This window comes from Pseudomonas sp. NPDC087029 (assembly GCF_044745345.1).
GTDB classification, from domain to species: domain Bacteria; phylum Pseudomonadota; class Gammaproteobacteria; order Pseudomonadales; family Pseudomonadaceae; genus Aquipseudomonas; species Aquipseudomonas faucium.
Map to the genome: position 1 here is coordinate 1 of NZ_JBIVAB010000010.1, position 56,166 is coordinate 56,166.

Below are 56,166 nucleotides of genomic sequence, written 5' to 3' on the forward strand. Positions count from 1 at the left end.
TTCAAGCTGAAGATCGGCGCCAACCCGCTGGAGCAGGATCTCAAGCACGTGGTGGCGATCAAGCGCGAGCTGGGCGAGCGGGCCAGCGTGCGCGTGGACGTCAACCAGTACTGGGACGAGTCCCAGGCCCTGCGCGCCTGCCAGGTGCTGGGCGACAACGGCATCGACCTGATCGAGCAGCCGATTTCGCGCATCAACCGCGGCGGGCAAGTTCGCCTGAACCAGCGCAGCCCGGCGCCGATCATGGCCGACGAATCCATCGAAAGCGTCGAGGACGCCTTCAGCCTGGCCGCCGACGGCGCCGCCAGCATCTTCGCCCTGAAAATCGCCAAGAACGGCGGGCCGCGCGCCGTGCTGCGCACCGCGCAAATCGCCGAGGCAGCCGGCATCGCCCTGTACGGCGGGACCATGCTCGAAGGTTCGATCGGCACCCTGGCCTCGGCCCACGCCTTCCTCACCCTGCGCCAGCTGACCTGGGGCACCGAGCTGTTCGGCCCGCTGCTGCTGACCGAAGACATCGTCAACGAACCGCCGCAGTACCACGACTTCCAGCTGCACGTGCCGCGCACCCCAGGCCTCGGCCTGAGCCTGGACGAAGCCCGCCTGGCGCGGTTTGCCCGCCGCTAACCCCAAGGAGAAACCCCATGCTGTTCCACGTGAAGATGACCGTGAAACTGCCGGTCGACATGGACCCGGCCAAGGCCGCGCAACTGAAGGCCGACGAGAAGGAACTGGCCCAGCGCCTGCAGCGCGAGGGCAGCTGGCGCCACCTGTGGCGCATCGCCGGGCACTACGCCAACTACAGCGTGTTCGACCTGCCCAGCGTCGAGGCGCTGCACGACACGCTGATGCAACTGCCGCTGTTCCCGTACATGGACATCGAGGTCGACGGCCTGTGCCGCCATCCCTCGTCGATCCATGCCGACGACCGCTGATTCCCTTTCGCACAAGAACAAGAGGTACCCACCATGACCGTGAAGATTTCCCAGACCGCCGACGTGCAAGCCTTCTTCCAGCAAGCTGCAGGCTTTGGCAATGACCAGGGCAGCCCGCGCCTGAAGCGCATCATCCAGCGCGTATTGCAGGACACCGCGCGCCTGATCGAGGACCTGGAAGTCAGCGAAAACGAGTTCTGGCACGCCGTCGACTACCTCAACCGCCTGGGCGGGCGCGGCGAAGCCGGGCTGCTGGTGGCGGGCCTGGGCATCGAGCACTTCCTCGACCTGCTGCAGGACGCCAAGGACGCCGAGGTCGGCCTCGGCGGCGGCACCCCGCGTACCATCGAAGGCCCGCTGTACGTGGCCGGCGCGCCGATCGCCGAAGGTGAAGTGCGCATGGACGATGGCAGCGAAGCGGGCGTGGCCACGCCGATGTTCCTCGAAGGCCAGGTGTTCGACCCTGCCGGCAAGCCGCTGGCCGGCGCCACCGTCGACCTGTGGCATGCCAACACCCGTGGCACCTACTCGTTCTTCGACCAGAGCCAATCCGAATACAACCTGCGCCGGCGCATCGTCACCGATGCCGAGGGCCGCTACCGGGCGCGCTCCATCGTGCCCTCGGGCTATGGCTGCGACCCCCAGGGGCCGACCCAGGAATGCCTGAACCTGCTGGGCCGCCACGGCCAGCGCCCGGCCCACGTGCACTTCTTCATCTCGGCGCCGGGGCATCGGCACCTGACCACGCAGATCAACCTGTCGGGGGACAAGTACCTGTGGGACGACTTCGCCTATGCGACCCGTGATGGCTTGGTGGGGGAGGTGGTGTTCCGTGAGGGCGGTGAGGGGCGGTATGCCGAGCTGAAGTTCGACTTCCAGCTGCAGAAGGCGCAGGCAAGCGCCGATGAGCAGCGCAGTGGGCGGCCTCGGGCGTTGCAGGAAGGCTGAAGGCCCTATCGCCGGCAAGCCGGCTCCCACAGGTTCACCACCGTCCTCTGTGGGAGCCGGCTTGCCGGCGATCAAGGGCAAAGCCCTTGCCATCCACCCTGTAGCGAGAGCCCCCATGAAAACCCTGATCAAGGACAGCTCGCTGTCCGCCCTCGTCGCCGGCTGCATCGCGACGATGATTTCCTACGCCGGCCCGCTGGTGATCATCTTCCACGCCGCCGAGGCCGCCGGCCTGTCCCAGGGCCTGCTGTCGTCCTGGGTCTGGGCGGTGTCCATGGGCAGCGCCGTGCTCGGCGCGGTGCTCAGCCTGCACTACCGGGTACCGGTGGTGATCGCCTGGTCGATCCCAGGCTCTGCGCTGCTGGTTACCGCCTTGCCGCAACTGGGCCTTGAGCAAGCGGTGGGGGCGTACCTGATCGCCAACCTGGTGCTGCTGCTGATTGGCATCAGCGGGGCCTTCGACCGCATCATCGCGCGGCTGCCCGGGTCGATCGCCGCCGGCATGCAGGCCGGCATCCTGTTCAGCTTCGGCACCGAGGTGTTCCGTGCGCTGCCGGCACAACCGGGGCTGGTGCTGACGATGTTCGCCACCTACGTGCTGATGCGCAGGGTGCAACCGCGGTACGCGGTGGCGGCGGTGCTGGCTGCCGGCGCCGTGGTGACGCTTGCCAGTGGCGCGTTTCGCAGCGAGGCGCTGGTACTGGCGTTGGCCTCGCCCCAGTGGATTACCCCGCAGTTCAGCCTGGCGGCGGTCTTCAGCCTGGCGCTGCCGATGGTGCTGGTGGCCCTGACCGGGCAGTTCATGCCGGGCATGGCGGTGCTGCGCAACGCCGGCTACGGCACGCCGGCAAGCCCGCTGATCAGCGCCAGTGCGGTCGGTGGCGCGTTGCTCGCCCCGTTCGGCTGCCATGGCCTGAACCTTGCCGCCGTCACCGCCAGCCTGTGTACCGGCCACGAGGCCCACGAAGACCCCCGTCGGCGCTATGTCGCAGCCGTGGCGGGCAGTGCGCTGTACCTGCTGCTGGGCATTGCCGGGGCGACGCTGATGTCACTGTTCGCCGCCTTTCCTGCTGCGCTGATCGCCGCCCTGGCCGGGCTTGCGCTGTATGGCGCGATCAGTGAGGCGCTGGCCCGCAGCCTGGCACAACCTGCAGAGCGCGATGCTGGCCTGTTCACCTTCCTGGTCACCGCTTCCGGGGTGTCGTTCCTGGGCCTGTCGGCCGCGTTCTGGGGCTTGCTGTTCGGCTTGCTGGCCCATGCGCTGCTGCATGTGCGCCGCCCACCCGCCATCCAGGCCCTGCGCCGCAATTGCTGAACCGTCGTATTCCCAACGCTTTACCCATAACAACAAGATCAAGAGAGCTTCGGAATGAACCACACCCCCTGCGTTGCCATCGGGCTGACCCTGTTCAGCCAGCCGTTACTCGCTGCCCAAGGCGGCTTCTTCGAAGAGGCCAAGGCCAGCCTCAGCGCCCGCAACTACTACTTCAGCCGCGACTACTCGGACATCGTCGGCGCCAACCAGCAGTCCAAGGCCGAGGAGTGGGCCCAGGGTTTCATCCTCGATTTCAAGTCCGGCTACACGCCGGGCCCGGTCGGGTTTGGCGTGGACGCCCTGGGCCTGCTGGGGATCAAGCTCGACAGCAGCCCGGACCGCGTCAACACCGGGCTGCTGCCAGTGCACGGCGATGGCCGCGCCGCCAACGAGTACAGCCGCCTCGCGCCGACCTTCAAGGCCAGGCTGTCGAACACCGAGCTGCGCATCGGCGAGCTGCAACCCAACCTGCCGGTGCTGACCTTCAGCGATATCCGCCTGCTACCACCGACCTACCAGGGCGTCAGCCTGAGCACAACGCAGCTGGACGGCCTGACGCTGCAGGCCGGGCACCTGCGCTCGACGCACCTGCGCAACGAGGGCGGCGACGGCAAGATGAACGCGATGCTCGGCCACGTGCCCCAGCGCCAGGCCGAAAGCGATGGGTTCAACTATGTCGGGGGCGACTACGCGTTCAATGCCAACCAGAGCAGCGTGAGCCTGTGGTACGGGCAACTGGCGGACATCTACGCGCAGGGCTTTGTCGGCTTCAAGCACAGCAAGCCGGTGGGGGACTGGGTGCTCAGCGCCAACCTTGGCTACTTCACGGCCCGCAAGGACGGTGACGCGTTGCTCGGCAACATCGACAACCAGGCGTTGTTTTCGCTGCTGACCGCCAGGCGCGGTGGCCACAGCTTCCACGTGGGCTACCAGGGTATCTATGGCGACAGCCCGTTTCCACGGGTATTCGCCAACATTTCGCCGTTGGGCAACGAAGTGCCGACCTATGAGTTCGCCTACACCGACGAGCGTTCCTACCAGCTGCGCTACGACTACAACTTCGCGGCCCTCGGCGTGCCGGGGCTGACGGCGACGGTGCGCTACATCACCGGCAACAACGTCGACACCGGCCAAGGCTACGAGGGCAAGGACCGCGAGCGCGACATCGACCTGGGCTACGCGGTGCAGAGCGGGGTGCTCAAAGGCCTGGGCATCCGCGTGCGCAATGCCATGGCGCGGTCCAACTACCGCACGGATATCGATGAGAACCGGTTGATCCTGGTGTACACCTGGCAGCTGTTCTGACATGAGATCGAGCGCCGCCCGCGCGGCGCATCGCGGATAAAATCCGCTCCTACATTTGTTGCAACGTACCTATGCCTGATAAGCCATGGTTGTCAGCCTGGGTGGCACGACACGATTTCTCGGCGGGCGCCAAAGGCGAACAACCATGGCCTGACAGACCGTGGCACGTTGCAACAAATGTAGGAGCGGATTCATCCGCGATGCGCCGCGCGGGCGGCGCTCGATTCGCGCCGCACAGCAATACTCAAGACCTGCACCCGCGTTGCGCCTCATCGCTGGCAAGCGTGGTTGCTACCGGTTGTCACACACCTGCATTTGCACCCTCTGGATCAACAAGGTTAGGTTTCCTACATCACCCCCTCAGGAAGCCTACCCTTGGACTCCATCACCCAAGCCGTTCTGGGCGCCGCCCTCCAGGGTACGGTGCTCGGCCGTATCCAGGGCCGCCGCTCACTCATCTACGGCGCCGCCCTGGCCACCGTGCCGGACCTCGACGTGGTCATCCGCTACGCCGACCCGGTGTCGCAGATGACCTATCACCGCGGCTTCTCCCACTCGCTCTTCGTGCTCACCGGGCTCGCCCTGCTGCTGGCCTTGCTGGTCAACTGGCTGGGGCGAACACGCTGGCCAACCCAGGGCTACACGCTGGGGCGCCTGTTCCTGGCCTTCTGGCTGGTGCTGGTGACCCACCCGCTCCTGGATGCGTTCACGGTCTACGGCACCCAGCTGTTCTGGCCGCTGCAGACCACGCCGCTCAGTTGGGCGGCGGTGTTCATCATCGACCCGCTGTACACCGTGCCACTGCTGGCCGCCGTGCTCTACACCGCGATCAAGGGCATCAACCACAAGGCCTTGCGCCTGATGAGCCTTGCGTTGATCTTCAGCACGGCCTACCTGGGCTTCGGCCTGGCCGGGCGCATGGTCGCCGAGCATCGCCTGCAGGCAGCCCTCGACCAGCAAGGGGTGGCCGTGACCCAGGTGCGTGCGGTGCCGATGGCCTTCAACAGCCTGGTCTGGCGGGTGCTGGCCAAGACCCCGGATGGCGACTACTACGAAGGCATCAGCAGCCTGTTCGACCGCGCGCCGCCGGAAATGCAGCGCTTGCCACTGAACCTCGCCGCCGCCGACGGCCTCCCGTCGGCGCCCTTGCTGCAACGCCTGCGCTGGTTCACCGATGACTGGCTGCGCTACGACCAGGTCGGCGATGCGCTGGTGGTCACCGACCTGCGCATGGGCATCCCCGGCAACTACACCTTCCGCTTCAACATGGCCCACCGCGACAGCCAAGGGCACTGGGTGGCCGATACGCCGAGCCGCTACGTGGGGGCGGGGCCGGGCTCGATGTTCGATGGCCACGACCTGGCGTTGATCTGGCGGCGCATCCTCGACCAGCAACCGCCGCTGCCGTTGGCCGCCTGGACCACCCAGTACCTGGGCCAGGCCGCCGAGCCTGGGCGCTGACCGGTGCGCTCGGCCGGCCTGGACCTGGTCAAGTGGACGGCAATGCTGACCATGGTCGCCGATCACCTGCGTTTCCTGTGGCCGGCCGCCGATGGCCTGTTCATCGTCGGCCGGCTGGCATTTCCACTGTTCTGCCTGGCCATCGCCGCCAATGTGGCGCGGGCGAGCAGCATTCACGTGCGCTACCTCGGCTGGATGCTGGCCTTTGCCGTGGTGTCGGAAGGGCCTTATCGCTGGCTCGATCCGCACACCCAGACCTTCAGCGTGATCCCCACGCTGGCCTTGGGCGTCCTGGTGGCTTGGGGCGTGCGGCATCCCCAGTGGTGGGCTCGCTTGGCCGGGCTTGGCGCAGTGCTGACCGGGGCACTGTTCAGCCAGCAACTGATGTACGGCCTGCCGGGCGTGCTGCTGCCTGCAGGTTGGCTGATGGCGCGCCGCGTGGGTGGGGCCAGCTGGTTGTTGCCCTGCCTGCTGGCGGTGGCGGGCAATCTCACCAACAGCTGGTTGCGCGGCCATTTGCTGGCGCCTGTCACGCTTTTGACGATGGCCGCTGCGCTGTCGGCCATCCCCGTTGGATGCCTGTTACTGCGCCTGGACCACTGGCGTGTGCCTGCCGTGAAGCGCTGGGGTTATCTGTTCTACCCCGCGCATCTGCTGGTTTTGAAGGTGCTGATGATGGTGCTGGCTACTGCGGCTGGAGGATAGGCTGGTGTGGGCGCCTGGTCGCCCTGACAAAAATGATAGTGGCGCACTTTGCATGTATGGCTGATCCTGATAGGGCCGGGACTTGTCAGAAGATGAGATACACCCAAGGCAACACGCAGCTAGCAAACGAGGATTCAGCGCATGGCCAACAGAGAGACCGGAACCGTTAAATGGTTCAACGATGAAAAAGGCTTTGGCTTCATTACCCCGCAAAACGGTGGTGATGACCTGTTCGTTCATTTCAAGGCCATCGAGTCAGATGGCTTCAAGTCCCTGAAAGAAGGCCAGACTGTCAGCTACGTTGCTGAGAAAGGGCAGAAGGGGCTGCAGGCCGCTCAAGTACGCGTCGTATAGTCGACGGCTTCCAGAAGAGGGCCCCTTGTGGGCCCTTTTTTTGTGGGTGGCGTTCGAGAACTAGTAGAAATGCCAGTAGCCCCTTTGCCCTGAAAGCCACAAGATCAGCACTGACGGTGAAATGATTCCAGAGGTTAGAACGGCCTGACCCACACAATCACTAGCGGAGACTGTTCATGTCAAAACGTACGCAGTATCCGGCCACACCTTCGGTTGCACTTGTCGACCCTGGTTTCGTGGCGCCGCAGGAAGGACAGTTGGTTTTTCTAAAGGATGCGGTAGGTGACGGTACGCCGGTCATCCGTGAAGGTCAGCGTGTCAGCTATGAGTTGGTTCAAGGGCAGGATGGCCTTTGGTACGCCATCAATATCGTCATCGAAGACGAGCAGCCCTTGGATTAAAACACTCGTGGGCGATGCAGCCAGGCGCAAATGGCAATCTCTGCTGCTTCTAAAACGCGCCCAAAGCACCAGGCGGCGTATTGGATTGCGTCCCTCGCCGTTTAACCTTTAATTTTGAGGCCCCGAAAATCTAATGGATAGCAATTCCAATCTCAAAGCGGCGAAAATCGTGGGGTGTGAACACTCTTCTACAGTATTATCTACGCAGCAATACGACTCGGTTCACCTGCTTACATATACCCCCTATGGTTGTATGGGGGCTCACCACTGGGCACGCTCGGTACTTCTATTCAACGGCGAGCGAAAGGATGAAGCATCGCAAGGCTACCTGCTGGGAAACGGTGTACGAAACTTCTCACCGCAAATAATGCGGTTCTGCGCCCCCGACAATTTGAGCCCATTTAGCGATGGCGGGATCAATGCCTATGCCTACTGTGGAGGTGACCCAATAAATCGATATGATCCCAGCGGACACGCTTACATCGCTTACATGAAACAGCAGGCAGTCAAAGTGCCTTCCCTCCGGCGTCGAATAATCGGAAGACCATCGGGCACCAGGGCTGTGGATTCAGCAACTAGAAATCTGCTCAGAGTCAAGCTTACGCCCTCGAGAAATAAAACCCTTCCACCCGTACGAGCGTATGAACACACCTTAGATGCAGTCGTGGCGCCACCGCGCGCCGACTCCCCTCACTGGGATGCGTTTAAAGCACTTCATAACTGGCATTCGATAGGGTCCGGTAAGCGGAACAAAGTAGTGAAGACTTTAGTCGATTTTCAACAAGTAAAGGCTTCAGGTAGGGAGGAGCGGCTAGTAAGAAAATCAATGCAAGAATATATACAGTTTCGGCTCAACCATGATGGCGTTACGTTCAGTGAATGGTCGACAGAAGTTGTAGCGTTATCTTCCAGCGCCATGAAAGATCATGTGACCTCAATTAGGCGGGCGTGAATTACCTTTGAACAGGGCCGCTATGCGGCCCTGTTGATTTCAGCTGCGCGCCACACGCCCACTGACAAAATGTGCCACATCGTTGAACCCCGGCGTGGACGCATGCCCCGGCGTCACCAGCGAGTCGATGAAGGCCTCATCCTCGGCCGTGATCTTCACCTCCAGCGCGCCCCCGTAAGTGTCCCACTGCGCCTCGGTACGTGGCCCGACGATGGCCGAGCTGACCAGCTGGCTGTTGAGCACCCAGGCGATCGCGAACTCGACCATGCCCACGCCCTTGGCCTGCACATACGCCTGGATGTCGCGGGCGATGGCCAGCGACTCCTGGCGCCATTCCACCTCCAGGATGCGCTTGTCCTGGCGCGCGGCGCGGCTGCCGGCTTCGGGCGCGGCGCCCGGTGCATACTTGCCGCTGAGCACGCCGCGGGCCAGCGGGCTGAACGGCACCACGCCCAGGCCATGGTAGGCGGCAGCGGTCAGCTGCTCGGGTTCGGCCTGGCGGTTGACGATGTTGTACAGCGGCTGGCTCACCACCGGCTTGGCCACGCCCAGGCGCTCGGCGACATTGCAGATCTCGGCGATGCGCCAGCCGCGGTAGTTGGACACGCCCCAGTAGCGGATCTTGCCCTGCTGCAGCAGGTCGCCGATGGCGCGCACGGTTTCTTCCAGCGGCACCTTGTGGTCTTCGCGGTGCAGGTAATAGATGTCCAGGTAGTCCAGGTGCATGCGCGTGAGGGTGGCGTCGATGCCATTGAAGATGTGCTTGCGCGACAGCCCGCTGCGGTTGGGCAGGCCATCGGTGGGGCCCATGCCGACCTTGGAGGCCACCACCCAGTCCTGGCGATGGCGGGCAACGGCTTCGCCGACGATTTCCTCGGAACGGCCGGCGTTGTACACGTCGGCCGTGTCGATGAAATTGATGCCCTGGTCCCAGGCCTTGTCGATGATCCGCAACGCATCTTCGGTGCTGGTCTGCTCGCCGAACATCATGCTGCCCAGGGTGAGCGCGGAGACTTGCAGGCCACTGTGGCCGAGGGGGCGGTAGATCATGTCGAAGCATCCTGTGCACGGAGGGGAAGGGTGTGTTTTACACACAAGCGCGCCCCTTTGAAAGCACAGGCCAGGTGCTTCAGCCGATCAGCTCCAGCGCCTCGGCGCGGCTCAGCGGCCGCTTCATCCGTTGCGATAACAGCGCCATGGCGTCCGAGTAGCCTTTGGCGATCACCGCTGCGACTTGCTCCCCCACGCATTGCAGGGCAATGAAGTCGCCGTGCTCCGGCTCCCCGACGAACACCATCTCGTCCCACTGCTGGGCATGGCCCAGCACTTCATAGGTGCGCCCGTGCTGGTAGGTCCAGAAGAACGGCACATCGGCGTAGCGGCGCTGCTCGCCGAGCATGTTGGCGGCGGCGATCACCCCGTGCTGTTGCGCCAGGCGCCAGTGCTCGATGCGCACCGGCTGGCCGGCCAGCGGGAAGCGGGCGATGTCGCCGGCCGCCCACAAGCCCTCGGCGGCGCGCAGCTCGGCATCCACCTGCACGGCGCCATCGCGGTGCAGCGCCAGGCCTTGCACGAAGGCAGTGGCAGGCTTGACCCCGGTGCCCAGCAGCACCAGCCGCGTGCGCAGCGTTTCGCCGTTGGCCAGCTCCACCGCGTCTACCTGCCCCGAGCCTGTGAACCGGGTGACCTCGGTCGGGCCGTGGAACACCACGCCCTTGCGCTCGTGCAGTTCGCGAAGCGCGCGGCCGATGCGCTCGCCCAGCTGCTTGGCCAGCGGCACCGGATGGCGGCTGACCACATGCACCTGCGCGCCATACTTGCGCAGTGCCGAGGCCGCCTCCAGGCCAATGAAGCCATCGCCGACGATCACCACCGGCTGGCCCGGCTCGGCGGCATCGAGCAGGCGCGCGGCGTCCTCCCGCGAGCGCAAGGTCATCACCCCGGCCAGGTCGGCGCCGGGCACATCCGGGCGGGTGGGCTTGCCGCCAGTGGCCAGCAGCGCGGCGTCGTAGTCCAGGTGCTGGCCGTCGGCCAGGGTGATCTGGCGTTTGTTCACATCCAGCGTGCGCACCTTGCCCAGGCGCCGCTGCAACTGCCCCTGGCGCAACTGGTCGGCCTCCAGCAACGCCGGCACTTCATCGGCGGGCATTTCTGCGCCGATGACGAATTTGCTCAAGGCGGTGCGGTCGTAGGCGGGCTGGCGCTCCTTGTCGAGCCAGATCAACTTGCCGGCAAAGCCGTGGGCCAGCAGCGTGGCGACTGCCGCGGCCCCGGCGGCCCCGGCGCCGATCACGACGAAACAGCGGGCATCGCTGTGGCGTGGCGCCGTGGCACGTGGCAACGGCTGGTCATCGACCCAGACCTGGCCATCCTTGACCCAGGCCTTGTAGCGGCGCAGGTCGGCCAGCGCCGGCGGCTCGCAAACGACGCCTTCGTCGACGGCGAACGCGGCCTTGTGCCAAGGGCACACCAGCAGGCCATTGCAGACCACGCCTTCCTCCAGCGGGGCACCGGCATGCGGGCAGTCGGCCTGGTAGGCATGCACCTGGTCGCCCTGGCGGATCAGGATCAGTTCTTCGCTGCCGGCCTGCACGCGCAGGGGGCGCTTGGGGTCGAGCTGTTCGAGGCGGGCCACGGCGTGCTGGGTCATGGAGGTTCTCCAAAGGGCTTTGGAACCATTTGACGCCGGGGGAATGGGGGAGGTGCGTCGACCTGACGATCGGCGATGGGGCCGCAGCGCGGCCCCGTGTTGCCTCAATGGCTGCGCGCGGCCTTCAACGCGCCGGCCCGGGTAACCCGCAGGGCCACCAGGCTACCCACCACGATCAAGGCCGCCAGCGAATACAGCGCGGCATCGGTCGAGCCGGTCTGGTCCTTGATGAACCCGACCAGGTACGGGCTGAGGAAGCCCGCCATCTGGCCCACCGAGTTGATGATCGCCAGGCCCGCCACCGCCGCACTGGCGCTGAGCAGCGCCGTCGGCATCGGCCAGAACATCGGCAGGCCGGTGAGGGCGCCCATGGTGGCGATCGACAGGCCGAGGATGGCGATGGCCGGGTTGGCCGCGAAGTTCACCGCGATCAGCAGGCCCAGCGCGCCCATCAGCATCGGCACCACCAGGTGCCAGCGCCGCTCGTTGCGAAGGTCCGCCGAGCGCCCGCAGAGAATCATGAACACCCCAGCCAGCAGGTACGGGATGGCGCTCAGCCAGCCGATCAGCAGCGGGTTGTCGAAGCCCATGTTCTTGATGATCGAGGGCAGCCAGAAGTTGATCGCGTACACACCGCTCTGGATGCAGAAGTAGACGAAACCGAAGGTCCAGATCAGCGGGTTGGTGAGCACGGCCAGCACGCTGTCGCCGGTGGTGTTGGGCTTGCTGGCGGCGTCGGCCTCGAGGTCGGCGGCGATCAGCTGGCGTTCGGCCGGGCTCAGCCAGGCGGCTTTCTGGTAGCCGTCACTGAGCAAGCGGATGGCCAGCACCCCCAGCAGCACGGTCGGCAGCCCCTGGATCAGGAACATCCACTGCCAGCCGGCCAGGCCGTGCTGGCCTGCGGCGAAGTGCTCGAGGATCCAGCCGGAGAACGGCCCGCCGAGCAGGCCCGACACCGGGATCGCCGACATGAACAGGGCCATGATGCGGCCACGGCGGTCGGCCGGGAACCAGCGCGAGAGGTACAGCACCACGCCCGGGAAGAAGCCGGCTTCGGCCGCGCCGGTCAACAGGCGCAGGGTGTAGAACTCGGTGGGCGTGGTGACGAACAGCAGGCAGGTGGACAAGCTGCCCCAGGCGATCATCATCGCCGCGATCCAGCGCCGCGGGCCGAAGCGGTTGAGCGCCAGGTTGCTGGGCAGGCCGCAGAGCACGTAGCCGATGAAGAAGATGCCGGCGCCAAGGCCGTAGACGGTTTCGCTGAACTTCAGAGCATCGAGCATCTGCAGCTTGGCGAAGCCGACGTTGACGCGGTCCAGGTAGTTGAACAGGTAGCAGATGAAAATGAACGGAATCAAGCGCAGGGTGATGCGCCGGTAGAGCGCATTGCGGGTGCTTTCGGTGCCTTGGTCAGGGGCAGGGCTGTGTGCCATGATCGTGATCTCTGTTGTTATGGTTGTCGCCGCGTCGCCTGTGCCGGCGCTCGCCCTGACGAGTCTCGGGGAGTGCGACGCGCCTGTCTTTGTGCTTTTGCACAGCGTATCGTGCGGGCCGCTGTGCCTGAGTACAAAACCTAACACGCCTAAGGATCGCGCAATGTTCGAACTGGACCATGACCTGGCGCAGGATATCGTCAATCGGGCGATGGCCATCCTGCCGTGCAACGTCAATGTCATGGACAGCCAGGGGCTGATCCTGGGCAGTGGCGAGCCCGAGCGCATCAACACCCGCCACGAAGGCGCGCAACTGGTGTTGGCCAATGGGCGCATCGTCGAGCTCGATGTGGAGGCGGCCAAGTGCCTCAAAGGCGTGCAGCCTGGGGTCAACCTGCCGTTGATGCTCGACGGCCGGCTGATCGGCGTGCTCGGCCTGACCGGCGACCCGCAGCAGCTGCGCACCTACGGCGAGCTGGTGCGCATGACTGCCGAAATGCTCCTGGCCCAGCGCCACCTGCAGGTGGAGCAGCAATGGCGGCGCCAGCGCTGCGATGACCTGCTGGCCCTTCTGCTTGGCGGCAGCGGTGATTCGCCACGCCTGCTCGACGAGGCACAGCAACTGGGGCTCAAGCCGCAACTGCCACGGGTGCCGTGCCTGTTCGAGCTGCGCGGCGGGCCACCCAGCGAAACCCTGGCGGCCTGGTTGATGAACCGCTACCCGGACAGCTGGTGCGTGAGCCCGGCGCGCGATTCGCTGCTGTGGTGCCGCCCGGCCGGGCCGCTGCTGGATGAAGACAAATTGGTCGAACGCCTGCTGCGCGGCGGCTGGGAAGTGCAGCGCATGGCCATGGGCAGCCCGGCGCAGAGCCTGGAGCAACTGCGCCGCGGCTATCGGCGCGTGCGCGACCTGCTGGCCTACGGGCGCGAAGTGCTGCCCGGCCAGCAGTTGCTGAGCCTGGCGCGCTACCGCCTGCCAGCCTTGCTCTGGCGCCATCGCAACGAAGATGCGCTGGACGAACTGCTCGAGCCGCTGCAGCGCATCCGCGCCAAGGACGCCAGCGGCCAGCTGCTCGCGACCTTGCGCGCCTGGTGCGCCCACGATGGCCAGAGCCAGGCCTGCGCCGATGCCCTGGGCATCCACCGCAACAGCCTGCGCTACCGCCTGGAGCGCATCGCCGAGGTGGGCGAAGTCGACCCGCTGCGCCTGGAAGGCATGTTGAGCCTGTACCTGGGCCTACAGCTGCTGCCGGCGGGCTAAAGCGCAGGCAATGGCATTTGCCCAAACAACCGGCTGGGCATTTTGTGCATTCGACCGAGGCCGGCACGGCGGGTAGCTGTCAGCATGCCGCTATCTGTACAGGAGAAGCTTCATGAAGATCGTCATCGCCCCCGACTCGTTCAAGGACAGCCTCGATGCCGCCGGTGTCGCCCACGCCATCGCCACTGGCCTGGCCGAGGCCCTGCCCGAGGCCGAACTGGTCGAGTGCCCGATGGCCGACGGCGGTGAAGGCACCATGGAGGCCATCCTCGCCGCCAGCCATGGCCAATTGCGCCGGCAGACCGTGCGTGGCCCGCTGGGCCAGCAGGTGGAAGCCGGCTGGGGCTGGCTGCCGGACAGCCGCACGGCGATCATCGAAATGGCCCAGGCCAGCGGCATCCAGCTGGTGCCGAGCGCGCAGCGCGATGCCTGCCGCAGCAGCACCTGGGGCACCGGCGAGTTGATGGCCGCGGCCCTGGCGGCCGGCGCCCGGCGCATCGTTTTGGCCATTGGCGGCAGCGCCACCAACGATGGCGGTAGCGGCATGCTGCGGGCCCTGGGCCTGCGCTTGCTGGATGCCGACGGGCAAGCCCTGGAAGAGGGCGGCCTGGCCTTGGCGCGCCTGGCGCGCATCGACGCCAGCGACCTTGACCCGCGCCTGGCCGAGGTGCAGGTAGAAGTGGCTGCCGATGTCGACAACCCCCTGTGCGGCCCCAACGGCGCCTCGGCGATCTTCGGCCCGCAGAAGGGCGCAACCCCCGAACAGGTGCAGGCGCTGGACCAGGCCCTGGGCCATTTCGCCGACCACTGCGCGCAGTTGCTGCGCGAGGACGTGCGCGAGGCCCCGGGCTGCGGCGCAGCAGGCGGCATGGGCTTTGCCGCCAAGGCCTTCATGGGCGCGCAGTTCCGCCCGGGGGTGGAAGTGGTGGCCGAACTGGCCGGGCTCGATGCCCTGGTGCAAGGCGCGGACTTGGTGATTACCGGCGAAGGGCGCTTCGATGCCCAGACCCTGCGCGGCAAGACGCCCATGGGTGTGGCGCGGGTCGCCAAGCGCCATGGCGTGCCGGTGGTGGTGCTGGCAGGGACCTTGGGCGAGGGCTACCAGCAGCTGTATGCCCATGGCATCGATGCCGCTTTTGCCCTGGCCAGCGGGCCGATGAGCCTGGAGCAGGCGTGCGCCGATGCCGGGCCGTTGCTCAAGGCGCGGGCCAGCGATATCGCCCGGCTGTGGCGCTGCGCCCTGCAGCGCTGAGTCACGACGTGGCAGGTGCTTGCAGCGACCGCGCCGCCGCGGCCTGGCGGCTGAGCAACAACAACGCCAGCAGCGCCGCCGCGGCGCCTGCCAGCGGCAGGTAGACCAGCCCGACCCATTCGATCAACCAGCCGCCCAGCCCGCCACCCAGCGCCGTGCCCAGGTTGAAGGCCGCGATGCTCAACCCTGAGGCAACCCCGCTCGCCTGTGGTGCCAATTGCCTTGCCAGGGCAAGCAGGCGCAGGGTCGACAGGGTGACGATGGCGAAGAACAGCGCTCCGAGCCCGCCCACCAGCAGCACCACCGCCCAGGGCTGTTGCCGCCCCAGGTACAGCAGCCCGAGGTTGCAGGCCAGCAGTATCAGGGCCACTTGAAGGCTTCTATCTATTGCGAAGCGGTCCGCTGCATGGCCGCCCAGCACATTGCCAATCAGGGTGGCGGCGCCGAACATCAGCATCGCCAGGCTCAGCAGGCCGACATCGCCACGGGTGACCTGCAGCAGGAACGGCGACACATACGTCAGGAAGGAAAAGGTCGCCACGCTGACCAGCATGGCAATGGCCGCGGCCGCCAGCAGCGGCCTCGACAGCAGCGTGGCCAGCCGCCCGGCAGGGGGCAGCGCCGGTGCTGCCTGCCTGGGCATCAGCCACCACAACCCGCACAGCCCGAGCAAGCCCGCCAGGCCCAGGGCAACGAAGATCGCCCGCCACGACCACAAGCTGCCCAGCAACGTCCCCAGCGGCACCCCCAGCGCCAGTGCCAGCGTCAACCCCAGCCACACCAGCGACAACGCCTTGCCAGCCCGTGAGGCATCGACGCGCTTGACCGCCACATCGGCGGCGACCGCCATGAACACCCCGTGGGCCAGGCCGATCACGAAGCGGATCAGGTTGGCCAGGGGCAGCTGTTCGACCCAGGCGAAGGCAAGGCTGCCCAGCGCCAGCACGGCCAAGGTCAGCAGCAGCACGTTGCGCTCGCGCCAGCCGAGCAGCAGCGCCGTCAGCAATGGCGCGCCGATGGCGGCGCCCAGCGCATAGGCGGCAATGGCAGAACCCACGGCGGTGCTGGAGGCGGCGAAGTCTTCGGCCATGGCCGACACCAGGCCGGCCACGACGAACTCCGACAAGCCGAAGGCGAAGGTACACAGGGAAAACACATAGATCACGATTGGCATGGCGGTACGGCTTCTATAGCGGGTTGGCGTCAAAGGGCTTGCTGCCAGGCGGCGGCATCGAGGCTGACGCGCACCGCCAGCTCCAGTGCCTGGTCACGGTTCAGGCGCGGGTCGACCTGGCTCAGGTAGCGCCGGCCCAGGTCGGCCGGCTGCAGTCCTGCGGCGCCGCCCAGGCATTCGCTGACGTCATCGCCGCTGGCCTCCAGGTGCAGGCCGCCGAGCGTGGAGCCGTGGCGGGCGTGCACGGCGAAGGCGGCGGCGATTTCCCCGAGGATGTCGTCGAAGGCGCGGGTCTTGGTGCCGCAGGGCAGGCTGCGGGTGTTGCCGTGCATGGGGTCGCACAGCCACAGCACCTTGGCGCCGTCGGCGTTGACCGCATCGATCAGCGGCCCCAGGCGCGCCTGCAGCTGCGCTGCACCCATGCGGTGGATCAGGGTCAGGCGCCCGGGTTCGTTGTCTGGGTTGAGCCGTTCGAGCAACTGGCGCAGCTGGGCGGGGTCGGTATCGACGCCGACTTTTACCGCCAAGGGGTTGGCCAGCCCGCGCAGGTACTCGACATGGGCGCCACTGGGCTGGGCCGTGCGCATGCCGATCCACGGCCAGTGCGTGGCCAGGTTGAACCAGCGGCCATCGCTGTGCTGGCGGGTCAGGGCCTGCTCGTATTGCAGCAGCAATGCCTCATGGGAAACCCACATCTCGCGATGCAGGAACTCGCCGGGTTGCGAGCAGGCCAAGGTGCGCATGAAGCGCAGGGTGTCGTGCACCTGGCCGAGGAACGGGCGCAAGCGCGCGTGATCGGGCGCTTGCTCGAGCCAGCCGAGGGACCAGCGCTCGTTATGCAGCAAGTTGTCGATACCGACCTGTTGCAAGGTGTGCAGGTGTTCGAGGGTCAAGGCCGAGTGGGCATGCGCCTGCAGCAGGCGTTGCGGGTCGGCGCGCCGGGCAGCGGCGTCGAACGCGTGCTGGTTGACGCTATCACCGCGATACACTGCAAGACTCACCCCCTCACGCTGCTCCCAGTCACTGGAGCGTGGCTTGGCATATTGCCCGGCCAGGCGCCCGACCTGGACCACCGGCAGCTGCAGCCCGTGCATCAGCACCTGGCTCATCTGCTGCAGCAAGGCGACCTGGCGCGTGGTCTGGGCCAGGTCGTTGTGTTCGAAACGCTCGGCGCAGTCGCCCAGTTGCAGCACGAAGCGCCGCCCTTGCTGGGCTTCGCCAAGCAGGGCCTTGAGCTGCAGGACGCGCTGGGCGGTGACCAGTGCCGGGCGCTGGCCGAGCGCGGCAAGGGCCTGGTGCAAGGCCTGCGGGTCGTCATAGGTGGGCTGTTGCAGGGCAGGGCAGCTGCGCCATGAATCAAGCGCCCAGGTTGCCTGGGCGTCAGGCGCAGCGGCAGTGGGGGTCAGCATGGGTGTCTCTCCTGAGAGTGTCGTCACTCGGCCTGCCGGGGAGCAGGTGGCGGCGATAGTGCGCAGGGCGGACACAGCTTTGGAAATACAATAAATATCTTTGTCTGATATCTGCCCGTGGGCACGGAGTGAATCGACAACTATTGGTAGGCTTTTCCTACTTAGTAGTCAGAATAAACGGCTGAAACTATCGAATAATACTTTGCAACTATCACCGCTACCCGCAAATAAGTATTTTACTTGGCCCCGCCGCTCGCCAATTCTCAGCGCCACTTTTTCGAGAGGGCGAGTCGATGTTAGTTCACAACGACCAGGATTACGGCGTGCTGAAGGCCGCGCAGGGCGAGCTCCAGCAGCAGGTGGGGCATATTCCCGACGCCGCGTTTTATCAGCGCAAGTTGCAGGCGGCCTGGGCGCGGGCACAACAGAGCGCCCACTACGCACATATCGGTGACTACAGCAGCGCGGCATTCGAGCAATTGCCGCTCACCGCCAAGGCCGTGCTCAAGGCCCAACCGCTCAACTTCTGCACGGTGCAACTTGGCGAGGCCGCCAAGTATTACGCCACCACCGGCACCACCGGCGAGCCGACGCCGACTCCACGGCTCAAGGAAGACATCATCTGGAACGCGGTCAGCGTCGCCAGCCACTGGCGCTCGGTGCTGCGCCCGGGGGCGCGGGTGGCCAACCTGATGCCGTCGGATATCGTCCCGGTGGGCGACTTGATCGCCAACGTCTGCGAATACCTGGATGTGTCGCACGTGCGGCTGTACCCGTTCACCACGGGTATCACCGACTGGGAGCGGGTGTGCACCACCTTTGCAACCTACAAGCCGAGCGTGATGTTCATCGCCCCGGGCGTGCTGGTGCAGCTGACCCGCTACCTGAAACAGCGCGAGCTGCTGCACAGCTTCGCCGAGTCGGTGCACGCGATCATGCTGCTGGGCGAGGTCAACACCCAGCCGTTTCGCCAGCGGCTGGCCCGCTGGTGGCAGTGCGAGGTGTTCGACGCCAGCTACGGCAGTACCGAAACCGGCACCTTGGCGGCCGTGGGCGATGACCAGCAGATGCGCCTGGCCACCGCCACCAACTACTTCGAACTGCTGCTGCCCGATGGCAGGTTGGTAACCCCGGCGCAAGGCCTGACCGGCCGCCTGGTGGTGACGCCCTTGAACCTGTACGCGCGCCCGCTGCTGCGCTTGGACACCGGCGACAGCGTGACCATCACCGCCCCTTGGGAACCTGGCCGGGCCAGCCCGAGCGTGTTGATCAATGGCCGCGACAGCGACAGCGTCGTGGTGGGCGGCGTGGGCCTCGAGATCCGCGCGGTCGAGGAGGTGGTCTACGGCACCTGCGATGCCACCGGCTACGTCATCGAAATCGACCGCCAGAGCGACAGTGCCGCGCTGATCCTGGAACGCGACGTGACCTGGGACAGTACCCAGGAAGCGCAACTGCAGGCGCAGCTGCTCGAGCGCAGCGAACGGCACATGGGCCTGCGCTGGAGCCGGGTGTTGTTCGTCAACAACCTCTCGGCGCTGAACAAGAGCGGCGCCTCGCAAAAGAGCTGGAAGAAGACCAACCTGCGTTTTGTTGGAGGCCAGCCGTGAGCGCGCCGCAGTTTCCCCAGGGGCAGGGCCTGGGCAATGGCCAGCCAGACTTGTGGTGCACCTATGCCGCGATCCGCACCCTGGCCTGGGTCGAGCGCCTGGAGCAGGTCGATGCGCCGGCGCTGCAGGCTTACATCCAGTCCCGGCGCAACCGCGATGGTGGTTTTGCCTGGAGCAAGGGCATGCCTTCGGATGCCTGGGCAACCTTCTATTGCACCGAAACGCTCAAGGACCTGGGCATCGCGCTCGACCGGCGCGACGAAACCGCCGCCTGGCTGCACACCTTGTTCGACGGCGACGCCTACGCCATGTGCCCCGGCCAGACTGCCGACGTGTGGGCCAGCCACTACGCGCTGCGCACCTTGATCGAGGTGTGCCAGGGCCAGGTGCAGGACAGCGCGCCGCTGTACGCCTGGCTCGAAGGCCTGCAATGCGCCAATGGCGGCCTGAGCTGGTCTGCCGACTTCGCCCAGCGCAACCTGGCCGATACCCGCGCCTGCTTCTATGGCGTGATGGCGGCGCGCGCCCTGGAACGCCAGGGGTTGCCGGCACCTCGCTGGGACGTGCCGCGGCTGGTCGGCTGGCTGCAGGCGCAGCAAATGGACGGCGGCGGCTTCCGCTTCAGCGAAGCCGCGGATGTGCCGTGCCTGTGGGCGACCTACCGCGCCACGGCCAGCCTCGCGGCATTGCAGGCGCAGCCGTTGCGCCGCCAGCACTGCAGCGACTGGATCGAAGGCCTGCGCGGGCCAGGCGGCGCCTTCGTGCGCTGGGATGGCTATGACGGTGAAGATGTCTGGGCCGCCTTTTGCGCCGTGGGTTCGCTCAAGGCCCTGGGTGAGCCGGTCGCGCACCTGGCAGGCGAGGTGGCCGCGTTTATTGCCACGTTGGCCATGCCCCAGGGTGGTTTCACCTATCGCCAGGCCGGCTCCGCTGCCGATGTACTCACCACCGCCGCTGCGCTGCTCGGCGCTGGCCTTGCGCCGGCGCAGGGCCAAGCTGCACTGCGCTGGATCGAAGGCTGCCAGATGCCCAACGAACCGGGCGTGATGTACATGCCCGGGCGCGGCGCCGAAGTGCGCTGCACCAATTGGGCCTTGGCCGCCGGTGCCTTCAGCGGCCAACCAGGCCCACGCCAGGCGATCGGGCAGTGGCTGGCGGCGTTGCAGAACCCGGATGGCGGCTTCGGCTTCTGGGAAGGGCGCGGCTCGGACATGGTGTCCACCGCATCGGCCGTGTCGATCGTGCGCCAGCTGGGCGGCGAGTGCGGCGTGAGCCTTACCGCCATCGAGCGCTACGTCGCCAGCTGCCGCCAGGCCCAGGGCTACGCCTCGTTCCCGCGCGCTGAAACGTCGCTGCGTGCCGGGCTGCAGGCCTTGAGCTGCCTGGCCTACATCGGCCACGACGTGGCCCGGCAGGCCACCGAGCTGCTGGCCGCGCACAAGGTGCGCCAGGGCGGCTTCGCCAACCAGGGGCAGCGCATCCCCGACCTGCTCAGCACTTACCAGGCGGTTGCGCTGGCCGCCGACCTCGGCCTGCCGGCAGACCTGCCACACCTGCGTTTCTTCCTCGGCAAGGTGCGCAGCGCCGCCGGCCACGCCTGGTCGCCGCTGTTCCTGCAAGGGGTCGATCCGCTGTCCAGCTGCCTGGGCCGCCTGCTCGAGGCCTTCGCCGAAGGCCAGCGCCAACACCTGCCCAGCCTGCAGTTATCGTAAGGAGCCGCCATGCCCACCCTCAGTGTTTCCTGCGCGCCGCTGCCACCGCTGGAGCGCAAGCGCCTGGCCCTGGCCTTTACCCGCCAGCTCAAGCAGCTGGGCGCCGAAACCGCCCACTGCATGGTGTTTTTCCACCCCTTGGCCGCGGACTGCGTGTTCAGCGCGGGCATGCCGATGCCCATCAGCGACCGCGAAGGCGCACCTGCGCAGTTCCATGTGCGCATCACCTTGTCGGCCGCACGTGACCGCCTGGCGCACCAGGCGCTTGCCGAAGGCCTGCACGGCTGCCTGCGCACGCATTACCCGAACGCCTTCATCTACCTGCATTTCGACCCGATTCTGCCCGAGCACGTGTTCTTCAGTGCCGGTGCGCAATTGACCAACGCTGCCCAACAACAAGGAAACACCGGCCCGTGAACGACCTCAGCATTGCACAGCGTATTCGCCACACCCTCGGCCAACTGCTTGGCGAGCAGGTGCAGGCCATCGGCCCGCGCGACAGCTTTCGCGACTTTCTCGGCGAGCGCTTCGACAGCCTCATGGCCGTTGAAGTGATCACCGCCATCGAAGGGGCCTTCGACATCGAAGTGGACTACCTGAGCGACGACGTGCGCTTCTGGTTCGAAACCCTGGCCAAGATGGAGCAGTTCGTTGCCCAGAAGCTCGAAGACCAACTGACCCTGCAAGGTGCCCCGTGAGCGCCGAGCAGCTGTTCACCACCTCCGGCTCCACCGGCGCGCCGCGCCAGTGGCTGCGCAGCGTGGCGCAGATGGAGCGCGAGGCGGCGCTGATACTCGGCCGCTTTGCGCCCGAGGCGCGGGAGATTCTGGCGTTTGCGCCGGCCAGCCACAGCTACGGCAAGATCCTTGGCGAAGTCGGTGCGCGGGTGATGAACGCGCGGTTGCAAAGCTGCTCGCTGGAGCAGCAGCGGCTCCCCCAGCTCGACGGCGAAGGCACCTGCGTGATCCTCGCCATTGCCAGCACCTGGCGCCTGTTGCCGGCGTTGCTGGCAAGGCTGGCGCCGCGCCGCCCGGTGCTGGTGGTGCACAGCGCCTCGCTGCTGCCGCCTGGGGCCTTGGCCACGGTGCAGCGCCATGCCGGGCCCCAGGTGCGCTTCGTCGAACTGCTGGGCGCCACGGAAACCGGCGCCATGGCCTACCGCGAGCTGGATGCCCAGAGCAGCGCCGAGCAAGCCTGGACCTTGCTCGACGATGTCCGCCTGCTGAGCCCGCCAGGGCAGCCTTGCGCCCTGGAAGTCGCAAGCCCGCGCATCGCCCGTGAAGCAGGCCAGCCCAGCGCGCCGGCCAGCCACCGCTGCGATGACCAGGTGCAGGTGCTGGACGCGCGCCGCTTCCAGTGGCTGGGCCGGGCCAGCAGCCTGATCAAGGTCAACGGCCTGCGCCTGGACCTGGGGCGCCTGGCCAGCGAGCTCGGCCAGCGCCTGGGCTGCCCGACGCTGGCCTGCGTTGCCGTGCGCGATGCCTTGCGCGGCGAAGCCTTCGAGGTGCTGTTCAGCTCCGCCACGCTGAGCGAGCGCGCAGTGCTGCAGGCCTTCGCCCAATTGCCCGCAGGCCATCCGCACCCGGTCGCGGTACGCCGCGTCGACCACCTGCCTTTATCCGCCACCGGCAAACCCCAGCCGTGGGCGGCCTCAACCGCTGTCAAGGAATACACCCATGACCCACGCTGACACCCAAGCCACCATTGCCCATTACCTGGCCAACTGCGGCGCCGAGCCCGGCGCCGGCCGCGAGCAGCCCGAATACCTGGCGCTGAGCCTGCGCAAGCGCCATGAACTGTTGCAGCGCACCCCGGCCCTGGCGGCCGAGTGGGCGGCGCAGTACGCCCAATGGTCGGTGCACGCCGACAGCCACTACCGGTGCCTGACCAGCACCCGCCCGGTCGATGCGCCGTGGTTCCGCCTGGGCGTCAAGGACACGGTGGACGTCGCCGGCCTGCCGACCCGCCTGGGCCTGCGCAGCTACCGCCATTACCCGCAGCGCAGCGCCGAGGCGCTGACCTTCCTCGACCCGCGCATTGCCTTGACCAGCAAGGTGGCCACCACCGAGCTGAACATCGCCTTCGGCGCGGGCTGTCGCAACCCGCATTTCCCCACCATCGACCCGTCGGGCTCGAGCACAGGTTCCGCGGTGTCGGTGGCGGCCGGGCTGTGCGACATCTCCCTGGGCACCGACGTGCTGGGCTCGGTGCGCTGGCCGGCGTCGCACTGCGGCATGGTCGGCCTGCGCATGACCCAGAAAGCCGCAAGCCTGGCCGGGGTGTTCCCGCTGTCGCCGCGCATGGACGCCCTGGGCTGGGTCACCCGCAGCGCCGATGACCTCGACCTGCTGCTGCCATTGCTGGGCCTGGAGCCGCTGCTGGGGGAGCAGCAGCCGCTCAAGCAGCGCTACCGCGTTGCGGTGCTGGAACACGCCCTGGACCCGGCACTGACCAGCCCGGCGATGCTGGCCATGCTCGGCCAGGCCCGCAGCGCCCTGGCAGACCTGGGCATGGCCCCCGGCGAAGTCGCCATGCCCGAGCTCTGGGCCTGCCGCGGCGACGCTTGGCAGCTCTGCGCCCGCGATGCCTGGCTGGCCTCGGCGGCCTGGGCGCGCCGCTTCGATTGCGAGCTGCACTGGTCGACCCTCAGCGCGCTGAAGGTGGGCGAGGGCGTCAGCGACAGCGACTACCAGCGCATCCACCAGCGCATGGACAGCATCCGCGCCGGCATCGATGCCTGGTTCGACGCCGCGCAAGTGGACTTCGTGGTGTTCCCGATGGACCCCAACCGCCCGTTCGACAAGCGCAACCCGCAGCCGGGCGACTCGACCATCCCGTCGCCGGCCGATGAAGGCTACTCGCAGAAGATCAGCTTCACCCCGCTGGCCAGCTTCAGCGGCCTGCCGGCCATCACCGTGCCGATCTGCCTGAGTGACGACGGCAAGGCGCCGCTGGCCGTGCAGATCATGGGCCGGCGCGACAGCGAGCGGCAGTTGGTGGACATCGCCAAACGCCTGCAGGCCGTCACCGGCTTGCTGCCAACCCGTCGTCTTCAGGTGTAAGGAGCAGCACATGTGCGGAATCACAGGCTGGGTGGACTACACCCGCGACCTGACCCAGGCCGGCCAGGCGCTCGATGCCATGACCGATACCCTGGCTTTGCGCGGGCCTGACGCCCGCGGCACCTGGCAGCACCGCCACGCCTTGCTGGGCCACCGGCGGCTGGCGATCATCGACCTCAGCGGTGGCGTGCAGCCGATGACTTACCGCTGCGCCAGTGGCGAGCACGTCACCCTGGTCTACACCGGCGAGGTCTATAACCACAATGAACTGCGTGAGCGGCTACGCAAGGCGGGCCACCAGTTCCATACCCGCAGCGACACCGAGGTGGTGCTGCACGCCTACCTGGAATGGGGCGAGCAGTGCTGCGAGCACTTGACCGGGATGTTTGCCTTCGCCGTGTTCGACGGGCGCGACGGGCACTTTCTGCTGGTGCGCGACCGCCTGGGGGTCAAGCCGCTGTACTACGCCCGGCATCAGCAGGGCGTGCTGTTCGGCTCGGAAATCAAGGCGATCCTCGCTCACCCGGAATTCACCCGCGCCCTGGACGTGGTGGGCCTGGTGGATGCCTTGAGCCTGTCGCGCGGCAGCGTGCGCACGGCGCTGCGCGGGGTCGACGAACTGCCTCCGGGGCATCGCCTGTCCTGGCGCCCCAATGGCCAGCCCAAGCTCAGCCGCTACTGGCAGCTGCAGCGGCGCGAGCATCAGGATGACCTGCAAACCACCGTGCAGCGCACCCGCGAGCTGCTGGGCAAGGCCCTGGGCGAGCAGCTGTACGCCGATGTGCCGGTCTGTTCGCTGCTCTCTGGCGGGCTGGACTCCACCGCCCTGACGGCCATGGCGCAACAGCGCCTGGCGGCCGCGCAAGGCGGCAAGGTCAATTCGTTCTCGGTGGATTTCGTCGGCCAGGCCGAGCAGTTCCAGGGCGATGCGTTCCGCCCCGAGCGCGACCAGCCCTACGCCCTGGCCGCCGCCGAGCACATCGGCAGCCAGCACCAGACCATCCTCATCGACAACCGCGAGCTGGTGGCCGAGGCGGCCCGCCTGGCGGTGTACCGGGCCAATGACTCGGCGGCCACCTTCGGCGACGTGGACACCTCGCTGTACCTGCTGTTCAAGGCCATCCGCGAGCATTCCACGGTGGCCATCTCCGGCGAGGCGGCGGATGAGGTGTTCGGCGGCTATGCCTGGTTCCGCGACCCGCAGGCCGTGGCGGCGCCGCGTTTCCCGTGGCTGTCGCGCATGCAGTTGCTGCAGCCGCAGCTGATCAACCCCGAGTTCAACCGCCTGTGCGACTTCGCCCAGTACCAGGACAGCTGCTACCACCAGGCGCTGGACAGCGTCGAGCACCTGGCCGGCGACAGCCCGCAGGAGCGGCGCATGCGCGAGCTGTGCCACATGCACCTGCAGCGCTGGCTGCCAATCTTGCTCGACCGCAAGGATCGCCTGAGCATGGCGGCCAGCCTGGAAGTGCGGGTGCCGTTTACCGACCATGAACTGGTGGAGTACGTCTACAACGTGCCCTGGGCGATCAAGGGCAAGGGCGGCGAGGAAAAGTGGCTGCTCAAGCAGGCCTGCGCCGACCTGCTGCCGCCGGCGGTGCTGCAGCGGCGCAAGAGCCCGTATCCGACCTCGGCCAACCTGGCCTACGAGCAGTTCCTGCGCGGGCAAGTGCGGCAATTGCTGGGGGAGGCGGGCAGCCCGGTGTTCCAGGTCATCGACCGGGCGCGCCTGGCGGCTGAACTGCAGCAGCCAGAGGGCTATTTCAATTCGCAACTGCGGCGCAACAACCTGGAGACGGCGCTGGCCCTGGCCACCTGGTTGCGCGATTACCGCTTAGCGGTGTAGCTCGGGCCGCTCGCTGCCATCCAGGATCACCGGGTTCTGGATGGTATCGGCGAAGCGCCGTGGCGCCCCCAGGTCGAGCATGGAAATGAAGCTGCCCAGGGCTGGGGAGGCATTCTGGATGTTCCAGTTCATGTACAGGCCCATGGTCGGCGTGGGCTGGTCCTTGATCGGCCGGATCGGGCGGAACTGCACGCGGTCGCGCAGGGTGGAGTAGGCAATCGACTCCGGCACCAGGGCAACCCCGAAGCCACAGGCCACCAGGCCGATGAGGGTGTGGATCTGCGCCGCTTCCTGGACCACCTTGGGGTAGAAACCGGCCGATTCGCACAGGGCGATGAGCTGGCTGTGGTAGCCGCTGCCCAGTGCCTGCGGGGTGAACACGAAGTCTTCTTCGGCGAAGTCGCGCAGGTCGACCATGCTGTGGTTGGCCTTGGGATGGCTGCTGGGCAGGGCCATGACGATCTGCTCGTTGAGCAGCAGGCGCGATTCGATGGTGTCCGGCGGCATGGGCAGCTTGCGCATGAAGCCGATGTCCGCCTCGCCGGCCATCAATGCCTTGGCCTGGGACGCCGACGGCATTTCGCGGATGGTTAGCCGCACGTTCGGGTAGATTTCGCGGAATTTCTTCAGGGTGTTGAGCAGCGACTCGTAGTAGGCGATGGAAATGGCGGTGATGGTCAGCTTGCCGCAGATGCCCTCGGAGACGTTGCGCGCGTACTCGATGCCTTGCTCGAGCTCCTTGAGCGTGCGGTAGGCGGTTTCCAGGAACGCCATGCCGGCCGCGGTCAGCTTGACCCCACGTTTGTTGCGCAGGAACAGGCTGAAGCCCAGCTTCTCTTCGAGTCGGTTGATCGCCTGGCTCAGGGGTGGCTGCGCCATGTGCAGGCGAATGGCTGCCTTGTGAAAGTGCAGCTCCTCGGCCACGGCAATGAACTGCCTGAGCAAACGTGTCTCGATCATTCTACGTTCCTTCATCGAGTCGAACGGGGGCCTGGAAGGCGAACCCCTGCGGCCGACCCTGCAAGGCGGCCATGATAGTGCGTGGCATCGCGGCGACAAAGCCTCTGCGGTAAACGGTGGTTGTAGGGCAATCACGGTACTGGCCGAGGTACGGCGGCAGGCGAGGGCAGACGTGATATCCCGGAGATATCAAAGTTGCATGCTTTTAATATTAAGTCATTGATTTTTTTATTGTTATCGTAAAAAGGAGAATCGGAAGAGCAGCACAATGCCAAGCACAGACCCTTTCAAGAACAAAGTTGCCATTGTCACCGGTGCTGCCCAGGGCCTTGGCCTGGATTATGCGGCGGCCCTGGCCGCACGCGGTGCCCGGGTGGTCATCAGTGACCTGGGCACCGATCGCTCCGGCGAAGGCCAGGATCCGGCGGCGGTCAGCGTGGCCCTGCAAACCCTGCAGGCCAAGGGCCATGAAGTGATCGCCCACGTCGGCCACCTGGAAAACGAAGACGAGTGCCAGCAACTGGTGGAGCTTGCCGTCAGCCACTTCGGCGCGCTGGACATCCTCATCCACAACGCCGGCTGGGTCGACTACCAGGGCATCGAAACCCAGGAGCAGGCGTTTCTCGAACGTGCCCTGGGCATCAGCGTGCATGCCCCGGTGTGGCTGGCCAAGCATGCCTGGAAGCACCTCAAGGCGTCTGCGGCGCCGCGCATCGTGCTCACTACCTCCGACCGCGCCATGTACCAGCGTTACGCGCAGCCTGGGCTGGTGGCCTATTCGGCGGGCAAGATGGCCCAGGTGGGCATCATGAATGCCCTGAGCATGGAGGGCCTGGCCCACGGCATCCTGGTCAACGCGATTTCGCCGGTGGCCAAGACCCGCATGTGGGGTGTGACCCTGCCGCCTGAAGAGCTCAAGCCCGAGTGGGTCACCCCGGGGGTGCTGTACCTGGCCAGCGAACTGTGCCGCGACACCGGTTACATCCTGCGTGCCAGCAACGGCCAGTTCACCGCCACCCGTTTTAGCGAGAACAGCGGCGTGAGCTACCCGCGCGACCTGGCGCGGGTCGAAGCCTCGAGCCTGGCCGAGGTGGCCGAGCGCTGGAGCAGCATCAAGGAATGCCATTACCTGCCGTACAAGGTCGCCAACACCCGCACCGACCTGGGCGAGAGCCCGGTCTGGGATGCCCGCAGCGGCGCCCTGTATTTCGTCGACATCACCGGCGGGCGCATCCACCGCCTGCAGCCGGAAGGCGAAATCGAGGTGCTGTACGAGTCTGCCGCGCGCATCGGCGCCCTGGCCCTGACCGACCAGGGCAACCTGATCTTCACCGAAGACGCCAGCGTCGCCATCCTCGATGTGATGCCGGGCAAGGTGCGCCAGTACTCGGCCTCGGTGCATCACCGCTCCAGCTACCGCTTCAACGATGGCGCCTGCGACCCCCAGGGGCGTTTCGTCACCGGCCTGATGGACGAGGGGCCAAGCGGCAAGACTGGTGCGCTGTTCCGTTTCGACGCCGAGTTGCACGACGAAGTGATCCACGATGGCCTGGCCTTGCCCAACGGCCTGACCTGGTCCGAGGATGGCAAGACCGTGTTCTTCGTCGATTCGGTCAGCCGCTCGATCTACCGCGCCGAGTACCTGGAAGAGGGCCGCCTGGAACAGGTCACGCTGTTCGCCGAGACCCCGGCCGAACTGGGCCGCCCTGATGGCATCGCGCTGGACCGTGAAGGGGGCTTGTGGGTGTGCCAGTTCAATGGCAGCTGCCTGCTGCGTTACGACCGCAACGGCCACCTCACCGACCAGGTGGTGATGCCCGTGCCGCGCCCGACCAGCTGCTGCTTCGGTGGCCCGGCCCTGGACACGCTGTACATCACCACCGCGCGCGTCGGCATGTCGCCGGCCGAGCTGCGGCACTACCCGGATGCCGGCGACCTCTACGCCATTCGCCCGGAAATCGGCGGCATTGAGCGCTTCGCCTTCAAGGAATGAGCTGTTGCGCGGGGCTGGCCGGTAGCACGGCCAGCTCGCCGAAGCGTTGCGCCGAGTCGATGTAGCGCAGCGCCGACTTGGCATCCTTCCAGCCCACATAGCTCATCAGCGACTTCAATTCCCAGCCGTTGGCCGTGGCCCAGGTGGCAAAGCCGCGGCGCAGGGAATGGCCGGTGTACAGCGCCGCCGGCACCCCGGCGCGTTCGAGCATGCGCCGCAGCAGGCCGACCAGGCTGTTGCTGTTGAGCGCGGCATCGCCCAGGTTGCCCCAGCGGTCGAGCTTGCGAAACACCGGGCCGTGGGCGATGCCGGCCACTTCGATCCACTGCAGGTAGGCGCTGACCGGGCACAGAGCCTTGAGCGCCGGCGTGCGGTGCTGCACGCCCAGCGCCTCGCGGTCGCCCTTGCTGCGCGGCAGGAACAGGGTGATGCCGACACCCGCTTGGGCCTGGATGTGCTCCACGCGCAGGCGCGCCAGTTCGTCCCCCCGAAAACCCCGCCAGAAGCCCAGCAGCAGCAAGGCCGCATCGCGCCGCGCGCGGCGCAGGGCGGGCAAGTCGTGCTGCTCGCGGGCCTGGCGCGCCTCTTCTTCGAAGCGTGCCACGGCGCTTTGCAGGTGCTGCAACAGCAGTGGCGCGGCCTGTTTGGGCGGGGTTGGGTGCAGGGTGCGGATGCCCCGCAGGACCTGGCGCACCAAGGGGGCCTTGGTCGGGTCGGGGAAGCCTTGGCTGATGTGCCACTGGCTGATCGCCGCCAGGCGTTGGCGCAAGGTGCTGACTGCGTGTTGTTCGGCGTGGTCGGCCAAATAGCGGGCGATGCTCTCGGCGGTGGCCGGCAGAAAGCCGCCCCAGTGCGCCTCGAAATGCTCGATGGCGGCCTGGTAGCTGCGCCGGGTGTTGTCACGGGTGGCGGCGCGGACGTAGCGCTCGATGTCGGTCATGGTGCTGGTGTCGGTGTGTGGTGGCGACACCTTAAACCCTGCAGGCGTTTCTGTCCTGGGCCTTATCGCCGGCAGCCGGCTCCCACACCGATCGCATGGGCACTGGAGATCGCTGTGGGAGCCGGCTTGCCGGCGATAAGGCATCACCCCGTCAGCGCGGCACTGCGGCATCCATCATCTGTTGCAGCGGCGCATATTCGGCCTTGCTCACCGGCACCAGGCCACTGGCATCCTGGGACGCGACGAACCCCGCCAATGCCTGGGGCTCTTCAAGCATCGCCTTGCGGATGCGTGCCTTCAGCGCCGGGCACAAGCCGGCGCTGAACACATAGGGGTCGTAATAGATCGGCTGCGAACGCCATAGCACCTTCAGCGCCGTCCCTGCCAACCCTTGCCGTGCCAGGAATGCATCCGCCCGCTCACTGGCCACGAAGGCGGCATCCACCCGGCCATCGAGCAGCGCCTGCAGCGCGTTGTCGTGGTTGCCGGCATACACCAGCGCAGCAAAGAATCGCGCCAGCGGCACGCCCACCTGCCGCGGGAACTCCATGTTCGGCACCAGGCTGCCGGAGGTGCTGGCCGGGTCGCTCAAGGCCACGCGCTTGCCGCGCAGGCGCTCCAGGTCATCAGGCTCATCGGCGCGGGTCAGCAGCAGCGCCTGGTAGTGGCTGCCCGCCGGCGTGAAGGGGCCTGCGCTCAAGGTAAAGGTGGCGAACGGCTCGATGCCGGGGTCTCGGCGCTGCGCCAGGACGTAGGAGGCCGGGCCCAGCCGGGCGATGTCGGCGCCGCCGGAAACGATGGCATCGACCACGCTTTCATAAGAAGCGGCAAGCACCAGCTCCACCGGCACTCCCGCCGCCTCGCTCAAGCGCCGCAGCAGCGGTTGGTGCTCGCGCACCATGTCCTGCGCAGCCTTGATCGGGATCACCGCCAGGCGCAGGCTGCGCGGGGTGCAGTCGGCCAGCGCGGGGCCGGCCAGGAGGCTGGCCAGCAGCAGCCCGGCCACGGCCTTCACAACACGCATGACTTTTCCTCGATGCCGTTGAAGGGCGGGTAGTCGCGCAACTGCGCCGGCGACAGCGGCCGGCTGAAGTGGTAACCCTGGGCGATGTCGCAGCCGGCCAGCTTCAGGCACACCACCTGCTCGCGGGTCTCGACGCCTTCGGCCACCACTTCCAGCCCCAGGCGCTTGGCCAGGATGATGGTCGAGGAGACGATCGGGCTGTCGTCGTAGCTGTTGGACAGCGGCGCAATCAGCGAGCGGTCGATCTTCAGCTTGCTCAACGGCAGCGACTGCAGGTGGGCGAAGCCGGCATAGCCGCGGCCAAAGTCGTCCAGGCTGATGCCCAGGCCCGCCGCGCGCAAACGCTGCAGGTGGTCGACGGCGGTGCCTTCCGGGTCGAGGATGGTGGTTTCGGTGATCTCCAGCTCCAGGCGCTGCGGGGCGATGCCGTGCAACTGCAGCTTGGCCAGCAGGCGCGTGCTGAAATCCGCCTGGCGCAGCTGCAGCGCCGACACATTCACCGCCAGGCGGCTGTCGCGGCCCTGGGCGGCCCAGCGGGCCAGCTCTTCGCAGGCCAGGCGCAACACTTCCCAGCCCAGCTCGATGATGAAGCCGCTGCGCTCGGCCAGGTCGATGAAACGGTCCGGGTAGAGCAGGCCGAACTCGGGGTGGTCCCAGCGCACCAGCGCTTCGTAGCCCAGCACGCGCTGGGTATCCAGGCGAATCTGCGGCTGGTAGTGGAGCACGAACTGGCGCCCGGCCAGGGCGCTGCCGAACGCCTGCTCCAGGGTAAAGGCCTGGATGTCGGATAGATTCAGCGACGGGTCGAAGAAGCGGTATTGGGCGCGCCCGGCCTGCTTGGCCGAATACATGGCGGCATCGGCGAAGCGGATCAGGCTGTCGATTTCCTGGCCATCGCGCGGGCAGATGCTGACGCCGACGCTGGGGCTGGTGTTGACCTCCTGGCCGTCGAGGGCATAAGTGGCCGAGAGCTTTTGCACCAGGCTGCGCACCCAGGCGTTTATCTGCTCTTCGCTGCGCTCGCCGGCCAGCAGCACGACGAACTCGTCGCCGCCGAAACGCGAGGCCTCGTCACCGGGCTCGAGCAGACGCTGGATGCGCCCGGCCACGGCCTGCAGCAGCAGGTCGCCGATCTTGTGCCCGAGCGAGTCGTTGATCGACTTGAAGCGGTCCATGTCGATGAACAGGATCGCCATCAGTTGGCGCTTGCCGCGCTGGCGGGTCAGGGCCTGGCCTGCCACTTCGACGAACTGGCGGCGGTTGTGCAGGCCACTGAGGTGGTCGGTGGCGGCGGCATGGCTGCTGCGCCGGTGCTCGTCCTCCAGGCGCCCGATCAGTTGCTGGTTGACCTGCTGGGCATGCTCCAGGGCGCTGAACGCCTCCTGGCGCTTGCGCAGCAGGCGCAAGGTCCAGGCGAGGCTTGCGAGAATCATCAGGGTCATGCTCAGGTTCAGCCAGAACTGGCGCGAGTAGGCAAGCGCGGACGGCCCGAGGATCTCGTCGTAGCGCTGGCTGACGACCACGCTGAAACCGCGCTCGGCAACGCGCCGGTACAGGCTCTGGTAGGCGTTGCCGGCGGCGTACTGGGTGAGCAGGCCGGAGGCGTTGTCGCTGCCCTGCAGGCCGGGTTCGAAGCTGTCGTCGGCCACCACCACGCCGCTGCTGTCGATGCGCAGGCGCTCCTCGCCGTCGTCCTGCAGCAGGCGCATCAGCCCGCTGCTGCCCAGGTCGATGTGTTGGAACAGCACCGCCAGGTAGCCGATGTCGACCTGCACCACGAGGATGTGGTCGACCTCGCGGCCCGGCAGGTTGGTCAGCGGCAGCAGGAACGGCAGGCGCCAGTTCGGCAGCGGGGCGGGGGTGTTGTCGGCGGCGATGCGCGGCAGCAAGGGTTTGAAGCCGTAGTGGGCAACGTGCAGGCTCAGTTGCCGCAGCCAGTCGGCCGGCAGCTGCGTGGCCTCGTCGCCGTGGCTGGCCGAGAGCAGCCGGCCCTGGCGGTCGTACAGGCTCATGCGCTTGAACACCGGGTCTTCGGCGAGCAGGCGGGCCAGGCTCAGGTTGTCCTGGCGCAGTACCTTCATGTCCTCCTGGGTCACGCGGCCCACGGCCTGGGCGCGGTCGACCAGCTGGCGCAGGTTCTCGGCAACCACGCTGGCCAGGTTCAGGTGCTCGGCGGCCTTGGCCGACAGCGCATCCTGGCGCGCGGCCGCCTTCTGGCTGAAGTACAGCCCCCAGAGGAAGGTCAGGGTGGCGGCACACAGCATCAGGATCAACAGGCGCAAAAGGCCAGTAGAGGAGAGCGAACGGCGTATCACTGCTGGTATTCCCGACCCTGGGTAGTGGCCGAAAAAATACGACAGGCAGATGACAGGCTCATGACTGGTGGCGATTTGCCTCTAGGGTTTTCCCCGGTCTGCCAGCGGCGCCTGGAGCCGGGCGGTTTCTTCCTGCAGGTAGCTGAGCAGGGCGCTGACCTCGGCGTCGCCCAGGCGCATGTTGGGCATGGCCAGGCGCTTGTACTGCTCATAGAGCAACGTTGCCAGCGGGTCTTTTTCGGCCAGCATCCGGTCTGGCTCCTTCAGCCAGCGCGCCAGCCAGCCGGGCTCACGTTGCGCCGTCACCCCCAGCAGGTCGGGGCCAAGGACGGGTTGCCCGGGCTCGCTGTTGCCCACCGTATGGCAGGACGAGCAGCGGGTGCGAAAAATCTGTTCGCCGCTGCTGGGTGGGCGGATTTGCGGGGCATCGGCGTAGTCGTTGGGGGTGGCGCTGGCCTGCTTCCAGTTGTGCAGGCTGTTGCCCAGCCGGTCGGCGAGGATGTACGGGCTTTCGAAGGGTGAGGCCTTCATCCAGCGGCCGGTGGCCTGGTTGCCGATGATCAGGCTCAGGTTGTGGTCTTTCGAGCGGCCGTTTTCCAGGCCGTCTATGTACAGGCCCAGGCGCCGGCGCAGCTGTTCGATGTCTTCGGGCTTGCCCGTGAGCAGGGTCCAGCCGGGGCCGATGGCGAACTTCTCGGCATAACGCTTGAGGGTGGCCGGTGTGTCGTTGTAAGGGTCGATGCTGATCGAGTAGAAGAAAATGTCCTTGCCCACGCGGTCGCCGAGAATCTTCTGCACCTGGCGCAGGCGCGCGGTTTCCACCGGGCAGGAATCGGCGCAGCCGGTGAAGATGAAGTTGATGGCCACCACCTTGTCTTTTATCAGGTCGTCGTAGAAACGCACCTGCTGGCCGTCCTGGGTCACCAGCGGGGTGTTGGGGAAGTAGTTGCCGCCCCAGGGCGTGGCGGCTTGGGGCGGGATCTGCGGCTGGGCGCAGAGGGCCGGTTGCAGCGGCCAGTAGTGCGTGCTGGCCGCAAACAGGGAGAGTGCGAGCAGAACACGCCATGCGCCGGTCATGATGCAGTCCTCTTCAGGGTCTTCAGGGCTTGCCGGCGATAGGCCGCTAAGCGGCCCGCCGTCACTTCACGCTGATGGGTACGGTCACGCTCTGGCCCAGCGCCGACTTCACGGTCACTGTCGCAGCCGGTGCATTGCCGTTGGTCGTCGCCGACAGCCGCCACCGTGCGCCGCTGGTGGCTGCAGTGAGGGTCGCCGTACCCAGCGCCAACGGCCCGCTGCTGGTGTTGGCCGTGACACTGATGCTGTTGCCGGTGGCCACCGAGGTGGTACCGGAAAGGTCCCAGGTGTAACGGCTGTTGCTACGCACCTGCACCGTGGCACTGCTGACCTGCACATCATCCTTCGCCACTGCCGGGCCAACCGCGATGTTCACCGTGGCCGGTACCCGCGACTCGGCGCCCTTGGCGTCGCGCGCCGAGTAGTTGAAGCTGGCGGTGAACGGCGTGGCGACCGTGGCCGGTGGGGTATAGGTCACCAGGGTGGCGTCGGTGCTGACCGAGCCTTGCCCGGAGTCCGGCTGGCTGAGGCCACTGACGGTCAAGGGCAGGTTGCGCTCGGGGTCGCTGTCGTTGGCCAGCACATTCAGCACGATCGGCTTGCCCGCCGTGGTCGCGGCCGTGTCGTTCACCGCCACCGGCGGCTGGTTGCTGGCATCGTCGCCACCGCTGTTGCTGCCGGCGCTACGGAAGGTCGGCAGGCCCACCGAGGCCATGTATTGCACGCCATCCCAACCGGGTAGCGGGGTCGGCATCACCTGGAACTGGCCAGGGTGCTCGATGTCCCAGCGCAGCAGCATCGAGGAGTCTTCATGCTGGGTGTTGTGGCAGTGCTCCATGTAGGTGCCGGCGAACTCGCGAAAGCGGATGGCCATTTCCACGTCCTGGGATGAGTCGGCGTCTGGGCCGATGCGGTAGACGTCCTTGCGTGCCCATTTTTCCCACTCCGGCGGCGCCTTGCCGTCGCGGCTGAGTATCACCCCTTCCTCGAAGTGCACGTGCACCGGATGGCTCCAGCCATTGCCGCCGTTCTTGATCTTCCACACTTCCAGGGTGCCGTCGCCGCTGAAGCCGCCATCGGTGGCTTCGCTCGAGAGCTTCGCCGCGGCGGTGATGCGCCGGGGGTCCATGCTGTAGCCAAAACCGCCGTCGGTCTTGATGGTCCAGGGCGCGCTGTCGGTGCCGTCGGAGCGGCCGAAGATGAACTCGCGGTGGCGGGCGGCCTTGAGCCTGTCCTTGTCGGCAGCAGCGTTGCGGTCGATGGTCAGCGGGATCATCTTCAGGCCCTCGGCCTTGCCCGGCTTGGCCGGCTCGTAGGCACTGGGGTCCATGGCCAGGTCCTGGCCGCTGTAGGGCTGTACCCACAACTGCATGAACTTGCCGACCACCGGGTCGCCCTTGTCCCATTCAGGCCCGTTGCTGGTCTGCTTGATCACCGCCTTGTACTTCTCGGAGAGCACATCGGCCAGCGAAATCACCTGCTTCGGGCCTTTGCCGGTGTCGTGCTCCATCAGGTTGACGAAGTACAGCTTGTCGCCCGGTTGGATGCCGTGCTTGGCGAAGTTGATGATGATGTCGTAGCGCTCGGCGATGCCTTGCAGGGGCAGGATGGCGTTGTTGTCCTGCAGGTTGCCGTCGCCGTTGAGGTCCATGCTGCCGTCGAACGGGATGGCGTGTTCCATGATGTTGCCGTCGTTGGCGATCAGGTGGAACGGCACCCGCGCATAGGACAGGTTGGCGCCAGGCGGCCCCTTGAATTCGCCACTGTTGCCGGCGATTTCACGCACCACGGCAAACTTGAAGTAGCGCGACACCGAGCCGTTGAGGATGCGAAAGCGGTAGCTGCGCGCGCGCACCTTGAGTTTGGGCTGGTACTGCCAGTTGACCAGGATCTGGTCGCCGAGAAAGCCATCGGTGTTGAACGGGTTGAACCACAGCTGGCCGTTCTGATCCCAGGCCTTGTCGGCCACCACCAGGTTGACGTCGTAGTCGCGGTTGCCCCAGGGCATGCCGGCGCCGCTGGGAAAGCGCAGGTTGACGCCGTCCTGCAGGGCTTCGTTGCCACGGTCCAGGGCACTGTAGTAGTTCATCATCGCCGCGTTGCCCTTGTAGACGTTCTGTGCGGTGAAATCCAGCATGTGGTCGTGGAACCAGTGAGTGCTCATGGTTTCGCGCCAGTCGCCACGAATCTTGATGCTGCCGTTTTCGCACGTCTTGATGCCGGGCGCGGCATCATTGACATACAGGGTTTCGCCGGGCGCGCAAGGGAAGGCCGCGCGGGGGTCCTGGGCGCGGCTGTTGATGGTGTCGTAGCCCGCCAGCTGCACCGGCCAGCGGTAGTCGTAATACTGGCCGGGGAAGAAGTAGGCGTTGGCAAACCCATCGCTCTCGGCCGGGGAATGGCCGTTGTGCTCGTGGGTGGAGAGGGTGTGCAGGCCGAAACCTGCGTTGGCCGCCGGGTCGATCGGCAGCGCGTTGTAGTGGCGCATGAGGACCGGCTGGCCATAGCGCACCATCAGCAGCTTGGGTGGGAAGGTGCCGTCGAAGGTCCACAGCGACTTGTGGTTCTGCTGCGGAAAGTTGGGGTGAAAGCGTGGGTCGATGCCCTTGGTGGTGCCGATGGTGGTGGGGATATCGGAGGTTTGGTAATACAGCCCGCCCGGCCCGAACTCGCCCACGGCATAGTTGTGCAGCTGCTTGCGATCACGCAGCCCCTGGTTGATGCGGGCACCGGCCTGCGCGGTCTTGAACGCCGCCTGGGGGTAGAACTCGTTCCAGCGTTGGTGCGACCAGCCTTTTCCGGGTGGCCGGCCTTCGGCCGGCGAGCCCACCGAGTTACGGTTGAGAAACAACTCGATCTGCGCCTTCCACGGGTTGCGGTCGAGCACGTTGGCGTATTGGCTCGGGAAGGGGTACAGGCCCGGTTGCTTGAGGAAGGCTTCCAGGGCGTTACCGTTCGGGCTGCTGCGGGCGATTACATCCGGGTCCTGGGCGGGCGCCGCGCCCAGGGTCGGCACCGGGAACGTCAAACTCGGTGGCGGCAGGGCGGGGTCGAGGCGTTCCGGGCCGAACTCTTCGAACAGCAGCAGTAGCTGGGTGAACGGCTGGGCGCCAAACAGCGGGCTGGGCTTGCCGTTGGTGGGATAGTTGCGGGAGGTTTGCAGCGCGGGTGGCAGCACGTTGTCGACACGGTTGCTGGCGCGGTCGCCGTAGGCGCCGTTCTGGAGTTCCAGCGAACCCTCGTTGGCCTCGGGCAGGGTGAAGAGCTTGAGCAGGGCCGGGTTGGGGTCGGTGGGTTGGTCGTCGTAGTGCGAAGGGTCCGTAGGCGCGGGCTCGCTCACGTCGTCCAGCGAAGAGGCCCTGGCGCAACCCAGGCCCAGGCTGATCACCAGTGCCGCGGCTGCAGTCGATTTGAAGGCGTGGTGCGTGCTGTGGAAGGTGGCATGTCTTTTCATTGCCGGATGCCTCATTCGCAACGTAATGGCTAAGTGCCATCAATGGCGTATTGCCCCTTTCCAAGGGCTTGAGCAACGGCTGTGCCAATTGCGATGTCGGTAATGCTTTGTCATACAAAACCAGGCAAAACCTCAGGCGCACCAAACAATGGGGTGTCAACGATTGGGGATTGGCCCCCGCAAATGGGGTGGGCGAGGCCCAGTTTCGGTGGGCCCTTAGCCATTTTTGAAACAGGGGCAGAGGGAAATGATGCTTGGCGCGCTGGCCAACCTGCTGTATATCTGCTGGCCACCAAGGGGAGCCCGGCAGAGGGCTGAGAAACCGCTGACAAGCGCGGTGACCCTTCGAACCTGATCCGGATCATGCCGGCGAAGGGATGGGACTGCCGACCTGCCTTTTTGCCGGCCTCACTGCGAGGCCGCTTCATGCCCAACCCGAACGGTCTCGCTGTCACCCCCATGGAGGACAGCATCTTGACCGAACGCTTCAGCGAAACCCTGCGTCGCCAGAACCAGCCAACCTGGTCGGCCGCCGTTGGCCACCGCTTCGTCACCGAGCTTTGCGACGGCAGCGTGGCCGACCCGATCATGGTCCGCTACCTGGTCCAGGACCACCGCTTCATCGACAGCTTCGTGACCCTGCTCGGCGCCGCCATCGCCACGGCCGACACCTTCGACGCACGCCTGCGCCTGGGCCGCTTCGCCGGCATGATCTGCAGCGACGAGAACACCTACTTCCTGCGCGCCTTCGAGGCCCTGGACGTGAGCCCGGCGCAACGCACCGAGCCGAAGGACACTGTGCCCACCGCAGGCTTCAAGGCGATCATGCGCGAAGCGGCCGCCACCCGTTCCTACGCCGCCGCTCTGGCTGTGCTCAACGTCGCCGAAGGGCTGTACCTGGACTGGGCACTCAAGGCGCCCAAGCCGCTGCCGGCCAATTTCGTCCACGCCGAATGGATCACCCTGCACGACAACCCGGCGTTTGCCGATTTCGTCGCCTTCCTGCAAGCGGAACTGGACCGGGTGGGCCCACAGGAAGCTGAACTGAGCCGCGATTTCTACGCGCGCAGCGTGGCGCTGGAACTGGCCTTCTTCGACGCCATCTACGAGGAGCACGCTTGACCATGGATATCTTTGCACGCCTGAAAGCGGCCGCCGCGCCGCAATGGGCCAGCTACGTCGACCACGATTTCGTCCGCCAGATGGGCGAGGGCACCTTGCCGGAAGCGGCGTTCCGTACCTACCTGGTGCAGGATTACCTGTTCCTCATCCAGTTCGCCCGGGCCTGGGCGCTGGCCGCCTACAAAAGCCGCCTGCCCGCCGATATCCGCGCCGCCCAGGCCGGCCTTGCGGCCATCCTCGATGAAACCGAACTGCACCTGCGCCTGTGCGCCCGCTGGGGGCTGACCCAGGCCGATATCCAAGCGGCGCCGGAGCACCAGGCCACCGTCGCCTATACCCGCTACGTGCTGGACTGCGGCGCCGCGGGCGATCTGCTCGAACTGCACGTGGCGCTGGCGCCCTGCGTGATCGGCTACGCAGAAATCGGCCAGGCCCTGACCGAGCAGATCGGCGACCTGGGCAACCACCCCTACCGCGAATGGATTGGCGAGTATGCCGGCGAGGCATACCAGGGCGTGGCCGCTGCAGCCCGCAAGCACCTCGATGAGCTGGCAGCGCGGAGCATGACCGAGCAGCGCTTCGTCGACCTGGCCGCGATTTTCGGCCAGGCATCGCGCCTGGAAGCGGACTTCTGGCAGATGGGCCTGGACCACAGCTGATGTAATGCCTGGGCTGCACCTATGCTTTGAGCACTCGATGGACAAGCCAGGGAGAAACCTGATGGCCACAGTGCTCATTGCCGACGCCATGCCGATCGTGCGCAGCGCGTTGCGCAGCCTGTTGGCGGACATGGGGCATGGGGATGTGCAGGAAGCGGCCGACGTGCCCACGGCACTGACCCTGGCACGGCAGTGCAACCCGCACCTGGTGATCCTGGAACTCGCCTTGCCCGGGCCAGGCGGCCTGGATTTGCTGCGCCGCCTGCGCGCCCGCGATGCCAGCCACAAGGTGCTGGTCTACAGCCAGCAGAACCCGGCGCACTTCGCGCCGCTGTGCTTCAAGGCCGGCGCCAGTGGTTTCGTCGGCAAGCACGAGGAGGTGGCCAGCCTGCGCAAGGCGATCGCCGATGTCTTGGCCGGCCGCGGCCATTTTGCCCGCGAGTACATGCAGCCGGGCGGCAGCAGCGAGCTGGACAACCTCACACCCCGCGAGTCGGCGGTGTTGCAGTTGATCGCCGAAGGGCGCTCGAACCTGCGCATTGCCGAACAGCTGCGCATCAGCTTCAAGACCGTCAGCACCTACAAGGCGCACCTGTTGGAAAAGCTCCACGTCAGCTCCAATGTGGAGCTGGCCGAAATTGCCCGGCGCAACGGCCTGGTGGCGGGCCAGCAGGCCGGCGGGGCGACGACCGCCGAGGCGCTTCCGGCGGAGTTGGGCCTGTTGCGCAACCTGGTGGATGCCGCGCCCAACCCCATGTTCGTGCGCACCACCGAGGGCCGGCTGCTGTTTTGCAACCAGCCTTTTCTCGATTACTACCGCCTCACGGCCGAAGAAGCCTTGGGCTCGGGGTTCGCCGAGGCCCGCTGGTTTTCCCCGGCCGTGCGCAAGACCTTGCCCGAAGGCTTCGCCCGCATTGCCCTCGAAGGTGCGCCGTTGGCCCTCACCACACGGGTAGAGATTTTTGGCCAAGCCCGGGTGATTCACTACTGGATGGTGCCGTACCGCGACAGCCAGGGGCATGCCTGCGGCGTGCTGGGCGGTTTGCAGGACATCACCGACAGCGAAGGGCAACTGGTGACGTTGCGCGACCAATGGCTCGCGGCCCAGGCCCAGGCAAAGCAACAGGCAGATTTCTATCGCGCGTCACTGAGCGAGCTGGCGCAGAACGTTGCTGCACTGGCCTTGCATCCCGCTACCCCTGGGCTGTCCAGCCTCACCAACCGCCTGCAGCGGCTGCAGCGTCAGGAGCATGCCGGTACGCCGCATGCGCAGGTCTGTGACCTGCCAGCGTTCATCGGCCGCTGCCTCATCGGCCACCCACAGTCACTGTTGGCCGTGCGGCGCATCGATACCCAACGCGTGTGGTTGGACACCGAAGCCTTCAGCGACTGGATGAACACAGCCATCGGCCTGTTTCGGATCGACGCCGAGAACCCGGCCTGGATCTACCTGGACATGTGCGTGCGTGGCCAGGGCCAGGTTCAGGCGCGGCTGGAGCTGACCGGGCAAGCCGGGCCGCAGAGCGTCATCGACTTCAACCATTGCCAGCGCGTGGCGCAGTACCTGCAGGGCAACTTCGCCCACGGCTGTCATGAACAGCAGCTGGCGCTCGAGCTGGAACTGAACCTGCCCCAGGCGGGCGGCATTGAGGAACAACTCTGATGGCGGCTTCAGGAGGACTCTGAGTTCTTTCCCGCCAGGGCTCCAATAGCCTGTGTGCAACTCGAAACCTTTCAGGAGTTGCCACCATGATCCGCCATTCGCACCGCTCCACCCACTGCCGCCCGGGCGTACTTTGTGCGCTGGCCCTGGCCGTGTGCCTCGAAGCTGGCCTGGCCCTGGCCGAACCTGCCGCTACCGCGCAACCTTCGCCGCCACCAAGCCCGGCAGCCCAGCCGCTGGTGCTGCAGGCCCATGCACGCCTGCTCGACGGTGACCTCGGTGGCGCCCAGGCGCTGCTGGTGCAAGCGGGCGCGCAAGGGCAGGGCGGCAACCGCGCCCTGGCCGAACAGGCCTTCATCGAAGATGCCAACGGGCGCCACATGCGCGCCCGGCAGTTCTACGACGCCCTCAAGGGCAGCGACCAGGCGCAGGTCATCGCCCTTTCATCGGCGGTGAACCTGGCTGAACTGGGCCGGTTCGACGCGGCGCGCAAGGCCTTCGAGCAACTGCGCCTGCAGGCCACCAGCGCCCAGGTCAAAGGCTACGCAGGCCTGTGGAACCTGTGGCTGGCGGCGCGCACCGCCAGCGATGCCGGGCTCAAGCCTGCGGCCATCCGTGCTCGCCTGCAGAAACAGGCGCAAGCGATCAAGCCCGCTACCGCGCCGCAGCGCGCGCTGCTGGCCCTGTACCAGGGCAAGTCGGACATCTCGGCAGTGTTCGCCGGTATCGACGAACTGCAAGCGCCCGATGCCGTGAAGCGCGACCTGCGCACCGAAGCAGGGCTGTTCGCCGGTGGCTACCTCGACTATGTGCGCCAGGACCACGGCAGTGCGCTGCGCGCCTATGAGCGCGCACTCCAGCAGTCGCGCCCCAGTGCACTCGAGCGCCCGCTGCTGATCCAGACCAGCCGCGCCTTGCAGCTGTCTTCGCGCTGATCCATTCCCCCCTTTGTTGCCTTCCTACTCAGCCCAGGGTTCAGCCCTGGCGGGAGCTCATCATGAACAGGATTTATCGTGTTGTATGGTCCAGAGCCCAGCATTGCTGGTGTGTAGCCTCCGAACACGCCCGCAGCGCCGGCAAGGCCGCTCGCGCATTCGCGGTGCTTGGCCTGTGTGCCTTGAGCGGGCTGTGCGCGGTGAATGTGCAGGCGCAAGAGAGCGACCCGGCCCCGATCACCTTCGCCGGCAACGCTGGCTCGGTGGACAGGAAACCCGGCGATACCCTCGCCATCCAGGGCGCTGCGCTGAGCGCCGGCAGCTACTCGGGCAACAACCTGAAGACCGAAGTGGACTCAGCTGGCACCCTGCAACTGCAACTGGCCGACAACCTCGTGCTCGATTCGGTGAGCCTGGGCGATACCTGGGTAGCCAGCTACGGCCTGACCATCGCCGGCGGCCCCAGCGTGACCCTTGGCGGCATCGATGCCGGCGGCCAGAAGGTCAGCAATGTGGGTGCAGGCGATATCAACGCCGGCTCCCTGGACGCGGTCAATGGCGCGCAACTGGCGGCGACCAACCAGCAGCTCAGCAACGTCACCGAGAGCATCGGCAACGGCAGCATCGGCCCGGTGCAGCGCACCGGCACCGACCAGCTGTCGCTGATCGCGGCGGGCGGCGATGCCTATGCACCGGGGGCTGCGCAGGTGCTCAACAACGTGGCCAACGGCGGGGTCTACCAGACCTCCACCGATGCCATCAACGGCTCGCAGTTGTATACCCTGGCCAACGCTACTGCCAATGGGCTGGGCGGCGGCGCTGCGGTCAACCCGGACGGCTCGATCTCCGCGCCCAGCTACAACCTCGATGGCACGCAGGTGAACAACGTGGGCGATGCCGTTGCCAACCTCGATGGCCGGGTGACGTACAACGCCGCCAACATTTTCGCCCTGCAGCAGGACGCGCTGCAGTGGAACCCGTCGCTCGACGCCTACGATGCCAGCCACGGCACCCCTTATGCGCAGAAGATCACCCAGGTGGCTGCCGGTGATGTCGACGCGCTCTCCACCGACGCGGTCAACGGCTCGCAACTGCACGCCACCAACCAGCAGGTGGAGCAGAACACCACTGCCATCAGCAACGTCACCAGCAACATCAACAACATCAGCAACGGCACCCTTGGCCCGGTGCAGCGCACCGGTACCGACCAGCTGTCGCTGATTGCCAGTGGCGGCGAGGCCTATGCGCCGGGCGCCGCGCAAGTGCTGACCAACGTCGCCGCAGGTGCGCTGACCGATTACTCCACCGATGCGGTCAATGGTTCGCAGCTCAATGCGACCAACCAGCAGGTGGATGGGGCCGTGACCAAGGTCACCCACCTCGACAACCGCGTGACCAACGTGGAAGGCAATGTCGAGAACATCTTCAACCAGGGCACCAAGTACTTCCACGCCAACTCCACCGGCACCGATGCGTCGGCCACCGGCGCGGACGCGGTCGCCATCGGCATGGGCGCCACTGCCAGCCATGGCGGCAGCGTCGCGCTGGGGGCCGGGGCCGTTGCCAATGGCAGCAGCCTGGGCCAGCAGGCCTACCTGGTGGGTGGTACGGCCATGGGCGAGGTCAACATTGGCAACCGCCGCCTTACCGGGCTGGCAGCCGGCGCCGAGGACACCGATGGGGTCAACGTCGCCCAGCTCAAAGCCATTACCAGCGGCGCGGTCGCTGACGCGGTGATGTACGACGACAGCAGCCACGGGCGCATCACGCTGAGTGGCAGCCCCTATAACAGCCTGAGCAAAACGGGCGGCAGCAAAATCACCAATGTCGCCCGCGGCGAGGATGACAGCGATGCGGTGAACCTGTCCCAGCTCAACGAGACCAACCTGCGGGTCACCAACATCGACGGGCGCGTGACCGCAATCGACAACACCATCACCACCCTCAACAACGGCGGCGGGATCAAGTACTTCCACGCCAACTCGAGCCGGCCCGACGCGGTCGCCAGCGGTGCCGACGCCGTCGCGGTCGGCCCCGGCGCCCAGGCCAGCGGCAAGGGTTCGCTGGCCATGGGCGACAGCGCCAGTGCCACGGCCGATGGCAGCGTGGCCCTGGGCCAGGGCGCCAGTGACAGCGGCCGCGGTGCACAGCGCTACACGGGCAAGTATTCCAACGCCGCCAACGCCACTGCCGGCACCGTGTCGGTGGGCAATGCCGCGACCGGCCAGACGCGCACCTTGAGCAACGTGGCCGATGGCAAGGAAGCCCTTGATGCCGTCAACCTGCGCCAGCTCGATGGCGCGGTCACGCAAGCCAAGCAGTACACCGACGACTCCATCCACAACGTCAACAGCGAAATTGCCAACGTCACCAGCAATGTGAGCCACCTGGACAACCGGGTCGGCCAGGTCGAGGGCAACGTGAGCAATGTGCAGAACGGCGCCGACGGCATGTTCCAGGTGAACAACACCAGCCAGCAACCCAAGCCACGCCCCACGGGCGTCGATGCGGTAGCCGGCGGGGCGGGCGCGCAGGCCTCCGGCGCCAACAGCGCGGCCATCGGCACGCGCTCGCACGCCAGTGGGCGCAACGCCACGGCGCTGGGCAACAACGCCCAGGCCCAGGCCGACAACTCGGTCGCGCTGGGCGCCAACTCGGTGGCCGAGCGCGCCGACAGTGTTTCGGTCGGCAGCGCCGGCAACGAGCGGCAGATCACCCATGTGGCGGCGGGCACGGCGGCGACCGATGCGGTGAACGTCAAGCAGCTGCAGCAGAGCATCGGCGGCTTTGCCGACCAGTTCTACGACTACTCGGATGCGCGCTACAACGCCCTGCGCCACGACCTGAAGAAGCAGGACGACATCCTCAGCTCGGGCATTGCCGGCGCCATGGCCATGGCCACGCTGCCACAGCCTTACGCGCCGGGCGCGAGCATGGCGGCCGCCGGGGCTGGCAACTACCGCGGGCAGAGTGCAGTGGCGATCGGCGTGTCGAAGATCTCCGACAGCGGCAAGTGGGTGACCAAGCTGCAGGGCAGCACCACCAGCCAAGGTGACACCGGCGTGGCGGTCGGCATCGGCTACCAGTGGTGAGGCGTCAGCGCGCGGGTGCGTCCTGGCGAATGAATGCATTGGCCAGGCGCATCAGCGCAATCAGCACGAACCCCACGATGATGCCTTCCAGGCGCACCAGCCCGGGCTCCGGGCTGGCATGCAGGTAAGCGTCGGGCACCATCACCACCAAATACACCAGGGAAAACTGGGTGCCTGCATAGGCAAACGGGCGGTTGCTGTTTTCGATATGCCTGCCCAGCATCACGCCGATGCACATCATCAAGGTCATCGCCAACCAGTTGGTCCCGATCAGCCACAGGGCCAGGCCCGCGCAAGCGGCGCCTGCCGCGCAGCCGACCAGCCGGTGGATGTTGCGGGTGGCGACGACGCGGCTGCCAGGCAGCAGGGCCGCAGGCGGCACCATCATCACCGCCATGATGGTGATCGCGGCCTGGCTCAGGCCATCGACCCCAAGCCAGCGCCCCAGCAGCGGCAGCAATGCCAGCGCCACGCCAGCCTGGGCCACATGGCGCAGGGTGTAGCGGTCGATGCCGCCGCTGGCCTTGGCCGGCTCCGGGCTCACGCCAGCCAGCTTGCCGGACCACGCACGCCGGACGGTCTGGCCTGAAAGCAAGGCGACGAACCAGCAGGCCACCGTGCCGCAGGCGACTTCCTCGATACGCGTCCTGGCGAAGTGCTGCACCGCATCGGCGTTGCCACTGTTGAACGCCGAAAGGGTGACCATGGCGAACGTCAGCCCGGTGAACAGCCAGGCATAGCCATGCGCCTGGCGGATCGCGCACAGCAGTGTGCCAGCGCCGACCAGGCCGATCACCAGCCCCAGCCAGTGGCCGGGCAGGCCGACATGAGTGACCAACAGCATCGCCGCCATGGCGCCTGCTGCCGTGCCGATGATTCTCAAGCCACCGCGATAGACGCTGTCGTGCAGGCTCGAGCGCATCACCATGTAGCCGCTGAACGCCGCCCAGCCAACGTTCTCCACGTTCAGGTAGTGGGCCATGGCAATGGCCAGCAGTACCGAGATCAACGTCTCCATCTCGTCCAGCAGGCGCTGGGGGAGGCGTTCGGGGGTGACGAACTCGGCGCGAATGCCTTGCCAGAAGTGGACCAGGCTGCGCCAGGGTGAAGGCCGGTCGAGCATGCGTTTGATCCTGCCAATCCTCAAGCGTGCAGGGATGACCTTAGCAGGCGGTGTCGTACCGAGTTGATGCATTCCAGTCCGGCTTTCGAGCGCTTAAGCACTTAACATGCGATAAGCCGTGATTATTCAATGTGAGAAATACATTGATCGGCGCTTCGGAAACGATCAAAATACACCTGTAATTACATAATACGTATCCTGGTACGAAATCGTAGGAGCAAGGCATGGCCCGGGGCGGTATCAACAAGGCGGTAGTGCAGCAGGCGCGGCAAGTGCTGATCGCCCGCGGCGAACACCCAAGCATCGATGCGGTGCGTATCCAATTGGGTAATACAGGCTCGAAAACCACCATCCACCGCTATCTCAAGGAGCTGGAGGTGCTCAAGCCCGCTGCGCTGCAGGGCGTAGACGCGCTCAGCGAGCCGTTGACCAAGCTGGTGGCGCAACTGGCAGCGCAGTTGCAGGAGGAGGGCGACGCTCGCATCGAGCAGGCAGAGGCGGCGTTCGAGCAGCAGCGCGAACAGCTCGATGCGCAACTGCAACTGGCGCAGCAGGCGTTGGCGGCGGCCAACCAGCAACAGCAGATCCAGGCCCAGGCCCTGGCTGCCGAATCGGAGCGCCTGGCCGCCACCCACAGCACGCTGCAGGCCGAGCAACTGCGCAGCGCCAGCCTCAACCAGGCGCTGGGCGAGTTGCAGGTGCGCCTGGCCGACAAGGACGAGCAAGTGCGCTCGCTGGAGGAAAAACACCGCCACGCCCGCGATGCCCTGGAGCACTACCGCAGCGCCAGCCGTGAACAGCGCGAGCAGGATCAACGGCGCCACGAAACCCAGGTTCAGCAGCTTCAGGTCGAACTGCGCCAGTTGCAGCAGGGCATGATCGTCAAGCAGGACGAACTCACCCGCCTGCACCGCGACAACGAGCGCCTGCTTGGCGAACACCGCCAGGCCAGCAGCGAGCGCGAGGTGCAGGAGCAGTTGCTGGAGCAGCGCGATGCGCAGATCCAGGGCTTGCGCACGATCCTGGCCCAGGCCCAGGGCGCCAGCGAAGAAATGCGCCGCCAGTTGCAGGCCCAGGAGCAGAGCCTGGAGCACCAGCGTGGCCTGAGTTCAGAGCAGGGGCGCCAGCTGCAATACCTGCAGGACGAGCTGCGCAAGCGCGATGAGTCGCTCAAGGCCTGCCGTGCCCAGCTGGCCGAAGGCAAGGCGGCCGGCAAGGGGCAGTGAACGCTGGGCGTTGCCGTTGAACGATGCGCCGCGCCAACGCTCACACCTTCAAAGGTTGCCGAAGGAGCAAGGCCATGAGCATCGAACGCAGCATCCCCGAGCTGGAGGCGTGGTATGCCCAGTACGATGACGCCAGTTACCGGCGTGAATCCCCGGATGCCTACCACCACGACCTGGTGCGCACCGCCGAAGCCTTGCGCGACGACGGCGCCATCGACTGGGACGATTGGCTGGCGCTCAAGGCCCTGGCCGACCAGGCCCATGGGCGCGCACTGGAAGAAGCCGTGCAAGCCCACGTGGACGACCCCGACGCATGAAAGCCCTGCGCATCGCCACCTTCAACATCAATGGCATCCGCAGCCGGCTACCGGCGCTGTTGGCATGGCTTGAAAAGGAAAAGCCCGACATCGCCTGCCTGCAGGAGCTCAAGGCGGCGGACGCGCAATTCCCCCGCGAGGCGATCGAGGCCGCAGGCTATGGTTGCCTGCACCATGGCCAACCCTCGTGGAACGGGGTCGCCATCCTGGCGCGCGACACCCAGCCGCTGGAAGTGCGCCGGGGCTTGCCGGGCCTGGAGGAAGACAGCCAGAGCCGCTACCTGGAGGCCGCCGCCCACGGCGTATTGGTCGGCTGCCTCTATTTGCCCAACGGTAACCCGCAACCCGGCCCCAAGTTCGACTACAAGCTGCGCTGGTTCGAATGCCTGATCGCCCACGCCCGCGCGCTCTACGGCAACGGGCACCCGACGCTGCTGGCCGGCGACTTCAATGTGGTGCCCACCGACTTCGACATCTACAACCCGCGCTCCTGGCTCAAGGACGCGCTGCTGCAACCCGAGTCGCGCCAGGCGTTCCAGGCATTGCTCGAGCAGGGCTGGGTCGACGCCATCCGCCACCTGCACCCGGACGAGCGTGTCTATACGTTCTGGGATTACTTTCGCAACCACTGGGCGCGCAACGCCGGGCTGCGCATCGACCACCTGCTGCTCAATCCGCAACTGGCGCCGTACCTCAAGGCTGCCGGGGTGGACGCTTGGGTGCGCAATGAAGCCAAGGCCAGCGACCATGCGCCGGTGTGGATCGAGCTGGGCACGCGCAAGCAGCGCTGAAGCTGGCGCTCAGCCCAGCACCAGGCGCATTGCGCAGCGGCCCTTAAGGCCATGCGCGCGCTCGTCGGCCAGGCGCGCGCGCAAGGTGGCGCCAAGCTGGTCGTGGGCAATCACTTCAAAGCCGTAACGGCTATAGAAAGGCGCATTCCACGGCACATCGGCGAAGGTGGTCAGGGTCAGTTCCCGCAGCCCTCGGTGGCGGGCAGCCGCCACCGCCTCATCCAGCAGACGCCGGCCGATGCCTTGGCCCTGGGCCTGCAGGCGCACGGACAGTTCTTCGACATGCAGCGCCTGGCCCTGCTGGCTGGCGCAGAGAAAGCCCAGCGCCTGGCCCAGGGCAGCTTGCGCCACCCAGCTGCAGCCGCTGTCGATGAACCTCTGGTGGGCATCCTCGCCCAGCACCTCGGCGTCGGCCAGCCAGGCCAGCTCCGGGCGTTGGGCGAAGGCGTGCGCGGCAGAGCGCTCGATGGCCATCAGCTGGGCAATATCGTCGTGGCGGGCAGGGCGTACATGCATTGCGGCTTCCTTAATCCGGGGTCATTTCCAGCGGCTGCAACTGCCAGCGCACCGAACTCACGCCTTTCTCCAGGCTCACCCGGCTCACCAGGCGCTCCAGCAGCGCCGGCGCCTGCGGGTTGCCCAGCAGCTCGGCGCGCACTTCCAGGCGCGCCGGGTTGGGCAGGTCTTCGCTGAGCAGCGACTGCAGGCGCAAGTCCGGGTCGCCCAGGCTGTGCAGCATCAGGCTGCGCACCTGGATCTCGTCTTCGGCGCGGCAGACGATGCGCACCTCGAAGCGCTGTTCCACCTCGCTGGCAGGCAAGACCTCCTGGCGATCCAGGCGCTGGGCGATATCGCGCAACAGGATATTCGCGCACAGCACCACCAGGCTACCCAAGCTCGCCTCCAGCAGCAGGCCCAGGCTGCACAGCACGCCGACCGCGGCGGTGCACCAGAGGGTGGCGGCGGTGTTCAGGCCGCGCACGTTGAAGCCGTCGCGCATGATCACGCCGCCGCCGAGAAAGCCGATACCGGACACCACATAGGCGGCAACCCGTGAGGCATCGGTGGGGGCCATGCCCGGCACGGCCTGGGTCATCAGCACGAACAGGCAGGCGCCGGTGCTGACCAGCGCGTTGGTGCGCAGGCCCGTGAGGCGCTGGCGCAGTTGGCGTTCGGCGCCGATCAGGGCACCGAGCAGCAGGGCGATGCTGACTCGCAGCAAAAAGACTTTCCAATCCATAGCAAACCTCTTGCGCGGGCAAATGCCCGCTCGAACGCCACAGCAAGGGCGCGGTTCAAAAAAACCAGAAATGCGCAGGACCACGAAGGGAAGAGGGGGAATGCAGCCGCAAGGGGCTGGGGGTGAATTCCACCGTCTGGCCGAAGGCGAGACAGTGGCAGAACGCCGCCGGACTAGCTCGCCGAGTGGGCCTGTCGCAAGCGACTGGGGCTACTGTCCAAAGCAGGGCTCCTGTTCAGGGATGAAAAATTGCGACGCGGACCATACGCCCCGCGGCCGCAGGGGTCAAGGGTAAAAAGATGACAATGGCTTCATCGGCAAGCGCCCTGCAACCGGTCACGCCTGCATGGAAAAAAGCCCCGGCAATCGGTACCCTTGCGCCACTCTTCGCCATCACCCCGGACCGTTACATGCTGTTCAATTTCCTCGTGCTGATCGGCACCCTGGTGGCCATGGAAGGTGTCGGCACGCTGGCACACAAGTACATCATGCATGGCTGGGGCTGGTGGCTGCACCGCTCGCACCACGAGCCGCAGCTGGGCATGCTCGAGACCAACGACCTGTACCTGGTGGCCCTGGGCCTGATCGCCGCCGCGCTGGTGGCGCTGGGCAAGGCCGGGCATGCGCCGCTGCAGTGGGTTGGCGCTGGCGTTGCGGGTTATGGCCTGTTGTACGTGCTGGCACACGACGGTTTCTTCCACCGCCACTGGCCGCGCCAGCCACGGCCGCTGAACCGCTACCTCAAGCGCCTGCACAGCGCCCACCAGCTGCACCATGCGGTGAAGGGGCGCACCGGCAGTGTGTCGTTCGGCTTTTTCTACGCGCCGCCGCTCAAGGTGCTCAAGCGCCAGTTGCAGGCCCGGCGCGATCGCGGCTGAGCCTCAGTTCGCGGTTTCACCCTGCGCCTGCACACCCGCGTGGCCACGGCTCACCCACCAGCCGAACGCGCCGGCGGTGAAGAACATGATCAGGCTGTACAGCGCCGCCGGCACCGCCATGGTGGCGTTGTTCAGCAGTGACGGGCTCAAGGCCAGGGCGATCGCCAAGGTGCCGTTGTGGATGCCGATTTCCATGCCGATGGCAATTGCCTGGCGCTTGGGGATGCTCAGCAAGCGCGGCACCCAGTAGCCCACGGCCAGGCTCACCAGGTTGAACAGCAGCGCCGCCAGGCCCACCACGGGCGCGTACTCGACCACCGTCTGCCAGTCCTTGGCCAGGGCCAGGATGATGGTGAACGCCAGAAACAGCGCCGCTACCAGCTTCATCGGTTTCTCCATGCGCGCGGCGAAGGCCGGCGTCAGGTGGCGGATCAGCATGCCCAGCGCCACCGGCAGCAGCACGATGGCGAACACCTGCATGACCTTGGCGAACTGCAGCGGGATGGCCTGGTCCGAGGCCATGAACCAGCTGAGCGAGAGGTTAACCAGCAGCGGCATGGTGAGGATCGCGATCAGCGAATTCACCGCCGTCAGGGTGATGTTCAGCGCCACATCGCCATGGGCCAGGTGGCTGAACAGGTTGGCGGTGGTGCCGCCGGGCGAGGCGGCCAGCAGCATCAGGCCGACCGCCAGGGCCGCTTCCAGGCCAAAGCCGTTGGCGATCAGGAAGCACAGCAACGGCAGCAGCAGGATCTGGCACACCAGCCCGACCACCACCGGCTTGGGGTACTTCACCACCCGGGCGAAGTCGGCCAAGGTCAGCGACAGGCCCAGGCCCAGCATGATGATGCCCAGGGCCAGCGGCAGGAAGGCGGTGAGCAGCGGCGAGGCGGTCATGGGCAGGCTCTCGGATAAAGGATGCGCAGAGTCTAGGTGGGCCTTTTGCGATAGCTAATTGCACCCGGCCAGTACTTGGTAACTATTTATTACCGAAGCAACCGCCGGCCCTGCGGCATTGGCCGCGTTGCGGTAGCGGTGCTTGCGCAGTAGCATTCGCGCTTTTAGCGAAAGGATTAGCCTGTCATGCCGTTCCAGCAAGGTCTGCTTGCCACCCCCGTGCCGCCCCACGCCCGCCACCTGTTCTTCACCTTGCAGGCGCCAGAAGCGCTGCCTGCGGCGCTGGATGCACTGCTGCCGCACGTGGATGGCCAGCGCCTGATCGTCGGCATCGGTGCACCGTTGGTGAAGGCGCTGGGCCGCGAGGTGCCGGGCCTGCGCGCATTCCCGCAGCTGGATGCCGCGGTGGAGAACCCGAGCACCCAGCACGCTCTGTGGCTGTGGTTGCGCGGCGAGGAGCGCGGCGACCTGCTGCTGCAGGCCCAGGCCCTGGAACAAGCGCTGGCCCCGGCCCTGCGCCTGGCCGACAGCGTTGACGGCTTCCTGCACCGCGGCGGCCACGACCTGACCGGCTACGAGGACGGCACCGAGAACCCGGTCGACGCCGACGCCGTCGAAGCCGCCATCCTCAATGACGCACAGCCGGGCCTGGCGGGCTCCAGCTTCGCCGCCTTCCAGCTGTGGAAGCACGACCTTGAGTATTTCAAGTCGCTGCCCCAGGCCGACCAGGACAACATCATCGGCCGGCGCCTGAGCGACAACGAAGAGCTCGATGACGCCCCCGAATCGGCCCACGTCAAACGCACCGCCCAGGAAAGCTTCGAGCCCGAGGCCTTCATGGTGCGCCGCTCGGTGGCCTGGGCCGACAGCCGTGGTGCGGGCCTGGCGTTCGTCGCCCTGGGCCACAGCCTGCAAGCCTTCGAGGTGCAGCTGCGGCGCATGAGCGGCCTGGAAGACGGCATCATCGATGGCCTGTACCGCTTCAGCCGCCCGCTGACCGGCGGCTACTACTGGTGCCCACCCATGGCCGAGGCCGGCCTGGACCTGAGCCTGCTGCTGCAGGGCTGAGCCAAAAACATCCCGATACAGAAACACCGGCCCGGGTAGGCCGCAGCGGCTAGCCTTGGAAGTTTCCGACTCATGACGGGAGCTTTGCCATGTACGGTCGTCGCGATGTCCTACGAGCCGGTGCGGCCTTGGGCGTGCTGGCCGCCAGCCCCTGGTTGCACGCCGCCACATCCCCCGAGTTGCTCAGCCGCAAGGTCCCGTCCAGCGGCGAGGCCTTGCCAGTGATCGGCGCTGGCACCTCCGGCAGTTTCGAGGTAGCGCCGGGCTCGCCCGAATACCAGCAGCTCAAGGTGGTGCTCAAGGCGTTTTTCGATGGCGGCGGCAAAGTCATCGACACCTCGCCGAACTATGGCGGCGCCGACGCCGTGCTCGGCCAGTTGCTGGAGGAGGGCGGCTGGCACCGGCAATGCTTCATCGCCACCAAGATCGCCGCCGACAGCCGTGCCGATGCCGAGCGCCAGTGGGCCGGCAGCCTCGAGAGCCTGCGCACCGACGAAGTCGACCTGCTGCAGATCCACAACCTGCGCGACTGGCAGACGCAACTGCCCTATGCCCGCGAACTCAAGCAGCAGGGCAAGACCCGCTACGTGGGCATCACCCATTACCTGAACAGTGGCCACGACGAAGTCGCCAGCATCGTGCGCCGCGAGCCGCTGGACTTCATCCAGATCAACTACTCGGTCAACGCCCCCCACGCGGCGCGCGAACTGCTGCCGCTGTGCCAGCAAAAGGGCGTCGCGGTGCTGATCAACCGGGCGTTCGACGATGGCCGGCTGTTCGCCAAGGTCAAGGATCAGGCGTTGCCGGCCTGGGCCGCAGAGGCCGGTATCGGCAGCTGGGCGCAGCTGTTTCTCAAGTTCGCCATCAGCCACCCGGCGGTGACCACGGTGATTCCCGCCACCGGCCGCCCCGAACGCCAGCTCGACCAGCTCAAGGCCGGGCACCCACCCTTGCTCACCCAGGCGCAGCAACAGGCGCTGATCCAGCAATTTGCCTGAGCCATGGCCAGTTGGCGCAAGCGGCTGGACCAGGGGCTGAACATCCAGCCCGGTGAAGGCCCGGCGGTGGCCGCGGGCCTGGCGCTGTTCTACCTGCTGTTCACCGGCTACTTCATGCTGCGCCCGGTGCGCGAAACCATGGGCGTGGCCGGGGGCGTGGACAACCTGCAGTGGCTGTTCACCGGCACCTTCATTGCCACCCTGGCATGCCTGCCGCTGTTCGGCTGGCTGGCCTCGAAGGTGCAGCGCCGGCATATCCTGCCCTGGACCTACGGGTTTTTCGTCAGCAACCTGCTGCTGTTCGCCGCGCTGTTTGCCCGCAGCCCGGATGATGTATGGCAGGCGCGGGCCTTCTATATCTGGCTGTCGGTGTTCAACCTGCTGACCATTTCGCTGGCCTGGAGCGTGCTCACCGACCTGTTCAGCAACGCGCAGGGCAAACGCCTGTTCGGCCTGCTGGCGGCAGGGGCGAGCCTCGGCGGCCTGAGCGGCCCGATACTCGGGGCCTTGCTGGTCGCGCCGCTGGGCCATGCCGGGCTGGTGATGCTCGCCGGGGTGTTCCTGCTGGGCAGCATGGCGGCCGCCGGTTATTTGCAGCGCTGGCGCGACCGCCAGCCACTGCCGGCCCACAACGCACAGCCTGCTTCGCGGCCACTGGGTGGCAACCCCTTTGCCGGGGCAACGGCGGTGTTTCGCTCCAAGTACCTGCTGGGCATCGCCTTGTTCGTGGTGCTGCTGGCCAGCGTCAGCACCTTCCTGTACTTCGAGCAGGCGCGCATCGTCAGCCAGACCTTCCCCGACCGCACCCGCCAGACCCAGGTGTTCGGCCTGATCGACAGCGTGGTACAGGCCCTGGCGATCCTCACCCAGGTGTTCATCACCGGGCGCCTGGCCCGGCGCATGGGCGTGGGCGTGCTGCTGGTGGCGGTGCCGCTGGCGATGGCGGCAGGCTTTTTGTGGTTGGCGCTGGCACCGGTGTTCGCAGCCTTCGTGGTGGTCATGGTGGCCAGGCGCGCGGGCGAATACGCGCTGGTGCGGCCCGGCCGGGAAATGCTCTTCACCGTGCTGCCGGCCGAGCACAAGTACAAGGCCAAGAACTTCATCGATACCGTGGTGTACCGCGGCGGCGACGCCTTGAGTGGCTGGCTCAAGCGCGGCCTGGACGTGCTCGCCGAGCACCCGCAGCTGGCGATGCTGATCGGTGCGCTGCTCGCCGTGGCCTGGGGCGTGACCGGCGGCTGGCTGGGCAGGCGCCAGCGGCAGCTGGACAAGGGCGGCTGACAACCCGGCGCACCAAATACACCCAGGCCGTTTATTTAACGCCACCGGTCCGAACGCTTGGCAATAAAACGAATCCCTCGCTATCGCCGAACTCCGAACCTATGTACGGCATCTTGCCGTGCACTTTCGAAGTCACATGAGGTTTCAGACCATGGCTAACAAAGAGAACAGCCGTACCGGCAGCCAGGGCGGCCAGGGTGGCACCAAGAACCCAGGCAACTTCGCCAATGACCGGCAGAAAGCATCCGACGCCGGCCGCAAAGGCGGACAATCCTCCGGCGGCGGCATGGCTCAGGACCGCGAGTCGGGCCGCAAGGATGCCGACATGCACAAGGACCGCGAGTCAGGCCACAAGGGCGGCCGCTCGTAATTGAGGCCAGCGCAGTGCCGGGGCGATCCCGGCGCTGCAATGCCTGGCGCGGTGCAAGGCTTGCAATCGGGCAGGGTTCATCGACAATGGCAGCGCCCTCGCTAGCCATTCGGACCGCCCGCTCCATGATGCTGATCAAGCAATTCCCCCATATTTCCCTGGCCGACACCCTGTTCGTCTTCGCCCTCGAGGCCGAAGCCGGCAGCGTGTTCGCCCACGTCAACACGGTGTTCACCGGCATCGGCAAGGTCAATGCCGCCATCGCGCTGACCAAGGCCATCCAGCAGCAGCGCCCCAAGCTGATCGTCAACCTCGGCTCCGCCGGCAGCCAGCGCTACGGCAAGGGCGAGGTGGTGTGCTGCACGCGTTTCGTGCAGCGCGACATGGACGTGACGCCCCTGGGCTTTGCCCGCTACCAAACCCCACTGTCGGACATCCCGGTGCTGCTGGAGCATGGCCAGGCGATCCCCGGCCTGCCACTGGGCACCTGCGGCAGCGGCGACAGCTTCGAGGTCAACCACGGCGAGGCGCCCTACGACATCGTCGACATGGAAGCCTACGTGCTGGCCTTGATCGCCCGCAGCGAAGCCATCCCGTTCGTGTGCCTGAAATACATCTCCGATGACGCCGGCAGCGACGCCGCCGACGATTGGTCGGTGCAGGTCCACCTGGCGGCAGAAGCCTTCCAGCGTGTGCTGTTCACCGACACCCGTGGATTGAAGTAAACCTTCCCGCCGCCACGCAGTCACTTCCAGTAAGTGCCCGCACTTTTCGGGCCGAGGAGGTGGCTGATGAGCTTTGTCTGCCTGCTGCGTGGCTGCCACTGGCGTGTCCTGGCCAGCCCCTACACCCACCTGCATTGCCAGCTCTGCGAGCGCTGTGGCGCGATGCGCTACAGCCAATCCCTGCAACCCTAGGAGGCTCGCCATGGCCAGGGCAATCTGGAAAGGCGCGATCA

General features: G+C 66.5%; 51 protein-coding genes, 1 pseudogene and 1 riboswitch (1 of these 53 only partly in view). Of the genes and pseudogenes, 37 read left to right on the forward strand and 15 right to left on the reverse strand.

Going from position 1 to position 56,166, the window contains the following annotated elements:
- The 10 genes from ACIPG5_RS16735 to ACIPG5_RS16780 form a co-directional block, all read left to right on the forward strand.
- Window positions 1-627, forward strand: a 627-nt coding sequence (locus ACIPG5_RS16735; RefSeq protein ID WP_401376403.1) for an enolase C-terminal domain-like protein, incomplete at its 5' end; no start/stop codon positions are given.
- Between the two features lie 17 nt (window positions 628-644).
- Window positions 645-935: a muconolactone Delta-isomerase gene (catC, locus tag ACIPG5_RS16740; protein ID WP_042127247.1), complete on the forward strand. Its 291-nt coding sequence runs from the start codon at window positions 645-647 to the stop codon at window positions 933-935.
- Window positions 936-968: 33 nt separating this feature from the next.
- The gene (gene catA / locus ACIPG5_RS16745) at window positions 969-1,883 is read left to right on the forward strand and encodes a catechol 1,2-dioxygenase (protein WP_401376406.1); all 915 of its coding nucleotides are present in this window, start codon (window positions 969-971) and stop codon (window positions 1,881-1,883) included.
- A 115-nt stretch (window positions 1,884-1,998) separates the two neighbouring features.
- The gene (locus ACIPG5_RS16750; RefSeq protein WP_176511090.1) at window positions 1,999-3,198 is read left to right on the forward strand and encodes a benzoate/H(+) symporter BenE family transporter; all 1,200 of its coding nucleotides are present in this window, start codon (window positions 1,999-2,001) and stop codon (window positions 3,196-3,198) included.
- 54 nt (window positions 3,199-3,252) lie between these two features.
- Window positions 3,253-4,503 carry an OprD family porin gene (locus ACIPG5_RS16755; RefSeq protein ID WP_401376409.1) on the forward strand — a complete coding sequence of 417 codons (1,251 nt, stop codon included), beginning with the start codon at window positions 3,253-3,255 and terminating at the stop codon, window positions 4,501-4,503.
- A gap of 375 nt (window positions 4,504-4,878) precedes the next feature.
- The gene (locus ACIPG5_RS16760) at window positions 4,879-5,964 is read left to right on the forward strand and encodes a metal-dependent hydrolase (RefSeq protein WP_401376412.1); all 1,086 of its coding nucleotides are present in this window, start codon (window positions 4,879-4,881) and stop codon (window positions 5,962-5,964) included.
- A 3-nt stretch (window positions 5,965-5,967) separates the two neighbouring features.
- The gene (locus ACIPG5_RS16765) at window positions 5,968-6,669 is read left to right on the forward strand and encodes a TraX family protein (protein ID WP_401376415.1); all 702 of its coding nucleotides are present in this window, start codon (window positions 5,968-5,970) and stop codon (window positions 6,667-6,669) included.
- Between the two features lie 141 nt (window positions 6,670-6,810).
- Window positions 6,811-7,023, forward strand: a complete 213-nt coding sequence (locus tag ACIPG5_RS16770; protein ID WP_176511094.1) for a cold-shock protein — start codon at window positions 6,811-6,813, stop codon at window positions 7,021-7,023.
- 176 nt (window positions 7,024-7,199) lie between these two features.
- Window positions 7,200-7,424, forward strand: coding sequence for a cold-shock protein (locus tag ACIPG5_RS16775; RefSeq protein WP_401376418.1), 225 nt, complete (start codon window positions 7,200-7,202; stop codon window positions 7,422-7,424).
- Window positions 7,425-7,557: 133 nt separating this feature from the next.
- On the forward strand, window positions 7,558-8,376 hold the full coding sequence (locus ACIPG5_RS16780; protein WP_401376420.1) for an RHS repeat-associated core domain-containing protein: 819 nt from the start codon (window positions 7,558-7,560) through the stop codon (window positions 8,374-8,376).
- A gap of 39 nt (window positions 8,377-8,415) precedes the next feature.
- Here the strand turns inward: ACIPG5_RS16780 and ACIPG5_RS16785 are convergent, their stop codons facing one another.
- From ACIPG5_RS16785 to ACIPG5_RS16795, 3 genes are all read right to left on the reverse strand, one after another.
- Window positions 8,416-9,426 carry an aldo/keto reductase gene (locus ACIPG5_RS16785; protein ID WP_176511096.1) on the reverse strand — a complete coding sequence of 337 codons (1,011 nt, stop codon included), beginning with the start codon at window positions 9,424-9,426 and terminating at the stop codon, window positions 8,416-8,418.
- A gap of 79 nt (window positions 9,427-9,505) precedes the next feature.
- A complete protein-coding gene (locus tag ACIPG5_RS16790; RefSeq protein WP_401376423.1) occupies window positions 9,506-11,026 on the reverse strand; it encodes an FAD-dependent oxidoreductase in 1,521 nt (506 codons plus the stop codon).
- A 104-nt stretch (window positions 11,027-11,130) separates the two neighbouring features.
- Window positions 11,131-12,459 (reverse strand): MFS transporter, encoded by a 1,329-nt coding sequence (locus ACIPG5_RS16795; protein ID WP_236235915.1) that lies wholly within the window; start codon window positions 12,457-12,459, stop codon window positions 11,131-11,133.
- A 163-nt stretch (window positions 12,460-12,622) separates the two neighbouring features.
- On the opposite strand from ACIPG5_RS16795, the gene ACIPG5_RS16800 reads away from it, so the two are divergent.
- On the forward strand, window positions 12,623-13,720 hold the full coding sequence (locus ACIPG5_RS16800; RefSeq protein ID WP_176511099.1) for a sugar diacid recognition domain-containing protein: 1,098 nt from the start codon (window positions 12,623-12,625) through the stop codon (window positions 13,718-13,720).
- Window positions 13,721-13,832: 112 nt separating this feature from the next.
- Window positions 13,833-14,972 (forward strand): glycerate kinase, encoded by a 1,140-nt coding sequence (locus tag ACIPG5_RS16805; RefSeq protein WP_401376427.1) that lies wholly within the window; start codon window positions 13,833-13,835, stop codon window positions 14,970-14,972.
- Window position 14,973: 1 nt separating this feature from the next.
- Here the strand turns inward: ACIPG5_RS16805 and ACIPG5_RS16810 are convergent, their stop codons facing one another.
- Entirely contained in the window at window positions 14,974-16,146 is a 1,173-nt protein-coding gene (locus ACIPG5_RS16810; RefSeq protein WP_401376430.1) for an MFS transporter, read from the reverse strand.
- A gap of 29 nt (window positions 16,147-16,175) precedes the next feature.
- Window positions 16,176-17,555, reverse strand: coding sequence for a 3-deoxy-7-phosphoheptulonate synthase class II (locus ACIPG5_RS16815; RefSeq protein WP_401376433.1), 1,380 nt, complete (start codon window positions 17,553-17,555; stop codon window positions 16,176-16,178).
- 293 nt (window positions 17,556-17,848) lie between these two features.
- Between ACIPG5_RS16815 and ACIPG5_RS16820 the strand changes: the two genes are divergently transcribed.
- Genes ACIPG5_RS16820 through asnB form a run of 7 tightly spaced genes read left to right on the forward strand, consistent with a single transcriptional unit; the run spans window position 17,849 to window position 25,785 of the window.
- On the forward strand, window positions 17,849-19,165 hold the full coding sequence (locus ACIPG5_RS16820) for a phenylacetate--CoA ligase family protein (RefSeq protein WP_401376436.1): 1,317 nt from the start codon (window positions 17,849-17,851) through the stop codon (window positions 19,163-19,165).
- Window positions 19,162-20,877: a prenyltransferase/squalene oxidase repeat-containing protein gene (locus ACIPG5_RS16825; protein WP_401376439.1), complete on the forward strand. Its 1,716-nt coding sequence runs from the start codon at window positions 19,162-19,164 to the stop codon at window positions 20,875-20,877. The genes ACIPG5_RS16820 and ACIPG5_RS16825 overlap by 4 nt, the downstream gene beginning before the upstream one ends.
- Window positions 20,878-20,886: 9 nt before the next feature.
- Window positions 20,887-21,294 carry a hypothetical protein gene (locus ACIPG5_RS16830; protein WP_176511106.1) on the forward strand — a complete coding sequence of 136 codons (408 nt, stop codon included), beginning with the start codon at window positions 20,887-20,889 and terminating at the stop codon, window positions 21,292-21,294.
- A complete protein-coding gene (locus ACIPG5_RS16835) occupies window positions 21,291-21,575 on the forward strand; it encodes an acyl carrier protein (protein WP_176511107.1) in 285 nt (94 codons plus the stop codon). The genes ACIPG5_RS16830 and ACIPG5_RS16835 overlap by 4 nt, the downstream gene beginning before the upstream one ends.
- Window positions 21,572-22,567, forward strand: a complete 996-nt coding sequence (locus ACIPG5_RS16840; protein ID WP_401376442.1) for an acyl-CoA synthetase — start codon at window positions 21,572-21,574, stop codon at window positions 22,565-22,567. The genes ACIPG5_RS16835 and ACIPG5_RS16840 overlap by 4 nt, the downstream gene beginning before the upstream one ends.
- Entirely contained in the window at window positions 22,554-23,939 is a 1,386-nt protein-coding gene (locus ACIPG5_RS16845; RefSeq protein WP_236235908.1) for an amidase, read from the forward strand. Before ACIPG5_RS16840 ends, ACIPG5_RS16845 begins: the two co-directional genes overlap by 14 nt.
- A 10-nt stretch (window positions 23,940-23,949) precedes the next feature.
- A complete protein-coding gene (asnB, locus tag ACIPG5_RS16850) occupies window positions 23,950-25,785 on the forward strand; it encodes an asparagine synthase (glutamine-hydrolyzing) (protein WP_401376445.1) in 1,836 nt (611 codons plus the stop codon).
- Here the strand turns inward: asnB and ACIPG5_RS16855 are convergent.
- Complete coding sequence (locus ACIPG5_RS16855) at window positions 25,774-26,745, reverse strand: LysR family transcriptional regulator (RefSeq protein WP_176511111.1); 972 nt, start codon at window positions 26,743-26,745, stop codon at window positions 25,774-25,776. The genes asnB and ACIPG5_RS16855 overlap by 12 nt on opposite strands.
- 268 nt (window positions 26,746-27,013) lie before the next feature.
- Here ACIPG5_RS16855 and ACIPG5_RS16860 point away from each other — a divergent pair.
- Together ACIPG5_RS16860 and ACIPG5_RS16865 are read left to right on the forward strand one after the other, a co-directional pair.
- A pseudogene (locus ACIPG5_RS16860) lies at window positions 27,014-27,619 on the forward strand (SDR family NAD(P)-dependent oxidoreductase); the annotation flags it as partial.
- 9 nt (window positions 27,620-27,628) lie between these two features.
- Complete coding sequence (locus ACIPG5_RS16865) at window positions 27,629-28,738, forward strand: SMP-30/gluconolactonase/LRE family protein (protein WP_373874185.1); 1,110 nt, start codon at window positions 27,629-27,631, stop codon at window positions 28,736-28,738.
- On the opposite strand, the gene ACIPG5_RS16870 is transcribed toward ACIPG5_RS16865, so the two are convergent.
- From ACIPG5_RS16870 to ACIPG5_RS16890, 5 genes are all read right to left on the reverse strand, one after another.
- Window positions 28,728-29,708 carry a site-specific integrase gene (locus ACIPG5_RS16870; RefSeq protein WP_401376448.1) on the reverse strand — a complete coding sequence of 327 codons (981 nt, stop codon included), beginning with the start codon at window positions 29,706-29,708 and terminating at the stop codon, window positions 28,728-28,730. The two genes, ACIPG5_RS16865 and ACIPG5_RS16870, sit on opposite strands and share 11 nt — an antisense overlap.
- A 121-nt stretch (window positions 29,709-29,829) precedes the next feature.
- Window positions 29,830-30,702 carry a phosphate/phosphite/phosphonate ABC transporter substrate-binding protein gene (locus tag ACIPG5_RS16875; protein WP_401376450.1) on the reverse strand — a complete coding sequence of 291 codons (873 nt, stop codon included), beginning with the start codon at window positions 30,700-30,702 and terminating at the stop codon, window positions 29,830-29,832.
- Window positions 30,690-33,017, reverse strand: a complete 2,328-nt coding sequence (locus ACIPG5_RS16880; RefSeq protein ID WP_176511115.1) for a bifunctional diguanylate cyclase/phosphodiesterase — start codon at window positions 33,015-33,017, stop codon at window positions 30,690-30,692. The genes ACIPG5_RS16875 and ACIPG5_RS16880 overlap by 13 nt, the downstream gene beginning before the upstream one ends.
- An 81-nt stretch (window positions 33,018-33,098) precedes the next feature.
- Window positions 33,099-34,094, reverse strand: a complete 996-nt coding sequence (locus tag ACIPG5_RS16885) for an SCO family protein (protein ID WP_401376453.1) — start codon at window positions 34,092-34,094, stop codon at window positions 33,099-33,101.
- A gap of 61 nt (window positions 34,095-34,155) precedes the next feature.
- A complete protein-coding gene (locus ACIPG5_RS16890) occupies window positions 34,156-37,548 on the reverse strand; it encodes an Ig-like domain-containing protein (RefSeq protein WP_401376455.1) in 3,393 nt (1,130 codons plus the stop codon).
- Window positions 37,549-37,833: 285 nt separating this feature from the next.
- Window positions 37,834-37,943: riboswitch (TPP riboswitch) on the forward strand.
- Between the two features lie 79 nt (window positions 37,944-38,022).
- On the opposite strand from ACIPG5_RS16890, the gene ACIPG5_RS16895 reads away from it, so the two are divergent.
- The 5 genes from ACIPG5_RS16895 to ACIPG5_RS16915 all read left to right on the forward strand — a co-directional run bounded on the left by ACIPG5_RS16895 (window position 38,023) and on the right by ACIPG5_RS16915 (window position 45,019).
- Window positions 38,023-38,670 (forward strand): TenA family protein, encoded by a 648-nt coding sequence (locus ACIPG5_RS16895; RefSeq protein WP_286914666.1) that lies wholly within the window; start codon window positions 38,023-38,025, stop codon window positions 38,668-38,670.
- Window positions 38,671-38,672: 2 nt separating this feature from the next.
- Window positions 38,673-39,329, forward strand: coding sequence for a thiaminase II (tenA, locus tag ACIPG5_RS16900; protein WP_176511119.1), 657 nt, complete (start codon window positions 38,673-38,675; stop codon window positions 39,327-39,329).
- Window positions 39,330-39,390: 61 nt separating this feature from the next.
- A complete protein-coding gene (locus ACIPG5_RS16905) occupies window positions 39,391-40,992 on the forward strand; it encodes a response regulator (protein WP_401376459.1) in 1,602 nt (533 codons plus the stop codon).
- A gap of 86 nt (window positions 40,993-41,078) precedes the next feature.
- The gene (locus ACIPG5_RS16910) at window positions 41,079-41,927 is read left to right on the forward strand and encodes a hypothetical protein (protein ID WP_401376462.1); all 849 of its coding nucleotides are present in this window, start codon (window positions 41,079-41,081) and stop codon (window positions 41,925-41,927) included.
- 62 nt (window positions 41,928-41,989) lie between these two features.
- Window positions 41,990-45,019, forward strand: a complete 3,030-nt coding sequence (locus ACIPG5_RS16915) for a YadA-like family protein (RefSeq protein WP_401376465.1) — start codon at window positions 41,990-41,992, stop codon at window positions 45,017-45,019.
- 4 nt (window positions 45,020-45,023) lie between these two features.
- On the opposite strand, the gene ACIPG5_RS16920 is transcribed toward ACIPG5_RS16915, so the two are convergent.
- Entirely contained in the window at window positions 45,024-46,142 is a 1,119-nt protein-coding gene (locus ACIPG5_RS16920; RefSeq protein WP_401376467.1) for an FUSC family protein, read from the reverse strand.
- Window positions 46,143-46,366: 224 nt separating this feature from the next.
- On the opposite strand from ACIPG5_RS16920, the gene ACIPG5_RS16925 reads away from it, so the two are divergent.
- From ACIPG5_RS16925 to xth, 3 genes are all read left to right on the forward strand, one after another.
- Window positions 46,367-47,368, forward strand: coding sequence for a DNA-binding protein (locus ACIPG5_RS16925; protein WP_401376470.1), 1,002 nt, complete (start codon window positions 46,367-46,369; stop codon window positions 47,366-47,368).
- Window positions 47,369-47,442: 74 nt separating this feature from the next.
- Window positions 47,443-47,685, forward strand: coding sequence for a hypothetical protein (locus tag ACIPG5_RS16930; protein ID WP_236235896.1), 243 nt, complete (start codon window positions 47,443-47,445; stop codon window positions 47,683-47,685).
- Entirely contained in the window at window positions 47,682-48,476 is a 795-nt protein-coding gene (gene xth, locus ACIPG5_RS16935) for an exodeoxyribonuclease III (protein WP_176511124.1), read from the forward strand. The genes ACIPG5_RS16930 and xth overlap by 4 nt, the downstream gene beginning before the upstream one ends.
- Before the next feature lie 9 nt (window positions 48,477-48,485).
- Here the strand turns inward: xth and ACIPG5_RS16940 are convergent, their stop codons facing one another.
- Window positions 48,486-48,992, reverse strand: coding sequence for a GNAT family N-acetyltransferase (locus ACIPG5_RS16940; protein WP_401376473.1), 507 nt, complete (start codon window positions 48,990-48,992; stop codon window positions 48,486-48,488).
- Between the two features lie 10 nt (window positions 48,993-49,002).
- Window positions 49,003-49,716, reverse strand: coding sequence for an MgtC/SapB family protein (locus ACIPG5_RS16945; RefSeq protein WP_176511126.1), 714 nt, complete (start codon window positions 49,714-49,716; stop codon window positions 49,003-49,005).
- Window positions 49,717-50,126: 410 nt separating this feature from the next.
- On the opposite strand from ACIPG5_RS16945, the gene ACIPG5_RS16950 reads away from it, so the two are divergent.
- Window positions 50,127-50,594, forward strand: a complete 468-nt coding sequence (locus ACIPG5_RS16950; RefSeq protein WP_176511285.1) for a sterol desaturase family protein — start codon at window positions 50,127-50,129, stop codon at window positions 50,592-50,594.
- A gap of 3 nt (window positions 50,595-50,597) precedes the next feature.
- Here the strand turns inward: ACIPG5_RS16950 and ACIPG5_RS16955 are convergent, their stop codons facing one another.
- Window positions 50,598-51,491 (reverse strand): bile acid:sodium symporter family protein, encoded by an 894-nt coding sequence (locus ACIPG5_RS16955; RefSeq protein ID WP_176511127.1) that lies wholly within the window; start codon window positions 51,489-51,491, stop codon window positions 50,598-50,600.
- 186 nt (window positions 51,492-51,677) lie between these two features.
- Between ACIPG5_RS16955 and ACIPG5_RS16960 the strand changes: the two genes are divergently transcribed.
- From ACIPG5_RS16960 to ACIPG5_RS16990, 7 genes are all read left to right on the forward strand, one after another.
- The gene (locus tag ACIPG5_RS16960) at window positions 51,678-52,559 is read left to right on the forward strand and encodes a Dyp-type peroxidase (RefSeq protein ID WP_401376476.1); all 882 of its coding nucleotides are present in this window, start codon (window positions 51,678-51,680) and stop codon (window positions 52,557-52,559) included.
- Window positions 52,560-52,648: 89 nt separating this feature from the next.
- Window positions 52,649-53,557, forward strand: coding sequence for an aldo/keto reductase (locus ACIPG5_RS16965; RefSeq protein ID WP_401376478.1), 909 nt, complete (start codon window positions 52,649-52,651; stop codon window positions 53,555-53,557).
- A 3-nt stretch (window positions 53,558-53,560) separates the two neighbouring features.
- Window positions 53,561-54,838 (forward strand): NTP/NDP exchange transporter, encoded by a 1,278-nt coding sequence (locus ACIPG5_RS16970; RefSeq protein ID WP_401376480.1) that lies wholly within the window; start codon window positions 53,561-53,563, stop codon window positions 54,836-54,838.
- Between the two features lie 151 nt (window positions 54,839-54,989).
- Window positions 54,990-55,208, forward strand: a complete 219-nt coding sequence (locus ACIPG5_RS16975) for a general stress protein (protein WP_176511133.1) — start codon at window positions 54,990-54,992, stop codon at window positions 55,206-55,208.
- A 125-nt stretch (window positions 55,209-55,333) separates the two neighbouring features.
- Entirely contained in the window at window positions 55,334-55,933 is a 600-nt protein-coding gene (locus tag ACIPG5_RS16980; RefSeq protein WP_401376483.1) for a nucleosidase, read from the forward strand.
- A gap of 66 nt (window positions 55,934-55,999) precedes the next feature.
- A complete protein-coding gene (locus tag ACIPG5_RS16985) occupies window positions 56,000-56,125 on the forward strand; it encodes a PSPA7_2676 family Cys-rich small protein (protein WP_401376486.1) in 126 nt (41 codons plus the stop codon).
- A 10-nt stretch (window positions 56,126-56,135) separates the two neighbouring features.
- Window positions 56,136-56,166 carry the 5' end (the start) of a Ku protein gene (locus ACIPG5_RS16990; RefSeq protein WP_286914685.1) on the forward strand. Its footprint extends 815 nt past the window's final position, so the window shows 31 of its 846 coding nt (coding positions 1-31); the start codon lies at window positions 56,136-56,138; its stop codon lies off the right edge, out of view.

What these genes read in the sequence shown, in the direction of transcription:
- catC (WP_042127247.1), top strand. Translation starts at nt 645, where the DNA reads ATGCTGTTCCACGTGAAGATGACCGTGAAACTGCCGGTCGACATGGAC.
- catA (WP_401376406.1), top strand. Translation starts at nt 969, where the DNA reads ATGACCGTGAAGATTTCCCAGACCGCCGACGTGCAAGCCTTCTTCCAG.
- ACIPG5_RS16750 (WP_176511090.1), top strand. Translation starts at nt 1,999, where the DNA reads ATGAAAACCCTGATCAAGGACAGCTCGCTGTCCGCCCTCGTCGCCGGC.
- ACIPG5_RS16755 (WP_401376409.1), top strand. Translation starts at nt 3,253, where the DNA reads ATGAACCACACCCCCTGCGTTGCCATCGGGCTGACCCTGTTCAGCCAG.
- ACIPG5_RS16770 (WP_176511094.1), top strand. Translation starts at nt 6,811, where the DNA reads ATGGCCAACAGAGAGACCGGAACCGTTAAATGGTTCAACGATGAAAAA.
- ACIPG5_RS16775 (WP_401376418.1), top strand. Translation starts at nt 7,200, where the DNA reads ATGTCAAAACGTACGCAGTATCCGGCCACACCTTCGGTTGCACTTGTC.
- ACIPG5_RS16780 (WP_401376420.1), top strand. Translation starts at nt 7,558, where the DNA reads ATGGATAGCAATTCCAATCTCAAAGCGGCGAAAATCGTGGGGTGTGAA.
- ACIPG5_RS16785 (WP_176511096.1), bottom strand. Translation starts at nt 9,426, where the DNA reads ATGATCTACCGCCCCCTCGGCCACAGTGGCCTGCAAGTCTCCGCGCTC.
- ACIPG5_RS16790 (WP_401376423.1), bottom strand. Translation starts at nt 11,026, where the DNA reads ATGACCCAGCACGCCGTGGCCCGCCTCGAACAGCTCGACCCCAAGCGC.
- ACIPG5_RS16795 (WP_236235915.1), bottom strand. Translation starts at nt 12,459, where the DNA reads ATGGCACACAGCCCTGCCCCTGACCAAGGCACCGAAAGCACCCGCAAT.
- ACIPG5_RS16800 (WP_176511099.1), top strand. Translation starts at nt 12,623, where the DNA reads ATGTTCGAACTGGACCATGACCTGGCGCAGGATATCGTCAATCGGGCG.
- ACIPG5_RS16805 (WP_401376427.1), top strand. Translation starts at nt 13,833, where the DNA reads ATGAAGATCGTCATCGCCCCCGACTCGTTCAAGGACAGCCTCGATGCC.
- ACIPG5_RS16810 (WP_401376430.1), bottom strand. Translation starts at nt 16,146, where the DNA reads ATGCCAATCGTGATCTATGTGTTTTCCCTGTGTACCTTCGCCTTCGGC.
- ACIPG5_RS16815 (WP_401376433.1), bottom strand. Translation starts at nt 17,555, where the DNA reads ATGCTGACCCCCACTGCCGCTGCGCCTGACGCCCAGGCAACCTGGGCG.
- ACIPG5_RS16820 (WP_401376436.1), top strand. Translation starts at nt 17,849, where the DNA reads ATGTTAGTTCACAACGACCAGGATTACGGCGTGCTGAAGGCCGCGCAG.
- ACIPG5_RS16830 (WP_176511106.1), top strand. Translation starts at nt 20,887, where the DNA reads ATGCCCACCCTCAGTGTTTCCTGCGCGCCGCTGCCACCGCTGGAGCGC.
- ACIPG5_RS16845 (WP_236235908.1), top strand. Translation starts at nt 22,554, where the DNA reads ATGACCCACGCTGACACCCAAGCCACCATTGCCCATTACCTGGCCAAC.
- asnB (WP_401376445.1), top strand. Translation starts at nt 23,950, where the DNA reads ATGTGCGGAATCACAGGCTGGGTGGACTACACCCGCGACCTGACCCAG.
- ACIPG5_RS16855 (WP_176511111.1), bottom strand. Translation starts at nt 26,745, where the DNA reads ATGATCGAGACACGTTTGCTCAGGCAGTTCATTGCCGTGGCCGAGGAG.
- ACIPG5_RS16865 (WP_373874185.1), top strand. Translation starts at nt 27,629, where the DNA reads ATGTGGGGTGTGACCCTGCCGCCTGAAGAGCTCAAGCCCGAGTGGGTC.
- ACIPG5_RS16875 (WP_401376450.1), bottom strand. Translation starts at nt 30,702, where the DNA reads ATGCGTGTTGTGAAGGCCGTGGCCGGGCTGCTGCTGGCCAGCCTCCTG.
- ACIPG5_RS16885 (WP_401376453.1), bottom strand. Translation starts at nt 34,094, where the DNA reads ATGACCGGCGCATGGCGTGTTCTGCTCGCACTCTCCCTGTTTGCGGCC.
- ACIPG5_RS16890 (WP_401376455.1), bottom strand. Translation starts at nt 37,548, where the DNA reads ATGAAAAGACATGCCACCTTCCACAGCACGCACCACGCCTTCAAATCG.
- tenA (WP_176511119.1), top strand. Translation starts at nt 38,673, where the DNA reads ATGGATATCTTTGCACGCCTGAAAGCGGCCGCCGCGCCGCAATGGGCC.
- ACIPG5_RS16905 (WP_401376459.1), top strand. Translation starts at nt 39,391, where the DNA reads ATGGCCACAGTGCTCATTGCCGACGCCATGCCGATCGTGCGCAGCGCG.
- ACIPG5_RS16910 (WP_401376462.1), top strand. Translation starts at nt 41,079, where the DNA reads ATGATCCGCCATTCGCACCGCTCCACCCACTGCCGCCCGGGCGTACTT.
- ACIPG5_RS16915 (WP_401376465.1), top strand. Translation starts at nt 41,990, where the DNA reads ATGAACAGGATTTATCGTGTTGTATGGTCCAGAGCCCAGCATTGCTGG.
- ACIPG5_RS16920 (WP_401376467.1), bottom strand. Translation starts at nt 46,142, where the DNA reads ATGCTCGACCGGCCTTCACCCTGGCGCAGCCTGGTCCACTTCTGGCAA.
- ACIPG5_RS16925 (WP_401376470.1), top strand. Translation starts at nt 46,367, where the DNA reads ATGGCCCGGGGCGGTATCAACAAGGCGGTAGTGCAGCAGGCGCGGCAA.
- ACIPG5_RS16930 (WP_236235896.1), top strand. Translation starts at nt 47,443, where the DNA reads ATGAGCATCGAACGCAGCATCCCCGAGCTGGAGGCGTGGTATGCCCAG.
- xth (WP_176511124.1), top strand. Translation starts at nt 47,682, where the DNA reads ATGAAAGCCCTGCGCATCGCCACCTTCAACATCAATGGCATCCGCAGC.
- ACIPG5_RS16940 (WP_401376473.1), bottom strand. Translation starts at nt 48,992, where the DNA reads ATGCATGTACGCCCTGCCCGCCACGACGATATTGCCCAGCTGATGGCC.
- ACIPG5_RS16945 (WP_176511126.1), bottom strand. Translation starts at nt 49,716, where the DNA reads ATGGATTGGAAAGTCTTTTTGCTGCGAGTCAGCATCGCCCTGCTGCTC.
- ACIPG5_RS16950 (WP_176511285.1), top strand. Translation starts at nt 50,127, where the DNA reads ATGCTGTTCAATTTCCTCGTGCTGATCGGCACCCTGGTGGCCATGGAA.
- ACIPG5_RS16955 (WP_176511127.1), bottom strand. Translation starts at nt 51,491, where the DNA reads ATGACCGCCTCGCCGCTGCTCACCGCCTTCCTGCCGCTGGCCCTGGGC.
- ACIPG5_RS16960 (WP_401376476.1), top strand. Translation starts at nt 51,678, where the DNA reads ATGCCGTTCCAGCAAGGTCTGCTTGCCACCCCCGTGCCGCCCCACGCC.
- ACIPG5_RS16965 (WP_401376478.1), top strand. Translation starts at nt 52,649, where the DNA reads ATGTACGGTCGTCGCGATGTCCTACGAGCCGGTGCGGCCTTGGGCGTG.
- ACIPG5_RS16970 (WP_401376480.1), top strand. Translation starts at nt 53,561, where the DNA reads ATGGCCAGTTGGCGCAAGCGGCTGGACCAGGGGCTGAACATCCAGCCC.
- ACIPG5_RS16975 (WP_176511133.1), top strand. Translation starts at nt 54,990, where the DNA reads ATGGCTAACAAAGAGAACAGCCGTACCGGCAGCCAGGGCGGCCAGGGT.
- ACIPG5_RS16980 (WP_401376483.1), top strand. Translation starts at nt 55,334, where the DNA reads ATGATGCTGATCAAGCAATTCCCCCATATTTCCCTGGCCGACACCCTG.
- ACIPG5_RS16985 (WP_401376486.1), top strand. Translation starts at nt 56,000, where the DNA reads ATGAGCTTTGTCTGCCTGCTGCGTGGCTGCCACTGGCGTGTCCTGGCC.